At 35.6% G+C, this 57,671-nt stretch carries 57 protein-coding genes, 2 riboswitches and 1 other annotated feature (1 of these 60 only partly in view); of the genes, 40 read left to right on the top strand and 17 right to left on the bottom strand.

Annotated elements, in window-relative coordinates:
• Nucleotides 1-671, top strand: the 3' portion of a protein-coding gene (locus tag MHB74_RS02230) for a hypothetical protein (RefSeq protein WP_061676683.1). The gene continues 265 nt to the left of window position 1, outside the view; 671 of the gene's 936 nt are visible here — the last part of the coding sequence; the start codon falls outside the window, past its left edge; it ends in the stop codon at nt 669-671.
• 58 nt (nt 672-729) lie between these two features.
• Here MHB74_RS02230 and MHB74_RS02235 read toward each other — a convergent pair whose 3' ends face one another.
• On the bottom strand, nt 730-2,043 hold the full coding sequence (locus tag MHB74_RS02235) for an anaerobic C4-dicarboxylate transporter family protein (RefSeq protein ID WP_061676684.1): 1,314 nt from the start codon (nt 2,041-2,043) through the stop codon (nt 730-732).
• A gap of 283 nt (nt 2,044-2,326) precedes the next feature.
• A riboswitch (cyclic di-GMP riboswitch) is annotated at nt 2,327-2,411 on the top strand.
• Between the two features lie 143 nt (nt 2,412-2,554).
• On the opposite strand from MHB74_RS02235, the gene MHB74_RS02240 reads away from it, so the two are divergent.
• From MHB74_RS02240 to MHB74_RS02270, 7 genes are all read left to right on the top strand, one after another.
• On the top strand, nt 2,555-4,297 hold the full coding sequence (locus MHB74_RS02240; RefSeq protein WP_061676685.1) for a methyl-accepting chemotaxis protein: 1,743 nt from the start codon (nt 2,555-2,557) through the stop codon (nt 4,295-4,297).
• A gap of 61 nt (nt 4,298-4,358) precedes the next feature.
• Nucleotides 4,359-4,460: riboswitch (TPP riboswitch) on the top strand.
• A 100-nt stretch (nt 4,461-4,560) separates the two neighbouring features.
• Nucleotides 4,561-4,881: an MTH1187 family thiamine-binding protein gene (locus tag MHB74_RS02245; protein ID WP_061676686.1), complete on the top strand. Its 321-nt coding sequence runs from the start codon at nt 4,561-4,563 to the stop codon at nt 4,879-4,881.
• Nucleotides 4,853-5,626 carry an ABC transporter permease gene (locus tag MHB74_RS02250; protein ID WP_061676687.1) on the top strand — a complete coding sequence of 258 codons (774 nt, stop codon included), beginning with the start codon at nt 4,853-4,855 and terminating at the stop codon, nt 5,624-5,626. The genes MHB74_RS02245 and MHB74_RS02250 overlap by 29 nt, the downstream gene beginning before the upstream one ends.
• Complete coding sequence (locus MHB74_RS02255; RefSeq protein ID WP_061676688.1) at nt 5,623-6,621, top strand: ABC transporter substrate-binding protein; 999 nt, start codon at nt 5,623-5,625, stop codon at nt 6,619-6,621. The genes MHB74_RS02250 and MHB74_RS02255 overlap by 4 nt, the downstream gene beginning before the upstream one ends.
• Nucleotides 6,618-7,367, top strand: a complete 750-nt coding sequence (locus MHB74_RS02260; protein ID WP_061676689.1) for an ABC transporter ATP-binding protein — start codon at nt 6,618-6,620, stop codon at nt 7,365-7,367. Before MHB74_RS02255 ends, MHB74_RS02260 begins: the two co-directional genes overlap by 4 nt.
• Nucleotides 7,368-7,433: 66 nt before the next feature.
• Nucleotides 7,434-8,207, top strand: coding sequence for a hypothetical protein (locus MHB74_RS02265; RefSeq protein ID WP_061676690.1), 774 nt, complete (start codon nt 7,434-7,436; stop codon nt 8,205-8,207).
• A 305-nt stretch (nt 8,208-8,512) separates the two neighbouring features.
• A complete protein-coding gene (locus MHB74_RS02270) occupies nt 8,513-10,048 on the top strand; it encodes an ABC-F family ATP-binding cassette domain-containing protein (RefSeq protein ID WP_061676691.1) in 1,536 nt (511 codons plus the stop codon).
• A gap of 456 nt (nt 10,049-10,504) precedes the next feature.
• Here MHB74_RS02270 and MHB74_RS02275 read toward each other — a convergent pair whose 3' ends face one another.
• Nucleotides 10,505-12,529 (bottom strand): glycosyl hydrolase family 18 protein, encoded by a 2,025-nt coding sequence (locus tag MHB74_RS02275; RefSeq protein WP_061676692.1) that lies wholly within the window; start codon nt 12,527-12,529, stop codon nt 10,505-10,507.
• Between the two features lie 373 nt (nt 12,530-12,902).
• On the opposite strand from MHB74_RS02275, the gene MHB74_RS02280 reads away from it, so the two are divergent.
• The 8 genes from MHB74_RS02280 to MHB74_RS02315 all read left to right on the top strand — a co-directional run bounded on the left by MHB74_RS02280 (nt 12,903) and on the right by MHB74_RS02315 (nt 16,807).
• Nucleotides 12,903-13,274: a DnaJ family domain-containing protein gene (locus MHB74_RS02280; protein WP_061676693.1), complete on the top strand. Its 372-nt coding sequence runs from the start codon at nt 12,903-12,905 to the stop codon at nt 13,272-13,274.
• Nucleotides 13,275-13,284: 10 nt separating this feature from the next.
• Entirely contained in the window at nt 13,285-13,599 is a 315-nt protein-coding gene (locus tag MHB74_RS02285; protein WP_061676694.1) for a thioredoxin family protein, read from the top strand.
• A gap of 13 nt (nt 13,600-13,612) precedes the next feature.
• Nucleotides 13,613-13,864, top strand: coding sequence for a hypothetical protein (locus MHB74_RS02290; RefSeq protein WP_000394367.1), 252 nt, complete (start codon nt 13,613-13,615; stop codon nt 13,862-13,864).
• Between the two features lie 126 nt (nt 13,865-13,990).
• On the top strand, nt 13,991-14,134 hold the full coding sequence (locus MHB74_RS02295) for a hypothetical protein (RefSeq protein ID WP_000817921.1): 144 nt from the start codon (nt 13,991-13,993) through the stop codon (nt 14,132-14,134).
• Between the two features lie 80 nt (nt 14,135-14,214).
• Nucleotides 14,215-14,796 carry a TetR/AcrR family transcriptional regulator gene (locus MHB74_RS02300; protein ID WP_001254436.1) on the top strand — a complete coding sequence of 194 codons (582 nt, stop codon included), beginning with the start codon at nt 14,215-14,217 and terminating at the stop codon, nt 14,794-14,796.
• A gap of 65 nt (nt 14,797-14,861) precedes the next feature.
• On the top strand, nt 14,862-16,094 hold the full coding sequence (locus MHB74_RS02305) for an MFS transporter (protein ID WP_061676695.1): 1,233 nt from the start codon (nt 14,862-14,864) through the stop codon (nt 16,092-16,094).
• Between the two features lie 56 nt (nt 16,095-16,150).
• Nucleotides 16,151-16,402 carry a helix-turn-helix transcriptional regulator gene (locus tag MHB74_RS02310; RefSeq protein ID WP_080119822.1) on the top strand — a complete coding sequence of 84 codons (252 nt, stop codon included), beginning with the start codon at nt 16,151-16,153 and terminating at the stop codon, nt 16,400-16,402.
• 12 nt (nt 16,403-16,414) lie between these two features.
• A complete protein-coding gene (locus MHB74_RS02315) occupies nt 16,415-16,807 on the top strand; it encodes a hypothetical protein (RefSeq protein WP_061676696.1) in 393 nt (130 codons plus the stop codon).
• 43 nt (nt 16,808-16,850) lie between these two features.
• On the opposite strand, the gene MHB74_RS02320 is transcribed toward MHB74_RS02315, so the two are convergent.
• Nucleotides 16,851-18,134, bottom strand: coding sequence for an MFS transporter (locus tag MHB74_RS02320; RefSeq protein ID WP_061676697.1), 1,284 nt, complete (start codon nt 18,132-18,134; stop codon nt 16,851-16,853).
• Nucleotides 18,135-18,242: 108 nt separating this feature from the next.
• Nucleotides 18,243-19,556, bottom strand: coding sequence for an alkaline phosphatase family protein (locus MHB74_RS02325; RefSeq protein ID WP_061676698.1), 1,314 nt, complete (start codon nt 19,554-19,556; stop codon nt 18,243-18,245).
• 154 nt (nt 19,557-19,710) lie between these two features.
• Here MHB74_RS02325 and MHB74_RS02330 point away from each other — a divergent pair, with 154 nt between their 5' ends.
• Together MHB74_RS02330 and proS are read left to right on the top strand one after the other, a co-directional pair.
• Nucleotides 19,711-20,004 carry a YesK-like family protein gene (locus MHB74_RS02330; RefSeq protein WP_073518143.1) on the top strand — a complete coding sequence of 98 codons (294 nt, stop codon included), beginning with the start codon at nt 19,711-19,713 and terminating at the stop codon, nt 20,002-20,004.
• Between the two features lie 93 nt (nt 20,005-20,097).
• Nucleotides 20,098-20,304: a binding site (T-box leader), on the top strand.
• Between the two features lie 46 nt (nt 20,305-20,350).
• Nucleotides 20,351-21,781: a proline--tRNA ligase gene (proS, locus tag MHB74_RS02335; RefSeq protein WP_061676700.1), complete on the top strand. Its 1,431-nt coding sequence runs from the start codon at nt 20,351-20,353 to the stop codon at nt 21,779-21,781.
• Nucleotides 21,782-21,895: 114 nt separating this feature from the next.
• Here the strand turns inward: proS and MHB74_RS02340 are convergent, their stop codons facing one another.
• Entirely contained in the window at nt 21,896-22,990 is a 1,095-nt protein-coding gene (locus tag MHB74_RS02340) for a cell wall anchor protein (RefSeq protein ID WP_340843795.1), read from the bottom strand.
• A gap of 202 nt (nt 22,991-23,192) precedes the next feature.
• Here MHB74_RS02340 and MHB74_RS02345 point away from each other — a divergent pair, with 202 nt between their 5' ends.
• The 7 genes from MHB74_RS02345 (at nt 23,193) to MHB74_RS02375 (ending at nt 29,769) form a co-directional block, all read left to right on the top strand.
• Nucleotides 23,193-24,071: an ROK family protein gene (locus tag MHB74_RS02345; protein ID WP_061676702.1), complete on the top strand. Its 879-nt coding sequence runs from the start codon at nt 23,193-23,195 to the stop codon at nt 24,069-24,071.
• A gap of 128 nt (nt 24,072-24,199) precedes the next feature.
• Nucleotides 24,200-24,796, top strand: a complete 597-nt coding sequence (locus tag MHB74_RS02350) for a TerD family protein (protein ID WP_001121586.1) — start codon at nt 24,200-24,202, stop codon at nt 24,794-24,796.
• 23 nt (nt 24,797-24,819) lie between these two features.
• Complete coding sequence (locus MHB74_RS02355) at nt 24,820-25,404, top strand: TerD family protein (protein WP_061676703.1); 585 nt, start codon at nt 24,820-24,822, stop codon at nt 25,402-25,404.
• A gap of 80 nt (nt 25,405-25,484) precedes the next feature.
• Complete coding sequence (locus MHB74_RS02360; protein ID WP_061676704.1) at nt 25,485-26,063, top strand: TerD family protein; 579 nt, start codon at nt 25,485-25,487, stop codon at nt 26,061-26,063.
• Nucleotides 26,064-26,135: 72 nt separating this feature from the next.
• Nucleotides 26,136-26,927 (top strand): TerC family protein, encoded by a 792-nt coding sequence (locus MHB74_RS02365; protein ID WP_061676705.1) that lies wholly within the window; start codon nt 26,136-26,138, stop codon nt 26,925-26,927.
• Between the two features lie 109 nt (nt 26,928-27,036).
• A complete protein-coding gene (locus MHB74_RS02370) occupies nt 27,037-28,668 on the top strand; it encodes a YceG family protein (protein ID WP_061676706.1) in 1,632 nt (543 codons plus the stop codon).
• An 18-nt stretch (nt 28,669-28,686) separates the two neighbouring features.
• The gene (locus tag MHB74_RS02375) at nt 28,687-29,769 is read left to right on the top strand and encodes a toxic anion resistance protein (RefSeq protein WP_061676707.1); all 1,083 of its coding nucleotides are present in this window, start codon (nt 28,687-28,689) and stop codon (nt 29,767-29,769) included.
• Nucleotides 29,770-29,804: 35 nt separating this feature from the next.
• Here the strand turns inward: MHB74_RS02375 and MHB74_RS02380 are convergent, their stop codons facing one another.
• Together MHB74_RS02380 and MHB74_RS02385 are read right to left on the bottom strand one after the other, a co-directional pair.
• The gene (locus MHB74_RS02380) at nt 29,805-32,471 is read right to left on the bottom strand and encodes a cation-translocating P-type ATPase (RefSeq protein WP_061676708.1); all 2,667 of its coding nucleotides are present in this window, start codon (nt 32,469-32,471) and stop codon (nt 29,805-29,807) included.
• Nucleotides 32,472-32,660: 189 nt separating this feature from the next.
• Nucleotides 32,661-32,885 (bottom strand): DUF1128 domain-containing protein, encoded by a 225-nt coding sequence (locus MHB74_RS02385; protein ID WP_000366196.1) that lies wholly within the window; start codon nt 32,883-32,885, stop codon nt 32,661-32,663.
• 174 nt (nt 32,886-33,059) lie between these two features.
• On the opposite strand from MHB74_RS02385, the gene MHB74_RS02390 reads away from it, so the two are divergent.
• From MHB74_RS02390 to MHB74_RS02400, 3 genes are read left to right on the top strand one after another with little or no spacing between them, the layout of a single operon-like run.
• Nucleotides 33,060-33,524: a low molecular weight protein-tyrosine-phosphatase gene (locus MHB74_RS02390; RefSeq protein ID WP_000250910.1), complete on the top strand. Its 465-nt coding sequence runs from the start codon at nt 33,060-33,062 to the stop codon at nt 33,522-33,524.
• Nucleotides 33,525-33,577: 53 nt separating this feature from the next.
• The gene (locus MHB74_RS02395; protein ID WP_061676709.1) at nt 33,578-34,093 is read left to right on the top strand and encodes a DUF4075 domain-containing protein; all 516 of its coding nucleotides are present in this window, start codon (nt 33,578-33,580) and stop codon (nt 34,091-34,093) included.
• Nucleotides 34,094-34,099: 6 nt separating this feature from the next.
• Nucleotides 34,100-34,969 carry a YihY/virulence factor BrkB family protein gene (locus tag MHB74_RS02400; protein ID WP_001226530.1) on the top strand — a complete coding sequence of 290 codons (870 nt, stop codon included), beginning with the start codon at nt 34,100-34,102 and terminating at the stop codon, nt 34,967-34,969.
• A gap of 186 nt (nt 34,970-35,155) precedes the next feature.
• On the opposite strand, the gene MHB74_RS02405 is transcribed toward MHB74_RS02400, so the two are convergent.
• On the bottom strand, nt 35,156-37,081 hold the full coding sequence (locus MHB74_RS02405; protein ID WP_061676710.1) for a heavy metal translocating P-type ATPase: 1,926 nt from the start codon (nt 37,079-37,081) through the stop codon (nt 35,156-35,158).
• A gap of 271 nt (nt 37,082-37,352) precedes the next feature.
• Here MHB74_RS02405 and MHB74_RS02410 point away from each other — a divergent pair, with 271 nt between their 5' ends.
• From MHB74_RS02410 to lepB, 3 genes are all read left to right on the top strand, one after another.
• The gene (locus MHB74_RS02410) at nt 37,353-38,303 is read left to right on the top strand and encodes a DMT family transporter (RefSeq protein WP_061676711.1); all 951 of its coding nucleotides are present in this window, start codon (nt 37,353-37,355) and stop codon (nt 38,301-38,303) included.
• Nucleotides 38,304-38,425: 122 nt separating this feature from the next.
• Nucleotides 38,426-39,106 (top strand): lysoplasmalogenase, encoded by a 681-nt coding sequence (locus tag MHB74_RS02415; RefSeq protein WP_001051061.1) that lies wholly within the window; start codon nt 38,426-38,428, stop codon nt 39,104-39,106.
• 246 nt (nt 39,107-39,352) lie between these two features.
• The gene (gene lepB, locus MHB74_RS02420) at nt 39,353-39,889 is read left to right on the top strand and encodes a signal peptidase I (protein WP_061676712.1); all 537 of its coding nucleotides are present in this window, start codon (nt 39,353-39,355) and stop codon (nt 39,887-39,889) included.
• 190 nt (nt 39,890-40,079) lie between these two features.
• Here lepB and MHB74_RS02425 read toward each other — a convergent pair whose 3' ends face one another.
• Nucleotides 40,080-42,848: a tetratricopeptide repeat protein gene (locus MHB74_RS02425; protein ID WP_061676713.1), complete on the bottom strand. Its 2,769-nt coding sequence runs from the start codon at nt 42,846-42,848 to the stop codon at nt 40,080-40,082.
• A gap of 429 nt (nt 42,849-43,277) precedes the next feature.
• Here MHB74_RS02425 and MHB74_RS02430 point away from each other — a divergent pair, with 429 nt between their 5' ends.
• A complete protein-coding gene (locus MHB74_RS02430; protein WP_061676714.1) occupies nt 43,278-43,871 on the top strand; it encodes a DedA family protein in 594 nt (197 codons plus the stop codon).
• 11 nt (nt 43,872-43,882) lie between these two features.
• Here the strand turns inward: MHB74_RS02430 and MHB74_RS02435 are convergent, their stop codons facing one another.
• The 3 genes from MHB74_RS02435 to MHB74_RS02445 form a co-directional block, all read right to left on the bottom strand.
• The gene (locus MHB74_RS02435) at nt 43,883-44,311 is read right to left on the bottom strand and encodes an EamA family transporter (RefSeq protein WP_000100305.1); all 429 of its coding nucleotides are present in this window, start codon (nt 44,309-44,311) and stop codon (nt 43,883-43,885) included.
• Nucleotides 44,312-44,465: 154 nt separating this feature from the next.
• Nucleotides 44,466-44,612 (bottom strand): BH0509 family protein, encoded by a 147-nt coding sequence (locus tag MHB74_RS02440; protein WP_000817786.1) that lies wholly within the window; start codon nt 44,610-44,612, stop codon nt 44,466-44,468.
• A 154-nt stretch (nt 44,613-44,766) separates the two neighbouring features.
• Nucleotides 44,767-45,183 (bottom strand): pyridoxamine 5'-phosphate oxidase family protein, encoded by a 417-nt coding sequence (locus MHB74_RS02445; protein ID WP_061676715.1) that lies wholly within the window; start codon nt 45,181-45,183, stop codon nt 44,767-44,769.
• A gap of 176 nt (nt 45,184-45,359) precedes the next feature.
• Here MHB74_RS02445 and cax point away from each other — a divergent pair, with 176 nt between their 5' ends.
• The gene (cax, locus tag MHB74_RS02450) at nt 45,360-46,415 is read left to right on the top strand and encodes a calcium/proton exchanger (RefSeq protein WP_061676716.1); all 1,056 of its coding nucleotides are present in this window, start codon (nt 45,360-45,362) and stop codon (nt 46,413-46,415) included.
• 81 nt (nt 46,416-46,496) lie between these two features.
• Nucleotides 46,497-47,294 carry a YfkD famly protein gene (locus tag MHB74_RS02455; protein WP_061676717.1) on the top strand — a complete coding sequence of 266 codons (798 nt, stop codon included), beginning with the start codon at nt 46,497-46,499 and terminating at the stop codon, nt 47,292-47,294.
• Between the two features lie 35 nt (nt 47,295-47,329).
• On the opposite strand, the gene yfkAB is transcribed toward MHB74_RS02455, so the two are convergent.
• Entirely contained in the window at nt 47,330-48,457 is a 1,128-nt protein-coding gene (gene yfkAB / locus MHB74_RS02460; protein WP_061676718.1) for a radical SAM/CxCxxxxC motif protein YfkAB, read from the bottom strand.
• Between the two features lie 213 nt (nt 48,458-48,670).
• On the opposite strand from yfkAB, the gene MHB74_RS02465 reads away from it, so the two are divergent.
• From MHB74_RS02465 to truA, 6 genes are all read left to right on the top strand, one after another.
• Nucleotides 48,671-48,853 carry an SE1561 family protein gene (locus MHB74_RS02465; protein ID WP_000513558.1) on the top strand — a complete coding sequence of 61 codons (183 nt, stop codon included), beginning with the start codon at nt 48,671-48,673 and terminating at the stop codon, nt 48,851-48,853.
• A 206-nt stretch (nt 48,854-49,059) separates the two neighbouring features.
• Nucleotides 49,060-50,580, top strand: coding sequence for a class I fumarate hydratase (gene fumA / locus MHB74_RS02470; protein ID WP_080467825.1), 1,521 nt, complete (start codon nt 49,060-49,062; stop codon nt 50,578-50,580).
• Nucleotides 50,581-50,706: 126 nt separating this feature from the next.
• Nucleotides 50,707-51,489, top strand: a complete 783-nt coding sequence (gene pdaA, locus MHB74_RS02475; protein ID WP_061676720.1) for a delta-lactam-biosynthetic de-N-acetylase — start codon at nt 50,707-50,709, stop codon at nt 51,487-51,489.
• Between the two features lie 59 nt (nt 51,490-51,548).
• Nucleotides 51,549-52,412 carry a DNA-3-methyladenine glycosylase family protein gene (locus MHB74_RS02480; protein WP_061676721.1) on the top strand — a complete coding sequence of 288 codons (864 nt, stop codon included), beginning with the start codon at nt 51,549-51,551 and terminating at the stop codon, nt 52,410-52,412.
• A 10-nt stretch (nt 52,413-52,422) separates the two neighbouring features.
• Nucleotides 52,423-53,802, top strand: coding sequence for a 23S rRNA (uracil(1939)-C(5))-methyltransferase RlmD (rlmD, locus tag MHB74_RS02485; RefSeq protein ID WP_061676722.1), 1,380 nt, complete (start codon nt 52,423-52,425; stop codon nt 53,800-53,802).
• 56 nt (nt 53,803-53,858) lie between these two features.
• Complete coding sequence (gene truA / locus MHB74_RS02490) at nt 53,859-54,596, top strand: tRNA pseudouridine(38-40) synthase TruA (protein ID WP_061676723.1); 738 nt, start codon at nt 53,859-53,861, stop codon at nt 54,594-54,596.
• A 41-nt stretch (nt 54,597-54,637) separates the two neighbouring features.
• Here truA and MHB74_RS02495 read toward each other — a convergent pair whose 3' ends face one another.
• The 4 genes from MHB74_RS02495 to MHB74_RS02510 form a co-directional block, all read right to left on the bottom strand.
• Nucleotides 54,638-54,982: a DUF4064 domain-containing protein gene (locus tag MHB74_RS02495; protein ID WP_061676724.1), complete on the bottom strand. Its 345-nt coding sequence runs from the start codon at nt 54,980-54,982 to the stop codon at nt 54,638-54,640.
• Between the two features lie 19 nt (nt 54,983-55,001).
• Nucleotides 55,002-55,637, bottom strand: a complete 636-nt coding sequence (locus tag MHB74_RS02500; RefSeq protein WP_061676725.1) for a hypothetical protein — start codon at nt 55,635-55,637, stop codon at nt 55,002-55,004.
• A gap of 224 nt (nt 55,638-55,861) precedes the next feature.
• Nucleotides 55,862-56,059 (bottom strand): hypothetical protein, encoded by a 198-nt coding sequence (locus tag MHB74_RS02505; RefSeq protein ID WP_061676726.1) that lies wholly within the window; start codon nt 56,057-56,059, stop codon nt 55,862-55,864.
• 162 nt (nt 56,060-56,221) lie between these two features.
• Nucleotides 56,222-57,625 (bottom strand): sigma-54 interaction domain-containing protein, encoded by a 1,404-nt coding sequence (locus MHB74_RS02510; protein WP_061676727.1) that lies wholly within the window; start codon nt 57,623-57,625, stop codon nt 56,222-56,224.
• Nucleotides 57,626-57,671 lie beyond the last annotated feature (46 nt).

The following is a 57,671-nucleotide window of genomic DNA, read 5'->3' on the forward strand; positions in this document are numbered from 1 at the left end:
AAGATAATGCGGATTTTAAAGTAATAGTAAAAAGGTGTGAAGAAATATTTAAGAAACAGCAGTTAACAGCTAACCCGGAGCTATACAGTTATGGAAATGAAAAAGCAAAAACTGGACTATTTTCTTTACATTGGAGAGGATCAAATATAAATGATTTTGCACCATATTGGTGTGAAGAAAAAATACTAAGTGAGTATATGTTAGGTTTTTCTCAATCCTCGCAAATATATGGAATGAACTCTTATAGCTGGGATAATCATGATATAGCTATAAAAGATGCTATGAAAAATTTTAATGAGTTCACAGATAAGTATAAATTAGAAGACATCATTATCGCTGGAGCTTCTCAAGGTGGGAATATAGCAATAGAGTTGGCGTTAAAGAATATGTTAGGGACTCAAAAATTTATTTCTGTTATACCTGCTATTCGAGATGTAGAGGCGATTGAAAGTATGGTTGTATCAAGCCAGGTAACAAATATGAAAGGATATATTATTACGGGAGATAAAGATCCATTTTATGAAAACACACTTCAATTAATGTCTATGTTTGAAAAATATAATGTGGACTGTAAATTAATTGTGAGAGAAGGCTTAGGTCATCTTTTCCCGGAGGACTTCACACAACTATTAAAGAACATAATGGAAGAATGGACGGTTAAAAATATTTAAACAAACGTTTGATTAAAAAAGCACAAACCCTTTAAAACTGTAGGTTTGTGCTTTTTCTTTAAAACATAATTGAAATTAAGAGCATTCCAATTCCGATAGAAGTGAATGTTGCGATTAGGCCTGGAATCATAAAGCTATGATTTAAAACATATTTACCAATGCCAGTTGTACCAGTGCGATCAAAGTTAATGGCAGCAACGATTGTTCCATAGTTTGGAATGAAGAAATATCCATTTACTGCAGGGAACATCGCGATTAGTAGTGCTGGTGGAATACCGAGTGATAATCCAAGAGGCATTAAAGCACGTACTGTTGCGGCTTGGCTATATAGTAAAATAGATAGAATGAATAATGCGATGGCAAATAGCCATGGTGCACTTGTTACTAGGTGCTGAATTGATCCTTGAATCATATTTAAGTTTCCGTTAAAGAAAGTATCTCCCATCCAAGCGATACCGAAAATAGCAACAACTGCTGTTGCCCCCGCTTTAAAGACGTTACCAGACACGATGCTTTCTACATTTGGTTTGCAGAAAATAATAATAAGAGCTGCGATAGTTAACATAACCATTTCAATTGTGTTTGGCATGGAAAGACGAGCTAACTTCCCGTCGATCATCCATCCTGGACGAAGTGCTTCAAATGAACCGAGAAGTACGACAAGGAAAGTTCCTACTAAGAAAAGGATAACGGATAGTTTAGCACCTTTTAAACCAATAAATTCTTTCTTCTCTTCAATTTTAGGAATCATTCCTTCTTTTAATCGTTTCAAGTATTCAGGGTCTTCATTTAATTCTTTCCCCATTTTGCTAGCAACAAATGCAGCTACCATACAAGCGATGAAGGTAGAAGGAATACTTACTTTTAAAATATCTAATAAAGTGATTTTATAGTCAGCTAACATTGCTAAAAGAGCAACTGTTGCAGCTGATATAGGGCTAGCTGTAATTGCTTGTTGGGAAGCGATTACGGCAATTGACATTGGTCGTTCCGGTCTAATCCCAGATTCGCGAGAGACTTCTGCGATAACAGGAAGTACAGAATAAGCAACGTGACCAGTTCCTGCGCACAGTGTAAATAAATAAGTAACAATTGGAGCAAAGAATGTAATGCGCTTTGGATTTTTTCGTAATGCTTTTTCAGCCAGATGAACAAGGTAGTCCATTCCTCCAGCGGCTTGCAGTGCACCGGCAGCTGTAATTACTGCTAAAATCATAAGCATTACATCAATAGGAGGAGCTGTAGGTTGTAAGTGGAAGACGAAAACAAGTATTGCCATACCAACGCCACCCATTACTCCTAGACCAACTCCGCCTAGGCGTGCGCCAATAAAAATGCAGAGTAGTAACGTAAGAAATTGTAGCCAAAACATAATAAACTACCTCCGAAATTCATTAGTTAAGATATATTTAAATAATTTAATTTGAATGAAAATTAAATTAAATACTCAAAACAATCCTTGTGTTATATACATTTTTTATTATATAACACAAGAATTGTAACATTCACGAACTTTGTTAAATTATTTCGAAAAAATAATACGTTGAAACTTTACATTTGCATCTCTAAATAGGTAGACATTTTAATTTTTATGTTGTAATCTTTGATAGAGAATACTTTAATTCTCATAGAACTCCCATATCGTTCAACTCGTTCAGCGAGAAAGGCAAACTAATGGAAACATTAGGACGCAAAACTACAGGAGCTAAGGCCGTAAGGCTATGCTAGCCAGTTACCGGACGGATAGGGTTGGTCTTGACCAATGCTCTTTTCATTGGTCTTTTTTTTGTGTGTAAACAAATGAGGATAATTATCATTTATTAATAAGGTGTATATTTTAATAGCGTTACTTTATAGTAAGTTAATTAAGAAAGGTGATGTTAATGAAAAAATATTGGCACAAGCTATCATTTCTTCAAAAAAATGTATTGCTAACTGTATCAGTTATTTTGACGCTTGTTGGTACTATGGGAGCGTTAAGTTTTAACATGTTTCAAAATAGCATGATGTCTATATTTGAAAGGCATTCTTTTGAAACAGGAGATACGGTATTACATAAATTAGACGCAGAAATATTAAGGGATGTTGCAAAAAATCCAACCGCAGAAAGAGAAAAAAGAGAGAAGTTAACAGAGAAATTAGATGAATCAACGGAAGAATTGAACAGTGTTGGACAAACGTATATTGTTGGAGCGAAAAAAAATGAAAAAGGTGAGCTACAAATCATTGATTTGTCCACAGGTTTAGCAAATGTTGTAGAAGTAAGACCGGGGGAATATTATAAACAACCAGATCTTTGGATGGAAGCATATGATAAAGTAATGAGCACAAAAAAAGCAAACATGACAGTAGTATATGAAGACGCATTGGGATCATGGGTAACGATATTAGAGCCAATTAAAGATGAGAAAGATAATATTGTGGCAATCGTTGCAGCCGATGTAGATGCCTCTATTGTTCCTATTACAAAGGAAAAATTCATTATACAAGGTTTACTGTTTATTTGTATTTCTGTTTTAATTGCAACGGTTATTCAATTTCTAATCGTACGTAACGCACTTGCTCCATTGCGGGATTTACGTGAAGGATTGCGCAAAGTCGGTGAAGGTGACTTAAGTATTAAATTAGAGGAAAGACCAGATGATATTGGTATTATTAATGCGTATTTTAATAATACTATCGAGAAGTTTAAAGGGATTATAGATAAAGTGAAGCAGACAGCAGAACAGGTTTCCTCATCTTCACAAGAATTGTCAGTGAGTACGAAAGAGAATAGCATGGCAATCCAAGGAATCGTAAGTTCTATAGTTGAGTTAAGGGCTGGTATTCAATTACAAGAAACTGCAGTACCAAAGTATTTAGAGATTATATATGAAATGGAAGATAGGATGGAAGAGATAACTAATACTGCAAAACAAATGGCGAAAGAGTCTGAAGGTACAAAGCATCATTCAGTAAAAGGGAATGGTATTATTGAACAGACGATTAATCAAATGAACATAATACAAAATGCAGTACAAGATTTATCTTCTATTATTTATTCTCTGGAAACAAGATCAAAAGAAATTAGTGAAATTGTAACAGTAATTACTGGTATTTCAAATCAAACGAATTCGCTAGCTCTAAATGCTACTACTATTGAAGCTTCATGTGCTGAGAAAACTGGTGAGGGATTTGTCGTTGTTGCGGATGAAGTGCGTAAATTAGCAGAGCAGACCGCAGCGTCAGCAAAAGATATAGCAAAATTAATAGGGGAAACACAAGCTGGGACGGAAGAAGCTGTTGTTTCAATGCAAAATGTTTTAAAAGAAGTAGAATCTGGAATGAAACTTGTTGAAAGTAGTGGTGCTTTCTTTGATGGAATTTCAAAATCAGCACAATCTGTTACAAATCAAGTTAGAGTTGTTTCTGACAATTCAAGTGATATATTGCAAAATAGCCAAAATATTGTTCGGGTTATAAATGAATTATCACTTATCGCAAATACGTATGCGAATAGTAATAGTAATGTTGAAGAAAGTATGAAAGAACAGGAAATGTCTGTACAAGATATTGCTGAATTAGCTAGCTCTTTAAGCTGGCTTTCACAGGAGTTACAAGAGTTAATAGGGGAATTCAAAAGTTAAATGAAATGATTATACGTGCTTTTGTTTGTTCAATAAAATAAATCATGCTACAATGAAAACGAATTAAGGACCGGGGAGCCAATTGGCTGAGAGGATGTAAACAAACATCGACCCTCAACCTGATCTGGATAATGCCAGCGTAGGGAGTTACTTAAAGTGATGTAGCATATGTTATTCTATAATAACTTGCATACAAGGCTTTCCTACGTAGTAGGAAAGCCTTTTCTTGTTTTAAAATTTAATTTCATAAGGGGGATTTTACTATGTCACAACAAGTTACAATTTCATTTTCAGTAGTACCACAAGCGAAGCACAAAGATGTGTATTCTGTTGTTGATAAAGCAATTGAGGTTGTACAACAATCGGGAGTTCGTTATGAAGTAGGGGCAATGGAAACAACGCTGGAAGGAGAATTAGATGTACTTCTTGATGTCATTAAACGTGCACAACAAGCGTGTGTGGATGCTGGAGCAGAGGAAGTGATTACTTCTATTAAAATCCATTATCGTCCAAGCACTGGTGTAACGATAGATGAAAAGGTTTGGAAGTACCGTGATGAATATGCAAAACCAGAAGCAATCTAAAATAATTACAACTATTTGGCTTATCCTTCTCATTGCGATATGGGAAGGATCTGTTTCATTATTTAAAATTGAACCGTGGATTTTACCGAAGCCTTCTGCCATTGTTCAAGAATTAATTGGAATGAAAGATTTACTATTACCGAATACGATGCAAACGTTACAAGAGGTTCTAATCGGACTGTTTTTTGCGATTTTAATTGGGACAAGTATTGCAATTATTATGGATATTATCCCTTTATTTCGTATTTTAATAAATCCGTTGCTTGTTATTTCGCAAACGATTCCAATCGTTGTACTTGCACCGTTATTTATTATTTGGTTTGGATATGGAATGCTACCGAAAGTAATGGTAGTCATACTCGTTTGTTTCTTCCCGATTGCGCTTAGCATTTTAGAAGGTTTTCAAACGGTAGATAAAAATATGTTGAAGTTGTTGCAAACGATGAAGGCAACGAAATGGCAAGTTTACCAGAAAGTAAAGTTTCCAGCAGTGCTTCCGTACTTTTTCTCAGGGTTAAAAATTGCAGTTACATATAGCGTAATGGGAGCGATTATTGGGGAATGGCTCGGTGCCAGTGAAGGGTTAGGAGTTATGCTTACGAGAGCTACAAAATCCTTTTTAACAGCCCGAGTATTTGGTGTGGCAGCAATTATTGTTATGGTGACATTATGCCTGTATTTTATCGTGGAGTTTATGGCAAGAATAACAGCACCATGGATATATAGAAAGGACGGCAGAAAATGAAAAAAGGTTTAAAAGTTATGTTGGCTGCCTTATTAGCAGTAGGTGTGGCTGGATGTAATCCGGCGAAGAAAGAAGATAGTGCAAGTAAAGATCAAAAAGTAAAAGTAGTATTAGATTGGTTTCCAAATACGAATCATACTGGCTTATATGTAGCGCAAGCGAAAGATTATTATAAAAAGCAAGGCTTAGATGTAGAGATTATTCAGCCTGGTGATAATGTGACAGCGGAGCAAATGATAGCTTCAGGAAAGGCTGACTTCGCAATAAGCGCACAAGAAAATGTAACGTTGGCTCGTGTGGAAGGTATTCCTGTTGTATCTGTCGGAGCGATTATTCAGCATAACACTTCAGCTTTTGCATCGCTTAAGAAAGATAACATGACTTCACCGAAAGATTTTGAAGGTAAACGTTACGGAGGCTGGGGAGGACCAGCAGAAGAAGCAACGTTGAAGACAATTATGGAGAAACATCAAGCTGATTTTAATAAAGTTGAAAAAATCATCTTAGGACAAACCGATTTCTTTAAATCAATCGGCCGTGATGCAGACTTTGAATGGATTTATTACGGATGGGATGGAATTGAAGCGAAGCGCCAAGGAAAAGAGTTAAATACGATTATGGTGAAAGACTTAGACCCAGCGCTTGATTTCTATAGTCCTGTTATGATTACGAGTGAAAAACATACGAAGCAAGATAAAGACTTTGTGAAAAAGTTTATGAGTGCAACGACAGAAGGGTATAATTTTGCAATTAAAGAGCCGAAAGAAGCTGCTGATATTTTAATTAAAGTTGTTCCAGATGTAAATAAAGACTTAGTACAAGAAAGTCAAAAGTGGTTAAGTACGAAGTATCAAGATGATGCAAAAGCATGGGGAGTACAGAAGGAAGAAGTTTGGACGAATTACATGAATTTCTTATATGATAACAAAGTTATTAAGAAGAAGATTGATGTAAAAGATGCCTTTACAAATGAGTTCCTTCCAAGCGAAAAATGAGTGGATTACAAATAAAAGAGGTTGTAAAAGCTTTTGATGGAAAGAATGTATTAGCAAATATTAGTGCTTCTATACGAGAGGGAGAGTTCGTTTCTTTTGTAGGCCCAAGTGGTTGCGGGAAAAGCACATTATTAAATATGATTGCAAATGTTGAAAATCCAACAAGTGGGAATGTAACGTATAAAGATAAGCAAATGCAAGAGCAAGATGTTGTAAGTTACATGCCGCAACAGGATTTATTACTGCCGTGGCGATCAGCTTTGCAAAATATAGTTCTTCCATTGGAAATCGAAGGGAAACCGAAAAAACAAAGGCTAACAGAGGGAATGGAAGCATTAAAGCAATTTGAGCTAGATGAATATGCAGACCATTATCCAGATGAATTGTCTGGTGGTATGCGTCAAAGAATTAGTTTTCTGCGCACATATTTATGTGAAAAGCCAATTATGCTACTTGATGAGCCTTTTGGAAAATTAGATGCCTTTACAAAAATGGAAGTACATAGCTGGCTTTTAAACTCTTGGCATCAAGAGAAGCAAACAATCGTTATGGTCACACATGACTTAGATGAGGCTATCTTGCTTTCGGACCGCATATTTATATTATCTCAAAGACCAGCCTCAATAGTTGGTGAGGTACAAGTGAAATTACCTAGGCCGAGAACGATGGATATGTTAACATCACTTGAGTTAAAGAAGGATAAGGAAGAAATTCTGAGAGTATTAGCCCCGTATATGAAAAAATAGAAAAAGCCTTTTAACAGTTTTTGGTATAATTACTGTTAAGAGGCTTTTTTATATAGGGGGAGAAAGATGAAATCTATAGAGCAAATAGTTGATTCGTTAACAGCTGATAATCTTGAAGAAGGAAAGTCCTTATTAAAAAATCATATTTTATTGATGAAGTATGGTATGGAACATCATGAATTAAAAGAAGAAGAAATGACAGAAGTTTTAAAGTGGGTGCAAGGCAGGAATCAATTGAGAGAAGATGTTCCAGAATTACGCGATTTACATTTAGTTAAAAAATTTCAAGTGTTATTAGATGAATTTATTCATTCTATAATTTCAAATGGTTATGTGGAAGATGCGGTAGAAGTTTTAGAGAGTGTATTAAAAAGTATGGGAGCAGTCGCTCATATTGTAAAAATTATGTTTGTTGGCAAAAGAAAAGTTAATAGAAATTCTTTAGAAATGGTAGAAGAGTTAAAACGAGAGTGCTACAACTTAATGGAACAGCGCGCTGCTGTCGGGTTGCATGCTCAAATCTTTCACGTTTTAGGTTTTGTTCATTCCCTTCAGTTTGATTTAGAAGAAAGGTCGCAGGAACATGGACGAACTGTAATAGGCCTTTTAACGGATTTTAAGACGAAGGAATTGAAATCTGTACAACAATTTCAAAACGAAGAACATATTCCAGAAGTGAAAAATATGGTTAGTAAAGAGTATGGGATAGAACTACAAAGAAGAATTTATATGTGGAAATCGTTAACGCTCATCTTTACAAGTCCATATGCATTAGAAAAGTTGTATAAAGAAATTTACGCAGAAAATGAAAAAATGGAGAAGGAACAAAAGAAAAAATAGAGAATAGAATATAACAGAGTAGTTTATACTCTTAATATAACAAATGTTAAAGGAGTGAAAGGATAAAATGACTTTATCAACTGTTCTTCAAATGGTTTTAGCTTGATACGGGAGAAGTCTGCCCATTTTTAACAATTAAGCTAAATTGAAGACAGCAGGTAAAGAACCTTAATCCTTTTTTACGATAATATGTAATGGGTAAGGTGTATTCACCTTACCCATTTTTTATATATACAATTAAATAAGGCTTTATACTGTTGTTCTCTCTATTTAGCTTATGAACTATAAGTAGAGGAGAGAAAAAAATGAGTATATTAACAGTAGAAAATTTAAGTCATTCGTATGGTGAGAAAACCATTTTATATAATGCGTGTTTTCGACTATTAAAGGGCGAGCATGTTGGATTAGTTGGAAAAAATGGAATTGGAAAATCAACATTGTTAAGGATTTTAACAGGAGAACTTATACATGATGACGGAAACATTGAATGGTTTCCACATGTGAAGATAGGTTTTTTACAGCAGCATATGGATTTACAAGAAGGAATAACAATTGAGGGATACTTACAAAGTGCATTTTCTAATCTGTATGCGATTGAGTGTGAAATGTTAAAAATTGCTGAAGAAATGAATGGAGCAGGAGAAATAGAAAAACTGTTAGTAAAGTATGGAGAATTACAAACTATATTGGAAAGTTCTAATTTCTATCAAATTCATACTGAAATTGAAGAAGTAGCAATCGGCTTAGGCTTACTTGAAATAGGCTTGAAAAAGGATGTTTCACAGTTAAGTGGAGGACAGCGAACGAAGTTATTACTTGGGAAGCTCCTTTTAGAAAAAGCTGATGTTTTATTGCTGGATGAGCCAACAAACTATTTAGATACAGCTCATATAGAATGGTTGCAATCGTATTTGAGACTGTATGAAAAAGCTTATGTGATCATTTCACATGACGAAGTATTTTTGAACAGTATTACGAATGTTATTTATCATCTAGAAGAACGGAAAGTGAAGCGGTACGTAGGAAATTATGAAAAATTTGTGCAAAGTTATCAATTGCAAAGGAAACAATTACAATCGGCGCATGTGAAACAACAAAAAGAAATTGCTCAGTTAGAAACATTTATTCAAAAAAATAAAATTCGAAAAGCGAAACAGGCTAAGAGTCGAGAGAAAGTATTAGAGAAAATGCAAAGGATTGAAAAGGTCAATCATGTAACTCGATCCCGTTTTGATTTTACTGTTTATGAGGAGCCAGTAAGTCGTATATTGCAAGCTGAGAAACTAAGGATAGGTTATAGTGATCCGTTATGTCCAGAGCTGAATTTACAAGTGAAAAAGGGAGAAAAGATAGCGATTGTTGGTCATAATGGAATCGGAAAAACGACGATGTTAAAAACGTTATTAGGCCAAATAAAGCCGCTAAGTGGTTCAATTTCTTTTGGCGAGCGAGTAAATCCAGCTTATTTTGCACAGGAAGAGTTTGCTTCAGAAACAACACCATTAGAGAAAGTTTGGGCAGAACGACCAGATATGACAAGGAAAGAAGTACGCCAAGCATTAGCAAAGTGTGGCTTGAAAGAAGAGCACGTATTAAAACCTATTCGTTTATTAAGCGGCGGAGAACAAACGAAAGTGCGTTTATGTGAACTTATCGTAACGAAAAGCAATGTTTTAATTTTAGATGAACCGACTAATCATTTGGATATAGAAACAAAGAAGTCTTTGCAGGAAGCGTTACAACAATATACAGGAACAGTTTTACTTGTCTCACATGAGCCTTCTTTCTATGAAGCGTGGATTACAAAAGTATGGAATATAGAAGAATGGAACGCTGAATAATATGAATAAAGAAAAGGCATTAGCTTATAAAAGCTAATGCCTTTTCTTTGTGATTAACATGATTTTCGAGAACTCTTACATGAGAATTGTATGAAGAAGCACTCTTATGGTGCGCTTATAAGCGTGCTTTTTCTTATATTATGTTTATATTTAGATGCCTTTCCCTAATAGGCGACTATCTTTTCTTTATATATATAGATAGTTTGAAGTGGAATGAAAATAATTCCTATATGTAAAGGATAAAGTGATTAGTATAAGAAGACAATAGAACTGAAAGGAAATTCATGTAAAGTTCAGATGAACTTCACATGAACTTCATATTAGAAACTAAATATAATTATAATAGGTTATCGTAATATAGATTTGTGATTTTTCATAAAATTAAAAGTTTGAATTTAGGTCAGAGTACTCAAACCTAAATTCAAACTTTAGTGAAATAATTAATGGAGGTTACGTTTAGTTTTCGCTAATGGATGCATTTAAAAGTTCAGTAGGAGTCCCTGTTCCTGCTCCTCCGATTGTAACAGACCCACCAGGAAGAATTTCACCATTCCATCCTGCATTCGTAATTACGTAATGATTATTTATTTTACTACTAATTTTAGAATCCCAAACTTGTGTTAAATTACCGTTATAATCAAATTCTAATTTCCAGCTTTTAATAGGAGTCGTTCCGCTATTTTTAATTACAATCGAGAAGTTGTAACCACTTCCCCAATTTGAAATGACTGAAAAGGTAGCATTGCCATTTCCACCAGGAGGTGTTGTGTTAGTGTCATCTGTTTTTACAAGAAGGGAAGTAGGCTGTGATTTATTCCCAGCAGCATCCTTTGCTAATATTGAAAATGTATATTCTGTATTAGGTTTTAAGTTTTTAATTGTAATACTATTTGTTGTTGTACTCCATTTTTCTTCTCCGGCAGTAATTTCATATTCAGTAACGCCTACGTTATCAGTAGATGCAGTCCAGTTTAATTGAACTGAGTTTGAATTTTTATTTGTAACAGCAATATTTTTTACGTTTGTTGGGGGCTCAGTATCTTTTTGAGTAATAGGTCCACCAAGTAATTCTTTTACCAACGTATCAAGTAATTTTGGTCCACTACAACTATATTTTGGACTTGTACGGCAATCCCCACTTAGTTCCCAAAACATTGCGCCACTTAAACCCTTTGTCTTTATATAGTCTGTTTTATATTTCATAGATTCATTGTCATCATAACTAATAAACGTTCCTGTAGTCGCATTATATAAATAAGGTACTTTCGCTACATCGTTCCATCCGCGAACAAAACCATTTTTATTCACATAATTGGCTGCTAAATCACCGTAATCGTACACACCTGTGTCACCGGTAGAATAATCATCCCAAGTACCTTTAGAAGCTAGCTTTCCGTCACTACCTGGTTTACAAGGTTGGTATTGCCCATTATTTTCTTTTCCGCAACTTTTCCATCCACGTCCGTAAAAAGGTACACCTAATACGAGTTTATCCGCTGGAACCCCTTCATTTGTATAAATGTCTATCGCACCATCTACGTAAAATTTCGTATCCGCTGCTGGGTCATTTGGATCTTTGTATAGTGCTGCATTATGGTTAGAAGTAGCTTCCCATCCACCGTGGAAATCATATGTCATAATATTAATCCAATCCAGTATTTGAGAGATCTTCTTTAGCTCTGTATGATCCGCATAACGTTGGCTTGCACCTGAAGCGATTGTTAGTAAATATTGTTTCCCATCTTCTGCACTAGCTTTTGTTAATGCATTTCGAACATCTTGAAGGAGTAGGGTGAAGTTTTGTTTATCTTCAGGACGATAACTACCACCAGGAATCGTTTCAACACCCGGGTATTCCCAGTCTAAATCCACGCCATCAAATCCATATTCGCGAAGAAAAGCTACTGTAGATTCAGCGAATACTTTTCTTGTTTTTTCATCAGCGGCCATATCAGAAAAACGGTTAGACCAAGTCCAGCCACCAACTGAAATAATTGTTTTTAAGTGAGGGTACTTAGCTTTTAATCGTTTCAGTTCTCCGAAATTTCCACAGCGGGCATATTTATCACAATCTTCCCAAGTTGTACCCGATCCTGGATAAGATTTTGTGACATCAGCCCATGGTTCGCCGAGTACGAGAGTGCCATTAGGGACCTCTTTATTTTGCAGTGGTACACCAGATTCTTTACAGTTCCACGTTTGTTTATTTGGATTATCGGGATGAGTAGAAGGGTTTCCATGTTTTCCATTCCAGCAAATATCAGCGAAAGCATAGTTTAAATGAGTTAGCTTTGATGCATCAATGTCTGCAACTTGATAATTACGTCCGTAAATGCCCCACGAAGGAAAATACCCAACAATTTTTTGACTTTGCTTTGGTGAATCTGCTAATGCGGAATTTGGAGTAATAAAGTTTGTGAGAAAAAGAGGTAAGAAGAGTAGTAGGGATAGTAATAGCAACGTGAATTTTTTTGATTTCATAGTCATTTCTCCTTTCAAAATAAAAAATATATTTAAAGGCATGCGCCAATAAACCAAAATGAATCTAGACGTATGAAACGTCTAGATAAAAAATGATCAGACATCACGAAGTCTATACAAGGGAGCTGGGGGTGATTAAATCGTAGCAAATGTAAGATTTGGTGTAAACGCTTTATTGGACTCGAGAAGACTTTCTCAATATGAAGTGGCTCTAATACGGATTACACATGAAAATAAAATATTGATTAGGGGGGAAAAGGCTTCTTGTAATTAAATTTGAGAAAAAATTGTATGAAGTCAATTTGTAATAGCGTAGCGAGATGAGAAAATATCATGTAAAATAATAGTAAAAATATGTAAAGGAGCGAGTGGTGTGGATGTCTTTTTGAACATTGCTGAAGAAAAAATTCGACAAGCAATATGGAATGGAGACCTTGATTATATTCCGGGAAAAGGAAAACCACTACAATTAGAAGACCTTTCAATGGTACCTCCAGAACTTAGAATGAGTTATAAAATTTTAAAAAATGCGGGCATGATTCCACCAGAAATGGAACTACAAAAAGATATATTAAAAATAGAAGACTTAATTGCGTGCTGTTATGATGAAGCAGAGAGAAAAGAATTACAAGAAGAGTTAACAGCAAAAACGCTTCGTTTTCAGCAGGTAATGGAAAAGAGAAAGATTAAAGATAGTTCAGCTTTTCGTATGTATCAAGGTAAAGTATTTCGTAAATTACGCTAAGAGGGATAAGATGAATACATTTGAAACGATAGAAGAATTAGCAACATATATTGAAGAACAACAATTAGTGCTACTCTTTATTAAAACGGAAAATTGTGGTGTTTGTGATGTTATGCTAAGAAAAGTAAATGGCGTACTAGAGAATTATGAATACGTAGAGAAAGTAGAAATATTACTACAAGACATGCAAGAAATTGTGGGGCGATATGCAGTATTTACAGGGCCAACAGTTTTATTATTTTATAATGGAAAAGAGATCCTTCGTGAATCGCGCTTCATTTCACTTGAAAATCTAGAAAGAACCATTCAATTATTCGAAGATTAAGGGAGGCTTTTATATGGAATTTATTATTGTCATACTATTATTTGTTGTAGTTGGAACGATCGTAACAGCAGTTCGATCAAACAAAAAGAAGGTAAATCTTACGAAACAAAATAACATTCATAATTCATCTAACAATTCATCACCATTATTTTTCTTTGCTGGATCTGATAATGATAGCTCGCATGGAGGATCACATGATTGTGGGGGATCTTTTGGCGGAGATAGCGGAGGTAGCTGCGATGGTGGCGGAGGCGGCGGTGATTGATGAGAATACGCCCTATAACGGGCGTATTTCTTTTTAAACAAACGTTTGATTAGTTGGCTTACATATGCATAACAACAGTTAAACAAACGTTTGATTAATATTTTTAACGTACTAAGGGGAATAGAAATGAAAAGGGAACTGAAAGTGAAAAACAAGGGGAAAGTAGTGTTATTTTTATTAGCTGCGGGAGGCGTAGTTCTTGTTAAATTAGGATTTAAAATTGGAATCATACATATGATTCGAACGTGGTTTGAAAGTACGTTTTCTTAAATAAGGAGTATAGCCTCTTGCGATAGAGGTTTTTAATTTGTTATTATTAGACTGAACGGTCGGTTTAAAGAGGTGTGAATATGAGAAGAAGTGCAGAAGAGATAAAGAAAGAAATTGCCTATAAAGCAGAAAGTCTGTTTTCACAGAAGGGCTATGCAGCTACATCTATGGAAGAGATTTGTGAAATTACAGAGAGAAGTAAAGGAAGCATTTATTATCACTTTAAAAGTAAAGAAGAATTATTTTTATTTGTAGTGAAACAGCATACGTATGATTGGCTTGAAAAATGGAATGAAAAAGAGAAGTTGTATAGTACGAATACTGAAAAACTATATGGTCTCGCGGAATATCATGTCGAGGACATACAGCAGCCCATTTCAAATGCAATAGAGGAATTCTCTATGAGCCAAGTTGTAAGTAAAGAGATTTTGGATGAACTATTGGCTTTAACTAGAGAATCATATGTTATGTTTGAGAAACTAATTGAAGCAGGCATACAGTCTGGAGAGTTTCGTGAAGATAATACGCGTGATCTTATGTATATTGTGAATGGATTATTATCGGGGCTTGGAGTACTTTACTACGAGTTAGATTATAAAGAGTTGCAACGTATTTATAAAAAGGCAATAGATGTATTGTTAAAAGGAATGGCAGCTGAATAATAAGTCAGTTGCTTTTCTTACAAAAAAACTAGACCGAACGGTCGGTTTATGAAAGGGGAATGAAAATGAACGCTTTATTTAAAAACCGAGCATTTATGCTCGTTATGGCGTCTGATATTTTACAACAATTTGCAATTTGGATCAGAAATATGGCTCTTTTATATTTCATAATGGAGCGAACGAATAATGATCCAGTTTCAGTTTCTTTGTTATCGGTTATGGAATATGCACCTATTTTTATTTTCTCGTTTATCGGTGGGGCGCTAGCTGATCGCTGGAATCCGAAAAGAACAATGGTTGCTGGAGATGTATTAAGCGTACTGTCTATTGTAGGAATTGTCTTGTTGTTAAAGTTAGATTATTGGCAGGCTATATTTTTTGCAACACTCATTTCCGCGATTGTAGGTCAGTTTTCTCAGCCATCATCTTCGCGTATATTTAAGCGCTACGTAAAAGAAGAACAGGTAGCAAATGCGATTGCATTTAATCAAACATTACAGTCATTATTTCTGATTTTTGGACCAGTAGTAGGATCGCTTGTGTACACACAACTTGGTTTATTTACGTCACTATATAGCTTAATCATTTTATTTTTGTTATCTGCTATTGCTCTTTCGTTTTTACCAAAATGGGTGGAACAAGAGCAAGTGGCGAGAGATTCATTGAAAAATGATATAAAAGAGGGGTGGAAATACGTTCTTCATACGAAAAATTTACGTATGATTACGATCACTTTCACCATTATGGGCTTAGCTGTTGGACTAACGAATCCATTAGAAGTGTTTCTTGTAATAGAACGGCTTGGAATGGAAAAAGAAGCAGTTCAATATTTAGCCGCAGCTGATGGAATCGGTATGTTAGTCGGTGGGATTGTTGCTGCAGTTTTTGCTTCAAAAGTGAATCCGAAAAAGATGTTTGTATTCGGTATGAGCATATTAGCAATATCATTTTTAGTAGAAGGGCTATCTACATCATTTTGGATTACTAGTTTCATGAGGTTTGGAACAGGTATTTGTTTAGCTTGTGTTAATATCGTTGTCGGTACGCTTATGATTCAACTTGTACCAGAAAATATGATTGGAAGAGTAAATGGAACAATTTTGCCGCTGTTTATGGGGGCGATGTTAATCGGAACTTCACTAGCTGGAGGATTGAAGGAGGTGACTTCACTAGTTACTGTATTTTGTATAGCAATGTCACTTATTTTATTTGCGATAGGGCCAGTTCTACGCATGAAAATAAATAAAGAAGATGTCGCTAATACAGAGGAACTAACAAATTCGTTAGCCTCGAAATAACCATTGTAAGGGAGCAGAATTGCTCCCTTTTCTTGTGGCAGTCTTTTGACAATGAAATGTACCGACTATATACTAATGTTGTAAAAACGATTTTACATGTTAGGAGAAAAGATGTGAAAAATCAAATTTATGAATTACGCACTGAAAACAATATTTCACAAGGTGCATTAGCTGATAAGTGTAAAGTTTCAAGACAGACGATAAATGCAATTGAGAATAATAAATATGATCCAAGCTTAGCGTTAGCATTCCGTTTAGCTGAAGTATTAGGAACAACTGTTGATAAACTATTTTTGTACAAGCTGTAGGGGGAATAGTTGTTGGGGAAAGAGAAAATAAGCCTTGTAGTTACGACATTAGTGGCTATAAGTACGTTAGTGTTTGCACTTTATTATTGGTTAATTGAACTTCAAGTAAACTGGTATGCACTATTTATTTGTAGCATCGCATTACATTATATGTTTAAAAGTTTGGCATCGCATAATGTGGAAGGGACAACGGAGGAGAAAGAAGATGTAGAAAAGCATGTATTAAAAACAAGTGCAAATGTTACGTATTATGTACTTGTTGTATTAATTTTTGGTTTGTTTTTCGCATCGGTAGGTTTTAATAAATGGATTGATTTTCATAACATACCGCTTTTGTTTGCGTTATGCGCTGCGATAGTTGTAAAGCCGGCTGTAGAATTTTTAATTGTAAGACGTTATCGATAAAATAAGAAAAAGATCCTCTTCTCATATGAAGAGGATCTTTTTCTTATAGCGTTTTCGTTTTTGGACTAGGTGGTGTAACGGATGTACTATTTTCAGGAACTCTAGTTAATAAGAATCCACCGATAATGAACAGTACAATAATACTAAGGACACCAGCGTTTGTTTTTCCCGTTAATTGCGTCGTAACACCGACTAATACTGGACCCATAATCGCTGCGAACTTGCCAAATATATTATAAAATCCGAAGAATTCATTTGCAGATTCTTTAGGTACTAGTTTTGCAAAATAGGAACGACTAAGCGCTTGAATACCACCTTGAGAAGTGGCAACTAACATTGCTAAAATCCAGAAATCGAGTGTTGTTTTTAAGAAATAAGCATATGTGCAGATAATGATATAAATAATAATACCGACATATAGCATTTTTTTCCCTGTAAATGTTTCTGATAATTTTCCGTATAATAAAGCGAATGGACAAGCTACAATTTGTGTAACAAATAAGATGATTAATAGATTCGTTGCACTAATACCGAGATCTGTTCCGTAAGCGGTAGACATAGTAATAATTGTATCGACCCCGTCAATGTAGAAGAAATAGGCGATTAGGAACATAAAGACTGTTTTATATTCTTTAATATTTTTAAAAGTATCAGCAAGGCGTTTGAAGCTCATTGCAATCGGTCTTGGATGGCGTTCAATATAATGCGTTTGCTCTACGTTTTTTAGCATTGGAATTGTAAATAATCCCCACCAAAGAGCTGTTATTGCGAATGAAATTTGACTAGCAATGCCGACTGATAAAGGGATAGTTCCTTTTTGAGCAAGAATAATAAGAGCGATACAACCGATAAAAGGAATGGTGCTCCCAATATAGCCTAATGCAAAGCCTCTTGTAGAAATTCGATCCATTCTATCTTTAGAGGTAACATCTACTAAAAATGCATCATAAAAAATGTTTGCTCCCGCAAAACCGATTAGTGCGAGCATATAGCAACCTAGTAATAAGTACCACTGAGATGTTGGGACGACTGCTAGCATACTTGTAAATACGATGCCGAGTCCGAAGAAGAATGTGAAAAATCGTTTTTTAAACCCTTTATAATCAGCAACTGTGCCGAGAATAGGAGCAAGTATAGAAATTAACAGTGTAGCAAACGAGTTTGCATATCCCCAATATGCTGTTGAAGTTGCACCAGATAGTCCAGCTTCTTTTGCGGCTGCTTTAAAGTAAATTGGGAATAATGCAGTTGTAATGACGAGCGAATATACCGAGTTCGCCCAATCGTATAATATCCAGCTTTTTTCTTGTCTGGACATTTTTTTCATATAATGTTCCCCCTTAAATTTGTTCTACTAACAGTGTACAAAAATAAAAATTATAAAAAGAGAAACAGTGATGATTTTTACATAACTTTTACATATATACACAGTTCTTTACAATTGAAGTAAATCCTCTACAATTGATCCGTCTGTTTCACCTAAGTGTAAACCGAGTAGTCTAGCGATAGTCGGACCTTCATCAATAAGCCTCATATATGGAATGGTAATGCCGCTTTTTATCCCTTTCCCAGCAGCGATAAAAATTGTTTCATAGTTAGGTTTTGTTGGAGAGTATCCATGCGTACCAAATGTATATTTTTTACTAGGCGTAACATCTTTTTCAGTAATTTCCTTTATAAAATCTCCTGTATAGTTTTCAGTGAAATAATAGCCTTCTTGTGCTTCCAACATAAATAAACAATTACCATCTGCACCGCAGTCTTTTACAGCTTCATCATGTAGTATAAATTCAATACCATTTTGTTTATTTTGAAGTAATTCTTCAAGTAGTAGTTGTACTTTTCGAATGATATCTGTATCATTTTTGTCTTTCACATATACATAGGCAGAGCCGTCGCAACTTTGGCAATAGACCTTCCAGTCTATTAATTTTCCTTTTGAGTTTATAGATATAAGCCCGTTTTGATGGAATAGTACATTTAATTGAATGGCTTTGTTTTCACTTAAAGCGCTATGATCACCAAGAGCGATAATTGTACTCTCTTCGTATAGGCCACTGTCTTTTAAAGCTTGAATAATTTTTCCTAGCCGTTCATCGTGTCTATGAATTGCAGCTATTGTTTCTTTTGATTCAAAGCCGTGATAGTGTCTTTGGGTGTCTAAATCGGTGAAATGTACAAACATGACATTCGGCTTCTTCGTTTGGATTGTATGCACAGCAGAAGCGAGTACGAAATCATCGAGTTCAGGCTGTGATAAACCATTTCTTATATGACCAAAACGCTGATTCAAATCTAATTGATATAGCGGGCTACCGCTAAATAATGAAACTAAAATTTGATTTTGCCACGGTCTATTTGGAAAAATTTCAGGTAAATTGTAATCAATATTTGCTCTGCCGGTAACAGGCCATAGAAGGGCAGCTGTCGTTAAATTTGCTTTACGTGCTTCATCGTATAACGTTGTTCCTTTAATGGATTTTCGGTACCAATGCCAATCTGGTGACTCGCGTCCAGGTTGAAGTAACGTATTGCTAACTACGCCATGTTTATTAGGGTAGTTTCCAGTAACGATTGTTGAGTGACTTGGGTATGTTACAGAAGGATAAATAGGTTCCACTTTTCTCGCCATCGCGCCCTTGTTTATTAATGTTTGGAAATTAGGAAGTTTTTGTAATATAGGAAAATCTAAAGCTGATAAGCAATCGAAAGATAAAATAATGACGTGATTTGTTAATGCTTTATCCATAAAGTTCCCTCCTGATTATATAAAACCTATTCTTATATATTACTATTAATACCTAGTAATAAAAATATATTTCTAGGTAAAAATTTATTATTTATTTTCAGAAAAGTTAAACATATAATTAAGTATAAGGGAATGAATGGAAGGAGGGAATACTGTGGATTGGCTAGATGAATTTAGTATCTTTTATATCATTGGCGGAATTACGATTATTCTTGTATTTGCTATTTCGTATTTACTAAAGAAACGGTTTCCAAACAAACAGTTCGATATTATATTTGCACTTAGTTTAATACTTCTTTGCTTAGCATCCTTTCCGGTTACAATGATGGTGATTGGTGGATGGGAAGGAATGGGATATGGATTTATTGGTTTCTTCGTTCTACTTGGTACACTTATCGGTATGATTGCACATCAACTTTTAAAAATCACGAGAAAAAGCTACGTATAAAACTGCAAAAAATGAAAAGAATATATAAAAATGAGAAAATTAGCTATTGTTTTAAAAAAGAATTTGTATTATGATAATCAACAAATTTATTTCGTTATAACGATGAAAAAGGACTAGTACATGCTCAACCTTTTTAGCAGAGAGAGAATCCAGTAGGCTGAAAGATTCTTAAAAAGGCGATATGGAACCTACCTTTGAGTTCTGCATATGCAGCGGGAATTTCCCGTTATCAAAAAGAGAGCATGCGCAATTTTTGTGCATGAATCAGGGTGGTAACGCCGGCAAAGCTCGGTCCCTATTTAGGGACGCGGGCTTTTTTGTATTTTCAAAAGGAGGAAGACTGACTATGGCAAAAGAACAAGTACAAGCGATTACGAAGATGGAAGAGGATTTTGCACAGTGGTACACAGATATTGTAAAAAAAGCAGAACTTGTTGATTATTCAAGTGTAAAAGGATGTATGATTCTACGTCCGTACGGTTATGCCTTATGGGAAAATATGCAGAAAGTTATGGATGAGAAGTTAAAAGCAACTGGTCATGAAAATGTGTATATGCCAATGTTTATCCCAGAGAGTTTATTGCAAAAAGAGAAGGATCATGTAGAAGGGTTTGCTCCTGAAGTAGCGTGGGTGACACATGGCGGGGATGAAAAATTAGCGGAGAGACTTTGTGTACGCCCTACATCTGAAACTTTATTCTGTGAACATTTTTCAAAAATTGTGCAATCCTATAATGATTTGCCAAAGCTATATAATCAGTGGTGTTCAGTAGTTCGTTGGGAGAAAACAACGCGACCATTCCTTCGTACAACTGAATTCTTATGGCAAGAGGGTCATACAATTCATGAAACAGCAGAAGAATCTCAAGCTGAAACGTTACATATTTTAAATCTATATGCTTCTTTCTGTAAAGACTACTTAGCGATACCAGTAATTAAAGGACAAAAAACAGAGAAAGAAAAATTTGCGGGCGCAAAGGCGACTTATACGATTGAAAGCTTAATGCATGATGGGAAAGCACTTCAAACAGGAACATCTCATAACTTTGGAACGAATTTCTCTGAAGCATTTGATATTAAGTTTTTAGATCGTAACGGTAAGTGGCAATATGTACACCAAACATCTTGGGGTGTATCAACAAGAATGATAGGTGGACTTATTATGGTTCATAGTGATAATAATGGGCTTGTAATGCCTCCTAAAGTCGCGCCAGTGCAAGTTGTTATTGTACCAATTGCTCAGCATAAAGAAGGAGTTTTAGCGAAAGCAACAGAGTTACAAGAACATATTCAAAAGGTTGCACGAGTAAAAATAGATGCTAGTAATAAAACACCAGGCTGGAAATTCAATGAGTATGAAATGAAGGGCATTCCAATTCGATTAGAAGTTGGCCCTAAAGATATTGAAAAGAATCAAGTCGTACTTGTAAGAAGAGATACGAAAGAAAAAGAATTTATATCAATGGATCAATTAGAAGAACGTATTCCAGCATTACTTGAGGAAATTCATACTTCTTTATTTAATAAGGCAAAAGTATTTCGCGATGAGAATACGTATAGTGCGACGAATTTCGAAGAGATGAAAAAAGTAGCGGATGAAAAGCAAGGATTTATTAAGGCAATGTGGTGCGGAGAATTGGCTTGTGAAGAGAAACTAAAAGAAGAGGTTGGAGTATCTTCACGTTGTATGCCTTTTGAGCAAGAGCATGTAGCTGATGAATGTATTTGTTGTGGGAAAGAAGCTAAGCAAATGGTGTATTGGGGAAAAGCGTATTAATGCGCTTTTTGATAGAGGATGAAAAGGACTTTGGGCTGCATAATAAAATGCAATCCAAAGTCCTTTTTAGTTTTACAATTTGCTTCATGTATGTTTTAGATGGAAGGATGTGTTTTATTTTGCATTTTTACGGCGAATAAATAGTAACACACCGATTAGGAATGTTGAAATTCCCATTAAAATAGATGCAGGATAATGTGTTGCCGTATTAGGTAACTTATCGCCTTGTTTTTTCTCATTATCTTTTACATTGCCACCTTGAGAACCGTTGCCCCCCTGAGAGCTGCTATCGCCTTTAACGCGGTTGCCGCCTTGAGAACTGTTATCGCCTTTAACACGGTTACCACCTTGAGAGCCGTTGCCACCAGAGCCGTTGCCACCAGAGCCGTTGCCACCAGAGCCGTTGCCACTAGAGCCATTACCACCAGAACTATTGCCACCAGAACCATTACCACCGGAGCCATTACCACCAGAACCATTGCCACCAGAACCGTTATCACCAGAACCACTGCCGCCAGAACCACTGCCACCAGAACCGTTACCACCAGAACCATTACCACCAGAGCCGTTGCCGCCAGAACCGTTATCACCGGAACCATTGCCGCCAGAACCACTGCCACCAGAACCGTTGCCACCAGAGCCGTTGCCGCCAGAACCATTGCCACCAGAACCGTTACCACCAGAACCACTGCCACCAGAACCGTTACCGCCAGAGCCGTTGCCACCAGAACCGTTGCCGCCAGAACCACTGCCACCAGAACCGTTACCACCAGAGCCGTTGCCACCAGAACCGTTATCACCGGAACCACTGCCACCAGAACCGTTACCACCAGAACCACTGCCACCAGAACCGTTACCGCCAGAGCCGTTGCCACCAGAACCGTTGCCGCCAGAACCACTGCCACCAGAACCGTTATCACCGGAACCACTGCCACCAGAACCGTTACCACCAGAACCACTGCCACCAGAACCGTTGCCACCAGAACCGTTACCACCGGAACCGTTGTCGCCAGAACCACTATCGTCCTGAGAACCATTGTTTCCTGGTGGTTTATTATTATCTTTTGAGTTGCCTTCTGCTAAATGATCGTTATTTTGTACAATTGCATTTGTTGCTGGAGAGAAGTTTTCCGTTGCTGCATTACCGATATTTAAACCGCTAAAAAAAGATAAAGAGAGTGTTGATGCTAAAATGAAGATTTTCGTCATTGTTTTCCTCCTAAGAAATTAATATTCCATCTAAAATACATCCCTTTGTAATATTTCTTAGGAAAAAGAGTTTTATGCAAAAAAAACTATATATAGAAAAAGGTGGTGTATTTCTGAAGAGAGAAAAGAGTTAGTGTAAATTCTTTATAATAGTAGAGTGGTGAGAATGTTACACGCATTACAATAGAGGAAGTGACAGCAGATGAAAGAATATATTGCATTTGATATTGGTGGTACACAAATCAAATATGGAATTGTTTTAGAAACAGGAACAGTACGAAAGCATAAAACAGTTTCAACAGAAATTCATTTGGGTGGGGAACAAATCATTCAAAAACTTATTCTTCTATCCAAACAATTAATGAATGAACATACGATTTCAGGAATTGGCATTAGTACTGCGGGAATTGTTAATATTCATAAAGGAGTTGTAACAGGAGGGGTGGAGCATATTCCGAACTACGCGACTATTCCTATTATCGATAGATTGCAAGAGGTATTACAAGTTCCTGTGTGCCTTGAAAATGATGTGAATTGTGCAGCTTTGGGTGAGAAGTGGAAAGGTATTGGAAACGGAAAAAGAAATTTTATTATGCTTACTCTTGGAACTGGTATTGGAGGAGCGATTTTTATAGATGGAGAGTTATACAGGGGACATTCTTTTAGTGCTGGTGAATGGGGAAATATGTTAATAGAAGGAAAGCCGTTTGAAGAGGTCGCTTCCATTTCAGGGTTAATTCGTCTTGTGCGAAAATATAAAGGTGAAAGTGATTGGAATGGAAAAACGATTTTCGAACTGTATGATAAAGGAGATAGAGAAGTTACGCAAGCGGTTGAGGTTTTCTTTAAACATTTAGCGATTGGAATTAGTAATCTTGCTTATATTTTTAATCCAGAAATGATTGTTATAGGTGGAGGAATTACTGGTAGAGGAAATCAGTTCTTAAAAGAAGTAAAAGAAGAGATAGAAAAATATTTAAACAAAGAGATTTATAGTAATTGTGAGATTGAACTTGCACAAAACGGTAATTGCGCAGGAATGATTGGTGCTATTTACCACTTCTTACATCATCATAAGTAAATTATATGAATGTTTTCATATAACTGAGAATTTATCCTTTTTATCACTAGGTAAATAATGCTACAATATAAGGGAAGAATACAATATTTTCCGCCTTGGAAAATGCTTTGTAGAAAGGAAGAAACTGCATGCCTATTATTTTAGAAAAAGGTCAAAAGATCGATTTAACGAAAGGACAACCGAAAGTAGCGAAACTACAGGTTGGCTTAGGCTGGGATCCAATTGGGCAATCAGGTGGGTTTCTGTCTTCATTATTTGGAAGTAAACCAAATGTAGATTGTGATGCATCTGTTGTTATGTTAGAAGGGGATCGCTTTTTAAACAAAAACGATTTAGTTTACTTCGGAAACAAGCTTTCTACTTGTGGTAGTATTATTCATTCAGGAGATAATTTAACAGGTGAAGGCGCTGGTGATGACGAAACAATTTTCGTAGAATTACATAAAGTTCCGAGCCGTATTAATCGATTAGTATTCGTTGTAAATATTTATGACTGTGTAAATCGTCGTCAAGATTTCGGGATGATTCGTAATGCATATATTCGAATTCAAAACCCGCAAACTGGTGAAGAATTAGCACGCTATAATTTATCGGATAATTATGCTGGCAAAACGACTCTAATTGCAGGTGAAATGTATCGCCACGGAAGTGAATGGAAGTTTTCAGCTGTTGGAGAAGGCACACAAGATAAAAACTTAAGTGAGATTGTATCACGTTATCAATAAAATAAACCGAGGAGGAATTGAATATGGCATCAATTTCATTGAAAAAAGGACAAAAGGTAGACTTAACAAAAACGAATCCAGGTCTTTCAAAAGTTCTTGTAGGACTTGGTTGGGATACGAATCGTTATGACGGACAAAACGATTTCGATTTAGATGTTAGTATTTTCTTAGTAGGTGCTAACGGTAAAGTTTCAGGTGCAGAGGATTTTGTCTTCTATAATAACCCAAAAGGTGCGAATGGTGCTGTTGAGCATTTAGGAGATAACCGAACTGGTGAAGGTGAAGGCGATGATGAATCAATTAAAATAGATTTAAAAAATGTACCTGCACATATTGAACGTATTTGCTTCACAATTACAATTTACGATGGAGAAGGACGTAGCCAAAACTTCGGACAAGTTTCTAACTCTTTCGTACGTATTTTAGATGAAGAAAAGAATGCAGAGCTAATTCGTTACGATTTAGGAGAAGATTTCTCTATTGAAACAGCTGTTGTAGTAGGGGAATTATACCGTCATGCAGGTGACTGGAAGTTTAATGCAATCGGAAGTGGATTCCAAGGTGGATTAGCGTCTCTATGTAACAATTTCGGTTTAGATGTAGAGTAATAGCTTCGTATATCCATCGGTGAAACAGATGTTTACTGATGGATATATTTCTTAAGATTAAAATATAGAGGTGAATATAAATGGTTATTCAATTACAAAAAGGACAGAAGATTGATTTAGGTAAGACAAGTCCTGGTTTAACGAAAGCAGTAATTGGTCTTGGGTGGGATATTAAATCTTATGACGGTGGATCAGATTTCGATTTAGATGCATCAGCATTCCTATTAGATGCGAACGGAAAATGTACGAAGGAAACTGATTTTATCTTCTATAATAATTTACAGTCTCCTTGTGGATCTGTTATGCATACAGGGGATAACCGTACAGGTGAAGGCGAAGGTGATGATGAGCAACTTGTTGTGGACTTAAAGAAAGTTCCAGCAGATGTGCACAAAATTGCTATTACAGTTACGATTTATGATGCAGAAGGCCGTAGTCAAAACTTTGGTCAAGTAGGAAATGCGTTCGTGCGTTTAGCGAATGAAGAAACGAATGAAGAAGTTCTTCGCTTTGATTTAGGGGAAGATTTCTCCATCGAAACAGCAGTTGTCTTTTGTGAATTATACCGTCATAATGGACAGTGGAAGTTTAATGCAGTAGGAAGCGGTTTCCAAGGTGGCCTAGGTGCGCTTGTAAGAGCGTATGGCTTGGATGCATAGAAAGGAAACGATATTCGTTTCCTTTTTTTGACCTTTCTATAAATCTAGCAAAGAATAGGGGATAAAGGTAAGATGAGTATTTTGCAAGGAATCCTTGATACGTATGCTCAGTTTTTCGACTTGGACATGTGGATTAAAGTGTTGCAAGATCCAGTATCTTGGGGATTAATAGGTACACTTGTTGTACTTGAAGGTTTGTTATCTGCTGATAATGCACTTGTATTAGCAGTAATGGTAAAACACCTTCCGGAAGAAAAACGTAAAAAGGCATTATTCTATGGACTTATTGGAGCTTATGTATTCCGATTTATTGCGATTGGAATTGGAATGTTCTTAATTAAATTAGCGTGGGTAAAAGTGTTAGGTGCACTTTACTTAGCTTGGCTTTCAGTTAAATACTTCATTGACAAAAGAAAAGGTAATGCAGAAGAAGAGGAAGCTCATGGTATGAACCAAAACAGTATTCTCTTCAGAATGTTTGGTGTCTTCTGGGGGACAGTTGCGATGGTTGAATTAATGGATATCGCGTTCTCTGTAGATAGCGTACTTGCTGCATTTGGTGTATCAAATGAAGTTTGGATTCTATTATTAGGTGGAATGCTCGGTATTTTAATGATGCGTGGTATCGCTGGTGTATTCTTAAAATTGTTAGAGCGTATTCCAGAACTTGAAACGACAGCATATATTTTAATCTTAATTATTGCAGCAAAAATGTTACTGTCTGTTATTCATATTGAAATAAGTCATATGCTATTCTTTATCATTTTAGTTGTAGCATTTGGAGCAACATTTATACTTCACTACATGAAGAATTCTGGACAAGCTAAAGAAGAAGTTGCAGCTACTAAAGAAGACAATAAATAATTGAAATGGGTTTGCTCGTTTTACGAGCGCCCATTTTTTATAACCAAAAATAGTTTATAATAGAAGAAAGACTTAGAAAAAACGTAAATGTTTTTGGAGGTGAACTGTTATGTTTTCACGTTTTACACTTCAACCATATGGATTAAAAGATGAATCAGATTTAAAGCAATTTGAAACACTTTTAGAAAAACGCCCACAGTATGAACTGACAGAGAATGAGATGAAATTTAGTTATATAGCATGTCGAATCCTTGGCGTTCCTAATGATGTAGATGAATATTTTAATGAGCTATTTGATTATAGTGAAGCAAAAGGAATCGAAGTTTTACACGAACAAAATTTAAACAAAGTGATTGATTCGGAAAAGCTTCGTCATATTCAAGAAGTGTTCGGATTACATCAAGAAGCACCAAACGGTCTGACAGTAAATAGGCTAGTGGCACACTTATCTGGGAAACAACTTTTACCGAAAGTAGACAATCCTGACTTGCAGCATTATATACATACGACGTTTATTTCTGTATTGAAATTGTATGAGAAACAACATAACCAATCGTTAAAAACAGAGGGATTCCGTCGTTTCTTAATTGATATAATTAAATTAAGTGAAAATTACGTAGCGAAGTGGTTTTCTACGGTTAATTATAAGAAACAAATGCCGCGTATCGTTTGGTACGGTGATGCGACGGAAAGCCGTATATATTTCTTATACTTCCTTATTATGCTCGGCTGTGATGTACTTTATTATCATCCAGAAGGAAAAGATGGATTTGAGAATGTTGATGAGGAAGGAAGAAGTTTTGTTGTGTCTCATTCAGGTCGCATTTCTCTTGAGCCATTTCCAGATCGCCGCCGCGAACGTGTTGCAACAGTAGCGTATCAAGCTTCAAAAGAAATTGAGCAAGTACTTCACCACGATAATTCACTGCTGTACAAGCCGTGGCAATTCCGTTCATATACGCCTGTAGCTCGTACGCTCAAAACAACGTATGATGAACTCTTTTTAATTACGAAAGAAAAGGCATTTGTACGCCCAACATTCTTTGTTGAGAATAAACACATTTATATCCCTTCTTTATTTGCGAAAATATCAGGTGTTTCAAAGAATGATAAAGAGTATTTTCAGCGATTAAAGGCTGTTACATCATTTGATAACAGTTTATTAATTAATACATTCCCGTTTACGAAAGAACAAAAAGCAAATTTCCAATATCATTACCGAGATGCTTTAGACCGCGGGGGGAAATTACATCCAGATTTAATTATGAACAGTCATTGGTGGCCACATAAACGATTGCCAGAAGGATTACAACATGGTATTGCAGAGGCGATCATTCATGCGTGCGAAAGTGAAATGTGTAAACCAATTGCAAAAGAGACGAAACAAGATGTAGCGCTATATGTTTTCGCACAACTTTCTCAAATACCACCGAATATTTTAGAACAGCTTGAGAAATTTGATTATTCACAAGATGTACCGAAAATTGTTATATTTAATAATGAGAAGAGTGGAGAATTAACTCGTTCTGATGCTGTTTTATTACTATTTTTAAATCAAATAGGAGTAGATGTATTCCACTTCAATCCAACGGGACGAAATGATATTGAACCGTATATTGATGCAGCAGCATTTGATTCACATTGGCTTGAAGAAGTTAATTTCGATCTTGAGTTTCATGGTTCATCAGCCTATAAAAATTTATCACAAACAATAAAAGGACTATTTCGTCCATTTTTATAAGGAAAGGGAGAATACCATATGAATAACCCAGTCGTACTAGATTCGAAAACAGAATTAAATGAGCAAACAGCACAAGATGTTCGCTTGCAACTTAGACAAGATGCAGATGTGCAACGTATTTATAATGCGGTAGATATTAAGGATCAGTTAGAATTAATCGAGCTTGGAAAAGAACCATCTATGGAAATTTCACGTTTTGCTGATCAAATCTTACATACAATGTCTTTATCAAAAATAGAAGACTCTGGAGAATTATTAAAACAGCTTGGGAAAATTATGGACAGATTCGATAGCAAAGACTTTGCGGAAGAGAAAAGTGGTTTCTTTTCACGTATGTTCAAAAAAGCGGATAAAATGATTGAACAAATCTTTAGCAAGTACCAAACGATGGGCCGCGAAATGGATAAAGTATACGTAGAAATTACAAAGTATCAAGATGAAATGAAAAAATCAATTGGTACGTTAGACGGTTTATATGAGCAAAACTTAAAATATTATTTAGACTTAGAAAAATACGTAGTAGCAGGAGAAATGTTATTAGAGCGTTTAAATACAGAGCTAGTTCCAATGTATGAAGAGCGTGTACGTAACAATGACCAATTAGCAGGTATTGAATTAGAGTCGCTTAAAAACTCTGTTGAAATTTTAGAGCAGCGTATTGATGATTTAGAGAAAGCACGTATGGTTGCGCTACTTACAGCACCACAAATTCGTATGGTTCAACGTGGTAACAATAAATTAATCGGTAAAATCAATACAGCATTTATTACAACGATTCCTATCTTTAAAAATGGTATCATTCAGGCGGTAAATGCGAAGCGTCAAAAGCTTGTTGCAGATTCTATGGCTGAACTGGATCGTCGTACAAATGAATTACTTAAGAAAAATGCACAAAATATCGCAACGCAAAGTGTGGAAGTAGCGAGATTATCGGGTTCTTCTAGTATTAAGATGGAAACACTTGAGGAAACTTGGAACATTATTTCAAGAGGTATGCAAGAAACACAACAAATTGAAGAACAAAATAAACGTGAGCGAGAAGAAAGCCGCAAACGAATGGCTACATTAACAGAGAACATTAAAAAAGAATTACAAGGATAAATGAAAAGGCAATGAGGAATAATCCTCATTGCCTTTTAGTTTCTCTTCACTAATTTAATGATCTCATTCACAACAAGCGGGATAATACTTAATAAGAGAACAAATCCCCAATCTCGCATCGTTAATGCATGCACACCAAATATATTTGCAAGAGGTGGGATGGAGATGATACAAACTTGCATAAGAACACCGATAAGAAGGGAGAATACTAAATATTTATTTGTAAAAATCCCAATTGAAAAAATGGATTTCGTTCTTGAACGCAAGTTAAATGAATGAACGAGCTGAGAAAAACTAAGAACGACAAATGCCATCGTTTGAGCATGTAATAGAGCATCCTCATCAATTCGCTCTGGGAAAAGAGGGAATAAATTTGTATCTCCGGTATAGAATTTTGCTCCGGCGATAAAGGCTATTAGCGTTAAAAGTCCAATGACAACCCCATTGAAAATAAGAAAAGGAACGCTACCACTAAATAAACTTTCTTTCGCATGTCGTGGTTTTTCCTTCATCACATCTGGATCTTCAGGATCAACCCCAAGTGATAATGCAGGCAGTGTATCTGTAATTAAATTCACCCACAAAATGTGAATAGGGCGAAGTGGTGTTGCCCAGCCGAGTAAAATAGCTAAAAATAAAGCGATAATTTCTCCGAAGTTACAAGAGAGTAGGAAGAGGATTGATTTTTTTATGTTACGATAAATATTTCTACCTTCCTCAACAGCTTTCACGATAGATGAGAAATTATCATCTGTTAACACGACATCCGCTGCCCCTTTTGCAACGTCTGTTCCTGTAATGCCCATCGCTACGCCAACATCTGCTTGTTTTAAAGATGGTGCATCATTGACGCCATCACCAGTCATAGAAACGATATTGCCTTTTGCACGTAATGCTTTTACGATCTTTACCTTATGTTCTGGAGAGACCCTAGCGAATACATGTAAGTGATCAATTTTGCTTGCTAGTTCTTTATCTGAAATGTTATCTAATTCAGTTCCAATCATAATTTCAGATATTTCTGTAGCAATGCCAAGTTCTTTGGCGATTGCAAAAGCGGTATCTTTATGGTCACCAGTAATCATAACTGTGCGAATACCGGCTTTTTTACATTCTGTAATTGAATCTTTTACTTCAGTTCGAGGTGGATCAATCATACCGACAAGACCGATAAAGATGAGGTTTTCTTCAAGATGATTTATATCCACAGTACTTGAATTGTATTGTTTAAATGCGAATGAAAGTACTCTTAAAGCTTCTCGGGACATTGCCTTTGCAGCTTCTAATATTTGATTTTTATCAGCCTCTGTTAGAATCTCGATTTTACCGTTTTTAAATATGTGGGTACATCGAGGTAAGAGTTTATCAATAGCACCTTTCGTCATGCTATAGTAGCTTTTATCGTATGTATGCACGGTTGACATCATTTTACGATCTGAATCGAAAGGAAACTCGTTAACGCGCTCATGTATCTTTTCTAAATGATCTTTTTGCATATTAAAAGTGCTTCCAGCAACGAGAAGAGCAATTTCAGTCGGGTCTCCGGTTTGTGATTCGTTATTGTAAGACGCATCATTACATAGCACCATATTCTCTAACAATAGACGTTGCGCATCGTTATTTACATTTAAATTTTCTAATTGATCGTATAAGTTATCGCTATAAAAGTGAGTAACGGTCATTTTATTTTGTGTTAACGTACCTGTTTTATCTGAACAAATAATTGTGACAGAACCGAGAGCTTCCACAGCTGGTAGTTTTCGAATGATAACGTTTTGTTTAATCATGCGCTGGACACCAATTGCAAGAACGATGGAAACGATAGCTGGCAAGCCTTCTGGAATAGCTGCAACGGCTAAACTAATAGCAGTCATAAACATTTCTAACGTATCCCGGCCTTGTAAAAAGCCGATGAAAAACATAACGATACAAATAGCTACAGCGACAAAGCCTAAATACTTGCCGACTTGTGCCAAGCTTTTTTGGAGTGGTGTCATATCATCGTCTGCTTCATGTAAAAGGGTAGCAATCTTGCCAATTTGTGAGTTCATGCCAGTTTCAACAGCAACACCGACGCCTCGTCCATATGTTACAAGAGTAGACATAAAGGCCATGTTTTTTTGATCGCCTAATGGTACTTGCTCATCACTTTGCATGGAAGGGTGGTAAATTGCATCTTTATCAACGGGGACGGATTCACCAGTTAGAGCAGATTCTTCAACTTTTAAATTTGCAGTTTCGATAAGTCGTAAATCGCATGGGATATATCGGCCAGCGTCGAGCATAACGATATCACCGGGAACGACGTGCTCAGATGGAATTTCTTTTAGTTCACCATTTCGCTTGACGATTGCTTTAGGTGTCGCCATCTTTTTCAATGCCTCTAAAGCTTGTTCTGCTTTTGACTCTTGGACGACACCAATAACAGCGTTTAAAACTACAACGAGCGCGATAATACTTGCATCAGCCCATTCACCTACAAAGGCTGAAATAAGAGCAGCAATAATAAGGACATATACGAGGACATCATTAATTTGGGCGAAAATCCGCTGCCATAACGTGCGTTTTTGTTTTGTAGCTAATTCATTAGAGCCGTATTGCTTTAAACGTTCATTTACGATTTCATCTGTTAAACCGTGTTGTTCGTTTGTTTCTAGGTCGATTAATGTTTGATCTTTCGTCTTACTGTACCAATTGCTCATAAGTAAGCACCTCCAGTAAAAACAGTTAGCAATGGTAGTGTTGCTATTATTTGTGAGTAGTATGTATGGAGAAAAAATCTAAGGTGAGGTTCTACTTCTATTGTACAATATTTTACAGTTGGTTGAGGGAAAGAGAAGAGTTGTCATGAATTTGTTGGAAATAAAAAAGAGCCTCATAAGTGAGGCTTCTTACTTTTTAATTAATGTACCTAATTCTTCTGTAATAGCTTGCATTTCACTAATGCTGAATGTTTCACGTTTCATAACATGATCATAAATGTCACGTAAGTCTTCGTACATTTCTTCATTAAAGCTAGCAGCTCTCATTGCTCCAGCATTAACCATACGTAATTTTTCTTTAATAGCTTCGACCATATATTCAACGTTTTCTTCTGACTTTACGGATAAATCCACCGAAGTGTCCCCCTTTAAAATAACATAAGGCTATCTTAACATTTTTTATCATTTTCGTTAATGAATCTTTTCAATCCTATTAAATTAGTAGGGATTTCCTTTATAATTAATAATTGGTTGTTTATACTATAAGTATATATAAAGAAATGCACCAAGAAGGGAAGAAACAAAAATATGGTTCAAGTATTGTTTGTTTGTCTTGGGAACATTTGCCGTTCTCCGATGGCAGAAGCGATTTTTCGAGATCTTGTCGTAAAAGAGGGACTCGAAGAGAAAATTGTCATTGATTCTGCAGGAACTGGAGATTGGCATGTTGGCCATCCGCCACATAAAGGAACACAAAAAATTTTAAAAGAAAATGCAGTCACTTTTGAAGGAATTAAAGCAAGGCAAGTAGAAAAAGAAGACTTAACAAAGTTTGATTATATTATTGCCATGGACAACAAGAATATAGCAGATTTAAAAAGTTTAGGTAAAACTGGAGGCTATATTGGTAGACTGTCCGATTTTGTTCCAGACGGTGGCTGGACAGACGTTCCCGACCCTTACTATACAGGGAATTTCCAAGAAGTATATGACCTTGTAACAGAAGGGTGTGCAAAGCTATTAGCTTTCATTCGAAATGAACAAGGAATATGAGGAAGCTTAGAAAGAAATACTTTCTAACATAAGAAATGAAAGGGTGAAGGAATATGGCAAAGAAAAATAATATTGCTCGAAATATTGCGATTGGTGTAGCTGCAGGTGTAGCTGTATCTATGTTGAAGAAGGAAAACCGTGAAAAAGTAAAAAATACTGCGGAAAAAGCAAAAACAAAGATGATTGAAATCGGTGAAAATGCAAAAATCAAAGAAAAAGTGCAAACTGTTACAGATAAAGGGCGCGAACTCGCTGACTTCAATGTAGTAAAAGCGAAAGTAGCAGAAATTAAAAAATTGACGCCGTCTGTTGTAGAGACGTTAAAAGAAACGAAAGAAATTTTTAGTAAGAAAAAGGTTGAGCCAGCAGAGAAGCCAGAAACGATTGAAATTCAAGCTGTATCTACAAAGGTAGATGAGCTGAAAGCAGAGGAAGAGCCAATAGTTGCTGAAGATGGCGGTATGAAGGAAGCGCGTGAATTATTTATGAAAGACTCAAATGTAGAGGAAAAAAAAACTGAAGCGTACATTGAGTTAAAGCAAGATAAAGAAGAGAAGAAAAGCGTTTAAACATATATGAGAAAAATTTTAGAAAAGGTGAGGAGAAATCGTACTTATTCGTTTGGTAAAGATTTGTATGACCGAACGATGCGCGATGATGTAGCGGGCTTGGCAGCACAGCTCGCTTATTTCTTCTTGCTTGCGATTTTTCCTGGGCTTGTTTTCTTAATTACGCTTCTTGGATTCATTGACCTTCAAACAGAAAGTGTGCTCAACTTATTAGAACCGTACGTACCCGAAGATGCAATGTCTTTAATTGAAGTAAACGTTGATAAGGTTGTAAATGAGCAAAATGGTGGTTTATTATCATTTGGTTTATTATCGATGCTATGGTTTGCTTCAAACGGGGTAAATGCGGTTATGAATGCTTTTAACCGTGCGTATGATGTAACAGAAACACGTTCTTTTATTAAAACGAGAGCTTTATCAATTGTGTTTACGTTAGCAATCATTTTTATGATTGTGTTTGCGCTAATTGTTCCAGTGTTTGGACAAGTGATTGGGGCAGCGGTATTTAAAGCAATTGGTTTATCGGATAGTTTTTCTTACGTGTGGAGTATTACGCGGTTAGTAGCGAGTTTCTTTGTTTTATTCGCATTGTTTAGTTTTTTATATACATTTGCACCAGATCGAAAGTTAAAAAGAAGAGAAGTCATTTCAGGAGCAACATTTGCTACTGTAGGATGGATTGTGGTATCGTACTCATTTGCTTATTATGTAGATAAGTTTGCGAATTACGCCAATACATATGGTGGTCTCGGTGGTATTATTATTTTAATGTTATGGTTTTACTTAACTGGGTGGGTAATTTTACTCGGCGGCGAAATTAATGGTTTACTCCATCATTATAGAACGGGTGACAATAATTCCCGTAATGAAAAGTGAGCTCTTGTTCCATAATAAAAGGGAACAGGGGGGATATTTCATGAGTAATAATAAAAAGAATCATAACAATAAAAATAACAATAAACAAAAGAGCAGTTCGCATCCAAAGCATAAAACGAGTAGTAGTGCGAACGGGCATAATAGCTATCATTAGAAAAAAACGGGTCCTCTATGAGGGACCCGTTTTTATTTGTTTCCTTTTAATAATCGTAAGCCATTCAAAATGACAAGAATTGTACTTCCTTCATGTCCAATAACACCGAACGGAAGAGCTAAAAATTGCAAGAAGTTTGAACAAATCAGCATTGCAATTACAGTTAGTGAAAAGATTACGTTTTGCTTTACAATACGGTTCATTCGTTTTGATAAGCGGATTGCTTGGGAAAGTCGAGATAATTCGTTTTTCATAAGTACAACGTCTGCAGTTTCTAAAGCTACGTCTGTTCCTTCACCCATCGCTACACCAATGCTCGCGGTAGCGAGTGCAGGGGCATCATTTATACCATCTCCGACCATTGCTACTGTCCCGTATTTTTCTTTTAGCTTCTTAATCGTTTCAACTTTTGTTTCTGGTAAGCATGATGCGTAATATTCCTTTATATTACTTTCAGAGGCAATTGCTTTTGCCGTTTCTTCATTATCACCAGTAATCATAATTGCTTCGACACCAATGCTTTGTAATTCGCGAATAGCAGCTATTGTTTCTTGGCGAAGTGTATCTTTTAAAGCGATAAGTCCAAGAATGCCTTCTTCATCACGAATATAAACGACAGTTTTACCTTCTTTTTCAAGTGAGGCAGAAATGCCATTATGGAATGTCTTTGTTTCTTCACCAATAAAATCAGCTTTACCTATTTTATAAGCTTTGTTTTCGAAGATTCCTTTTAGCCCAAAACCAGTTACATCTTCAACATTTTCTGGTTTTTGTAATGTAATGTCATACGCATGTTGTGCATATTTAACAATAGATTCAGCTAAAGGGTGTGTAGAGTGACTTTCAATTGCTGCTGTAATAGAAAGTACTTCTTTTTCTGTCATATTTTCTCGAACATATACATCTGTTACGGTAGGTTTTCCTTGTGTTAATGTACCTGTTTTATCAAAAGCGATTGCTTTTACTGAAGCGAGGCGTTCTAAATGTATGCCACCTTTAAAGAGAATACCATTTCTTGCTCCGTTAGAAATTGCAGATAACGTTGCTGGTGTAATGGCAGCAACGAGTGCACAAGGAGATGCGACTACAAGTAAGATCATAGCGCGATAAAACGTTTCATTCCAGCTCCAGTCCAGTAAGAAATGAGGAACGAACATCATAAGCGCAACAATGAGTAGTACACCTTTTACGTATGTTCCTTCAAACTTTTCGATGAATAGTTGTGATGGTGATTTTTCGCTTTGTGCACTTTGGACAAGACGGATAATCTTTTGGAATAATGTTTGATCGCTCGGCTTCGTAATTTTAACTTCGATAGCACCGCGTAAATTTACAGTACCGGCAAATACTTCATCACCGAATTTTTTCTCATTCGGAATAGGTTCCCCTGTAATAGCAGCTTCATCGATATTTGTTTCACCGTTATGAATTGTACCGTCAGCAGGAACACGCTCACCTGGCTTAATTAAAATAATGTCGTTAATTTGTAATCGTCCTACAGGAACACGTTCCTCGGTTCCATTAGAAATACGTAATGCTTCTTCAGGTTGTAAATCAAGAAGCGCTGAAATTTCTTTTTGACTTTTACTTAATGTATAAGATTCCATCGCACCGCTCAGTGCAAAGATAAAGATTAAAATCGCGCCTTCTGCCCAGTAGCCAATGATTGCAGCACCGATAGCAGCAAAGAGCATGAGCATTTCGACATTTAGCTCTTTCTCTTCAATGGTATCTTCAATACCTTCTTTCGCCTTTGCATATCCACCAACTATATAAGCAAGGATATAGCAAGTAATACCTACATTCATTGCATCGTTCTTTGTGAATAACCAACCAGCTAAAATGAAAATACCAGATGCGATTGCAAATATAAGTTCATGATGTTTCTTTAATGTATCCCATAAAGAGGGATGAGAAATAGACTTTTGTACTTGTAATGTTTTTACTTCTGAGTTCATTACTACTCGCTCCTTCCAAATTCTTATTGAGAAAAATAATCAAAATCGAAACCCCTATAAAACGACGAAAGCTGCCATCCATAATGGATAGCAGCATTTCTGTTGAATCTGTTTTTAACAGTTATTATATTGTAATTATTCTATAGTATATCATATCTTTTTATAAGATGACACATTTTTGTTTCAAGTATAAACGGAAAACTTGTGTTTTCGCAATACCTTTGGTATATATGGATATTGTTCATAAAAAGATCGGAAAGGAAGACAACAAGTGAAGACAGAGAAATTTTTTACCCATCCGATTGGCGTACTAATTGCTGCAATAGTAGCGACTTTTTTATGGGGGAGTGCATTCCCATTTATTAAATTAAGTTATGCTGAACTTGGAATTCAGCCACAAGAAGTTGGAGAGCAAATATTATTTGCTGGTTATCGTTTCTTTTTATCTGGAGTCATGCTCTTATTATTCTTTAAAGTGTTAGGAAAAGATATGAGCTTCAAAAAAGGAACGGGGAAGCAGTTAGTACAAATTGGTTTATTTCAAACATTTCTTCAATATATATGTTTTTATATTGGAATGAGTTATAGTTCTGGCATTGAAGGAGCTATCATTTCAGGAACATCATCATTCTTTCAAATTTTACTTGCTCACTTTTTATATAAAGATGACGCTCTCAATATGAGAAAAATAATTGGGGTCGCTATCGGCTTTTGTGGTGTCATTTTAGTAAATGTACCGAGTGATGGTAGTTTATCATTCCATTTCGGAATTGGTAGCTTATTACTTCTTAGTGCAGCAATGTTGTATTCATATGGAAACATATTGGCGAAAGAAGGTAGCAAAACATTAGATGTTGGCTATATGACAGCATACCAAATGATTTTTGGTTCTATCGGGTTATTATGTATAGGGGCTTTGCAAGTTGGAGTCATGCCATTTACATTTAGTGTACATGCAATACTTATGCTTCTCTACTTATCTTTCTTATCCGCAGCAGGTTTTTGTATTTGGAATACGATTATGAAGTACAACAAAGTTGGAAAAGTATCAATGTACATGTTCTTTATACCCGTATTTGGTGTGTTATTGTCGAGCATAATCTTAGGAGAAGCAATTCATTCATTTGTATTATTTGGTTTAGCATGTGTAGCTGCGGGAATTATCGTGGTGAATCGTACGCCAGCTAAGCAGAAAATCGAGCGAGAAAAACAAGTAGCATAAATAACAGGAAAACGATTACAATGGAAGAACAGTACTGTTCTTCTTTTTTTATATAGAAAAAGGATAATAGACTAGGTATAACGAAAAAAGATACAAAAAGCATTTATTGAGGAGAACATGTTATGAATTTACTTTACATGGTGTTAATTGGACAAATCATTCTTTTTTTAATTGGTGCAATGTACGCAATAGGACAGACAAAAAAGACAAGAAATAATATGCCGCTACCTTTAGCGGTGCGTCTTATTCTTAGTTTTTCTTTAACAGCAAGTGCAATTTGGATATGGTTACAAGATCCATCAGTAGAGTATAGTACGTGGGTTGCACTAGGTATGACGTTATCAACTGTAGGAGATTTATTTATGGCAGGTTTGATTCCAATTGGTCACAGGTTAATTGGAGGGATGATTACTTTCGCGCTTGCACATTGTTTTTATGTAAAAGCATTTTTGCAAACAGGCATCTCATGGAATGGTTTTTGGATTGGTTTACTCGTATACGGACTCTTTCTCATTATAGGATGGTTCTTCTTTATCCGAAATGATAAGCAAGATAAATTGTTTACGATAGGAGCTCTAATTTACGGACTGTGGGTTGGAGGAATGGCTTGCTTTGCATTCGCCTTATACTATGAGAATACAGGAATATGGTGGATACCGGCTTTTGGTGGTTTACTATTTGTGATTTCTGATTTTATTATAGGAGTGACAGATATTGGAGGGCGCAAATTAAAGTATGAACCCCTTTGGATTTGGTTTACGTATGTAGCGGCTCAAATGTGTATTGTATATGTGGGAATATAAAAAGATACCCTCAAAATAGTAGATAGACTATTTTGAGGGTATCTTTTTTACTATTTTACTTCAGCCGATTTTTGAGATGGAGTTTTACTGCGGACACATAGTGAGATAAATATAAATTATATAAAATAAGAAGTTTATGGTGATTATTCCAAGTTTACAATATTCTAATTTTACAATTCAGAATTTTGTGGAAGTTAAGTAGTTGAAGTCCTTATAATAAAAGTAAAAAGATGATGAGATGGTGGAATGATGCAAAAGAAAAAACGTTGGCGTGAATTCTTTGGAACAATTGCAATTGCATGTTTGTTGGTGTTTTTGGCAAAAATCTTTTTGTTTTTTCCTACGACTGTAAAAGGAGCGTCCATGAAGCCAACGTTACAAGATGGGGATAAGGTGATTGTTAATAAGTTGGCAAAGCAATTTGAAAGTTATGGGCGAGAAGATATTATTGTTGTGAAGACAGATAATTTTTATGTGAAAAGGGTTATTGGTTTGCCTGGTGATGTCATTGAGGTGAGAAATGATCAATTATATGTGAATCATGAAGTGATACAGGAAGCGTATTTGTATAGTAATAAAAAACAAGCTGAAAAAAAACTTATGAATTTAACAGAGGACTTTGGACCGATTACAATTCCTACAAATAAGATTTTTGTTATGGGAGATAATCGCTTAATAAGCAGAGATAGTAGAAATGGTTTAGGACTTATTGATAAAGCGGATGTATTAGGAGAATTAGTGGCAATTTATTATCCATTTGAACATATGAAAATAATGAATTAAAGTAAAAAACCAAGCAAATTTCGTTTGCTTGGTTTTTTATCCCGCTTTAATGGGCAGTAAGACCCCACCTCAAAATTCAGCGAAAGCAAGGAAGTTAGGTGGGGGATCAACTGCCCATAAAAGCCCGATTGGTTCAACTAATAATCAGTGGCGGATGAAGCCCCCACACTGATTAAAGTTTCACTTTATGTTAAATCGTAGGAGACTCATTAAATTCATAGACGTCTTCATTGTTTTTGTTCGTACTTAAAACGAATTTGTGCTGCAATAGTTGCAGTTTAAAGAATGCTAACGGGTCGTGATAAGTTTCTGGGTTGCTTCTTAACGTTGCTAGTGTTTGCTCGTCTTCCTGTATTTCAAGTTGAGCGGATTCTACATTTTGTTTCAGTATGCTAAGTGGATCTTTAAAGAACATCATGATATCTCGTTCTAATGCGCCTTCAAATACTTCAAATTGAAGGAAGAATTGTTTTGAGATTGTTTGAGCAATTTCCGTATAATCTTCCGTTTCAATGTATTGTTTATATTTGTTTGCGAGCATAGATTGATTTTTTTGCATGTTACCAAATAGTTTTCCCGCACTCTTTAAGAAAAATTGTGTTGGTGTAAAGCGTAATAAAATATTGATGTTCGATACTGTAATTCGATTTGTCATACGTACAACATCCCGGTGCCAGTCATCTAGTAATTTGAAATCGCAAGGAAGTTTCATGCGTTCTTCTTTATATAATTTATTAAAAGTTTCACTCATTTCATCTAAATAAGATTGAGCTTGAATAAATTCATTATGCGCTGTTTCAATCCACTCTTGAATAAATCCAGTAAATTTAGGAAGAAGCACTTGCTGTACATGTTTTTGAATGCGTTCGTTCATTGCAGCATTTAATTCTTCATGAACTAATTTGAAGTCACTATCTTCTTGAACAAGGTCAGAACAGCTCTGTAATAATTCAGGAATTTGAGAATGGATATCTCGTGTGATTTCTTCTTTCGTTAAAAGATAAGATTCTGTAATAGAACGAATTTTATCTTTTTCAAGAGCAGTAAGATTGTTAATAAATCCGTTTAGTTTTACTGAGATATGTTTATTCCAGCGTACGGATTTCACTAATGTATTTTCTAATTCCACACGTTCATTTACAAGGTATGCGATTGTTTTTTGAGTGAACCATATTAGTTTTTTTATACGTTCTTGTTCTATGTCGCGTTCTGCTAGATTAGAAAGAATAGACTCTGTCACGTCTCCAAGTTGCTGGCTACTCTCTTGTGAAGGAGAGTATGGGAAGAACTTTGCATTTGGGAAATGGACTTTAATCTTACTCATTAGTTTTTCATTATTGGTCGCATTATTTGTGTGTAATACGAAATGAATTTGTAAGTTTGGCACTTGTTCACGTAAATAAAGTAATGTATCAAGCTCTTCACCATGCAATGGTGAAGCGGAATTTAATACGTAAATAAGGCTATCTGCTGCTTGTAAGTATTCAAAGTATGAGCTATTTTTATCCACTTGCCCTTGAACAGATGGCGTAACAAGAAATGCAAATTTATTCTTCCTTAAAAATCTACTTGGTAACTTAATTTCTATACACTTCTTCTCAAGTTCTGACTCAGAATCGGAAGGTGTAGCCATTATTTGATGGAATTCATCAAAGTTCGGTATATTGTGTACATCTAACGCAGTGAATTCTGTTATTTCAGTTTGGCTATCATCTTTAAATAGAATAGGAGTTGTTACAGTCTCAGTTAAGATGTTCTCTCCTAATATTGAATTGATGAATGATGACTTATCATGGTCACTAGTTCCCGCTATTAGTAATTGAGTAACATTTAAATCACATAGTTCATGAACGAGTAACGTAAATTGGTGACTTAAATCCACATCATTTTTTTCAGCCCATACAGCAATTGTTTCGAATAAATGAGAAACGGTTTCCATATTTACATTTGTTTCAGCTGTTGAATTAGAGAGTAGGGCTCCCGCACTTTTTACGAGTAATGACTCTAAAGTTGTAGGTGAAACTTCATTCCATGCTAACACTGCAGCAGAGACAAATAGGGCATCTTTTGCTTTCGTTAAACTAAACCAATTTGTTAATAAATCTGGTACAAGTCCCTGCATTTCATGCATGAAATGTTCACCAGTAATTAATTCAAAGTACGTATCTTGGTAGCGTTCAATAATTTCATGCCAATCGTCATTGTTGTCTGTTTCGATATGTAAGAATAAATGATTTATTGTTTGAATCCAAGGTAGATGCAAGTTTTCATTTTGATAGCTGTTCCAAAGAGCAATAACAAGTTCTTTAAATTGGACTTGATCAATTGTATATAAAGCTTTTAAAGATTCATAGAAATATTCTGGTTTGATTTGTTTCGTAAATCCTTGATTCACATAATTGATTAAAGTATCGAACCAGTGTAATGATTGTGTTCGAATTCCTTCTTGAACGGCAAGTTCGATAGCGTTATTCCAATCTTCTTGTTTTTCATAGAATGAGCGAGCAATTGCAGTAATATTTGGATAGTCAGGTTGAAATGCAACAGCCTCACTAATCGTCTTAAATGCTAGACCTAAACGATCTTGTTCGATGTAAAGAGAAAGAAGTTGTAAGGAAACTTCCATTGTAAGAGTTGTATCTTCTGTTTGGATAGATTGATAAATTTCTTCTGCTTTTGGCAAGAATCCTAGTTCGAAATAAGAATCTGCAATATTTTTGGTTGCCCAAAGTGCAAGTTCGTTATTTACTTTCTCCCATTTAAATATTGCTGCTTCAAAGTCTTTATTTTGGTAATAAAATTCACCTTGAGCAAAGCGAATATTAGAAATGTTGGAGAATTCGTTTGTAGATTCATTTATATATGCTTCACCGAGTACTTCCGATACTGGAGTAGAAGTTTCTTCTGTTAAAAATGTTTTATAGTAAACCTTTTGGATGAATTGATTTTCAATGGTCATGTTCGTTCCCCCTGTATAATTTAGAAAAATGATGTTGTATGTAAAGGGTGCATGTTCTTTTTATAGGTAGAAGTTGCATTATATCGACCAAACTACGTTTTTGCTAGATATATCATTTTTCCTGAGAGTTAAACCGTTGCGAAAAGTAACTTTCCTTTATTGTAACAAAAAAACAAGCATATGAATTTTTATTTTTTAATCACGCTATTTATGGATTATAAGACTAGCACTTCAAAAAGCGGTGAATACAAGGGAAGTAGGCGGGAGGAGGGCGCACGATTAATGACTCACTTTCTTCCTGCTAAAGGAATGGATAGAAGTAGAGTTCATTATAAAAACAATGTATAGTGAATATGTATACCATGTTTGTCTGAAAGATAGAAAGGGCACAATGTGGAATAACGATCGTGCATAGGATGTGTCTTCCGAATGGAACAACATATTGGCGAGTTAATCGCGCATTATGGGTATTTTGGAATTATTATAGCGTTGGCAGGTGGGATTGTCGGATTACCGATACCAGACGAGTTTTTATTGACCTTTGTTGGTTATAACGTTTCAAAAGGAGTTATGTCAGGAACGGCTGCTTTTTTAAGTGGGATGGCTGGTGCGATGTTAGGTATTACATTAAGCTACATATTAGGTTTAAAACTGGGACTTCCTGTTTTAAAAAAATATGGGCCGAAAATTAGAATTAAGGAACATCATATTGAAAAAACACACATTTTATTTGAAAAATATGGACCATTTCTTTTAATGATTGGTTACTTTATCCCGGGAGTACGTCATTTAACAGCATATTTTGCTGGGGTGTCGAATTTAACACTTTGGCGTTTTTGTTTGTACGCTTACGGTGGTGCACTTATTTGGATAAGTGTTTTTATTGGGCTTGGCTGGAAGTTAGGAGAGAAGTGGCGTTTCGTTGAGTATAGTTTACATCATTATGGAATATGGATTTTATTCATTTCAGTAGTTGTTACAGGCGCTGTGTGGTTTTACATAAAGAAAAAGAAAAACCGCTAATAGCGGTTTTTTTAGCTGAAAGCAATAAATAGTACACCAGCTGTAATAAAGACTACACCAACGCCAGTCATAAAGTTTAACTTTTCACCGAGTATAATCATAGCGAGGATGATAGAAAATACGACGCTTAATTTATCGATAGGAGCCACTTGTGAAACTTTCCCTGTTTTGAGGGCAAGAAAATAAAATAGCCATGACGAAGCACCTGCAACCCCACTTAATGTGATAAAGAGCAGTGCTTTTTTATTTAGCAGTACGTCGCCAATATTTTGAAATTTACCTTGTATAATAATAACACCCACCATAAATAATGCCATAATAATAGAACGAACCGTTGTTGCAACATTGGCATCGATTCCATCTAAACCAATCTTTCCAAAAATAGATACAAGGGCAGCAGCAATTGCTGATAATAGTGCGAATAAGAGCCATGAACTCATAGTAAAATTCCTCCAATCTTACATTATTATACATGAAAATCATTCTCATGTATAAAGTGGCACTTTAATCAGTGGGATTTTACCGCCTCGCAAATAGCTGGATAGATAACGAAATAATCCCACCTTATATTTTTAATAAGGTGGGATTATTATACTACTCTGCAATTTCTTCATATAAAAAGTACGTTACATTATAAATATGTTCTACTTCATCGTCTGTCATAAACAATAATTCGTCACGCTCAATCCCTTTTTTCTTTTCAATAAACTCAATCATGTTTTTGCGTTCTTCTCTTTTCATCAATTTTATTTCTCCTCTCAATCTGTTTTAATACAGTTTATTTAAGTTACTGCTATTATATAACAGAATCTTTAGAAAGTTCCACCTATTTTATTGTTTTTTTCAGAAGAACTTTTCGACAAAACAAGCCCACCTAAAGGGGGCTTGTTTTATTTTATAGTCGTAAAAACTCGGGCTCCGTCGTACCAGCACCATCGATGTAATAAATTGTGTCAGGATTGATTTTAATTAGTACATAATTAGGGTCTTCAGGACCGAGTAACCAGCGTTTTAAGCTATTATTCCAAAACTTGTTTTTTAATGTGGAGTCTTCCTCGATGGAGGCTAAGCCCTCAACTTCAATATAATCTTCATCTAATTTTTTTCCTTCACGCCCAAGTAGTACATATACATTTGGGTTTTTTTCGATATCTGTTATCTTTTTTGATTTTCGATCTGTTGCAACATATAGTACAAAATCTTCATGGAAAAACATCATAAAGGCGCTGTGAGGTTTATTTTCACGTACAGTAGATAATACACCAGTTCGTTGACCGCAAATAATTGTTTCAATTTTTTCTTTTAAATGCATGCTTTTAGCCTCTTTTCATACTTTGTAATTTTCTTCGTCTAAATAAAAATGAAGTATCTTTCATACTCTTTTCATCAACATGATTTTTTAAACGTAATTGTGATGAAATCGGACAAGTTAGGAGAAGAATAATAATAATATCGAGGAGAAATACATACGATGGAAGGATGAAAAGCATGTTTAACAAAATATTTCTTATCGTAGCGCTTATAGGTGTACCACTTTCTGTACTTGGGAAAACACTTCATTGGCCTCAAACAATTATGTTCGCTGTGTATTGTATTACGATTATCGCATTAGCTGGTTTTATGGGAAGAGCGACAGAAAGTTTGGCAATTGTATCTGGACCTAGAATAGGCGGATTATTAAATGCAACTTTCGGTAATGCAGTCGAACTTATCATTTCAATTTTTGCACTTCAGGCAGGGTTAATTGAGGTTGTGTTAGCCTCTTTAACGGGTTCTGTACTTGGAAATTTATTATTAGTAGGAGGGCTATCCTTCTTTGTAGGAGGGCTTAAATACAAAAGACAAAGTTTTAATGTGTATGATGCAAGGCATAATTCAGCTTTATTAATATTTGCTGTTGTAGTAGCTTTTGTTATTCCAGAGATTTTTTCAATGAAAATGGACGCTGGAAAGACGTATCAATTAAGTATCGGTGTTTCTATCATTATGATTATTATGTACCTTGCTGCGCTGTTATTTAAGCTCGTTACGCATCGTGGTGTATATCAACATAAAACGGATGAAGTAGCTCATGAGGAAGAACCAGAGTGGTCGAAAGGTAAAGCGCTACTCGTTTTAGCAATAGCGACAATTGCGGTAGCTTATGTGTCAGAGGCGCTTGTGCATACATTTGAGACAGTTGCAAAATCATTTGGTTGGTCAGAATTATTTATAGGGGTTATTATCGTTGCGATTGTTGGGAATGCAGCGGAACATGCATCTGCAATTATTATGGCGTATAAAAATAAAGTGAATATTGCAGTTGAGATTGCAATAGGTTCTACGTTACAAATTGCCATGTTTGTTGCTCCTGTATTAGTACTGCTTTCTATGTTCTTCACGCAAAGGATGCCTTTAGTATTTACAATACCAGAACTTGTTTCTATGATTACAGCTGTTTTCTTAACGATTGCAATTTCAAATGATGGAGATACAAACTGGTTTGAAGGCGGTACTTTACTAGCAGCGTATGTCATTATGGGAATTGGTTTTTATTTATTATGAAAAATAGGCATAACAATTGTATTGAGAGAAAACAATAAACAAAGTAGTATATATACCTTTACGTAGGAAGGAGCCAGACAGGTGAAACGAGTATACAGCATATGTCTTTCAACTATGGTCTCGTTTATTCTATTATTTCCTAACATGAGTTTTGCAAAGACAACGGTAGAAACAAAAATGCCTTCATCTGTTTTAAATATTTCCAAAGACAATACGTTTCCAAATGATGCGCAAGATTTGCCGCGCTTACAGCCGAGTAAGTTTGCTCAAGAACTATTGAAAACAGCAAATATTAAAATTGAAAATCCGGACTTAATTCGAATGTTTAATGAAACGACAATATCGAATGCGCCGCTTGCGGTAGGGTACCGAGCGAAGATTTATTTAGGTCAATGGGCTTTGAATTATGAATCGGTTGATACATCGATTAATTGGGAATATAAACAAGTAAATCGCAATGTGTACGATAATCGCGGAGGAGATCGCTTATATCCACTACGCTATAAACAAGAAACGCAAAAGACGGTTGAAGGCGATTTAACAGCAGATATGAAAGATACTGCGGATGTGAAAAAAATGATGCTCCTCAAAGCGCTTGAAAAAGTACAATTGCCACTTTCATTTAAGACGACCATTGGGTATGGTACAGGGCATGAGCGCGTGTATAATATTAGTCCGAGTCAACTTGGATATTTATACGCTTATACACCAGCAGTAAATGAAAAAGGAAAAGTAACGTTTGGCGAAGTGTACCTTGTGTTAAAAGGAAATCAAAAAAGGCTTGTTGTAAAAAACATTACCTCACAAGGAATCGGAGCTGCTATTCCAATTCATGATCATTTGTATTTTAAATTCATTTCTTCTTCTCACTCGCAATAATATAAAAAAACGTCAGCTTATAAGCTGACGTTTTTTTATAATGTAATATTTGCTGTTTTCGATAAGAAATCTTCTGTTGGATAGTAGCTATTTTTTACAAGAACATTTGGTCCTAGACATTTTACTGCAGGACAGTGACAGCTTAATGATTTTGCAGTTTTTGAGGCACTCCATTTGTCATATGCTTCTTGTAGTGTGTTTGTTTGTACGTTACCTAGAAGGGGAACGTCACCGAAATCAGTTACAATAATATTTCCATCGAAAATGTTGACGTTTAAACGAGAACGGCCATCTGGATCGTTACGAACTGTTACATTTTTGCTTTCTTGTAATTTCTTAAATGTGGCGATGTCTTGCTCGTCATCGCTACAAGCGTAGAAAGGTAAAGTTCCAAATAACATCCATACATTTTCATCGCGAATTTCTAGTAAATGCTCAATTGCATCACGAATTTCAGCTTTTGTTAAAATCTCTAAATTACTCGCGAAGTCACTTGGATACATCGGGTGAACTTCATGACGTTTACATCCCATTTCGTCAACGATTTGACGATGAATATGTTCCATGTGTGGTAGAGTTCTCTTATTCAGCATTGTTTCGGCTGATACGAGTACACCTGCATCTGATAGAGCTTTACTATTTGTAATCATTCGTTCAAATAATTTTGCACGTTGTTCATACGTAGGTTTACGCTCCATCATTGCAAATCCACCTTCAACGAAGTCATCAATTGTTCCCCAGTTATGAGATATATGCAATACGTCTAAATAAGGAATAATTTGTTCGTAACGTGCTAAATCTATAGTTAAGTTTGAGTTGATTTGAGTGCGAACGCCTCGTTCATGGGCATATTTTAAGAGTGGTGTTACATAGTTGTCGACGGATTTTTTTGAAAGCATAGGTTCTCCGCCAGTAATACTTAAAGAACGTAAATGAGGAATCTCATCTAATCGTTTTAATAAAAGATCCATCGGAAGCGGATTCGGGTCTTTCGGCTGTAACGTGTAACCAACAGCGCAATGCTCACAGCGCATATTGCATAACGTCGTCGTTGTAAACTCAACATTTGTTAATAGTAGTTTGCCGTACTCTTCAAGGTCCATATACGCTTCCCATGGATCGTAAGAAGGAGTAATCGGCTTCATTTTTTGTGATATCGTCATATGAAATACTCCTTTGACTATTGAAATAACAATTTGTCCATTCTCTATAATAGAAGAATATGTGCTTTTTATAAAGTGAAACTTTTTTGTGAAAAAAGAGATAGGGCTTACATTTGAATGAATTACTGTGACAAAATTGATGAAATTACATATCCACAGCAATCATTTTTGCGGTATAATAAAAGCAACTCGAATTAAAAGGAGAGTGCCTTCATGGGAAAAGCAATTCAAGATAAAGATACACAATTAGTATATTTAAAAGAACGTTTAAATATGTTCATTGAAGTAATTGATACAATTGAACCTGAAGAAGTAGAATTAGAAGATGTGGATCGTCTTCTTGCAATGTTAGATGAATTAGAATTAAAATGTGAGCAATTTAAAAAAGACGAATAATATATTAAAAAGGCTGCCAATTCCAATTTGGTAGCCTTTTTCTGTGTGGATAATAGAAGGACGATAGAAAAAGAGGTATAATCAAGTTGTGAAAAATTTCATTTATGCTTGAATAGCGTGAAACAAATAAAAAGCTGAAGAGCATAACAATGGGATTTTCATCTCATAACGTTTTGGTAGCGTTCACAATTGAGGGGGAAGTAACAATGGAAAAGCTTCAAGAAAGCATGTATCAACTAATTGTTGAAACGTCAACGAACTTACCGAAAGATGTTCGTCGTGCGATTCAACAAGCGAAAGAGCGAGAAAATGCAGGGACTCGTTCTGCGATGGCACTTGGCACAATTACGAATAATATTAAAATGGCTGATGATAACATCTCACCAATTTGCCAAGATACAGGGATGCCAACGTTTAAAATTTATACACCAGTCGGTGTGAATCAACTAAAGTTGAAGGAAGCTATCTATCATGCGCTTGAGCGGGCGACAAAAGATGGTAAACTTCGTCCAAATTCTGTTGATTCTCTTTTTGGAGACAACAGTGGAAATAATTTAGGACCAGGTACACCGGTTATTAAGTTTGAACAATGGGAAAAAGATTATATTGATGCACGTTTAATTCTAAAGGGCGGCGGCTGTGAGAATAAAAATATTCAGTATAGCTTACCGTGTGAATTAGAAGGACTTGGACGAGCTGGCCGTGATTTAGAAGGAATTCGTAAATGCCTTCTTCATGCAGTATATCAAGCGCAAGGTCAAGGGTGTAGTGCAGGTGTAATTGGTGTTGGTATCGGGGGAGACCGCACATCAGGTTACGAATTAGCAAAAAATCAATTATTCCGTACATTAGATGATGTCAATCCAGTACCAGAGTTACAAAAACTTGAAGAGTACGTATTAGAAAATGCGAATAAGCTTGGCATTGGTACGATGGGATTTGGCGGAGAAACAACTTTACTTGGCTGTAAAATTGGCGTGTATAACCGTCTGCCAGCTAGCTTCTATGTATCTGTTGCATATAATTGTTGGGCATATCGCCGCCTTGGCGTAACAATCCATCCTGAAACAGGTGAAATTATGGATTGGCTATATCAAGAAGGTGACGACACACTTCAGCAAGAAGCACAAGAAAAAACAGAGCAACGTGAGATTGTATTACAAGCTCCAATTACAGAAGAACAAATTCGTGAACTTCGCGTTGGTGATGTTGTAACAATTAATGGCATGATGTATACAGGGCGTGACGCAATCCATAAGCATTTAATGGATAACGATTGTCCGGTAGATTTAAATGGACAAGTTATTTATCACTGTGGTCCAGTTGTCGTAAAAGATGAAAATGAAAACTGGCAAATTAAAGCGGCGGGTCCAACGACAAGTATTCGTGAAGAACCGTACCAAGGCGATATTATGAAGAAATTCGGTATTCGCGCTGTCATTGGAAAAGGCGGTATGGGTGCGAAAACATTAGCGGCTTTAGAAGAGCATGGCGGTGTATATTTAAATGCAATTGGCGGTGCAGCACAATATTATGCTGAATGTATTAAAGAAGTAAAAGATGTTGATTTCTTACAATTTGGTATTCCAGAGGCAATGTGGCATTTACGTATTGAAGGATTTAAAGCAGTTGTAACGATGGATTCTCATGGTAATAGCTTACATGCAGATGTTGATAAAACATCACTTGAAAAATTAGCTAGCTTTAAAGAGCCAGTATTTAAGTAAACAAAAATGCATCTCGAATTATTCGAGATGCATTTTTTTGGCATATATAGAAAAACATGTTCAGCATGAAAGAATGCGTAGCAACAGAAACTACAAGTACGATTATATATGGAAAGGAGACTATTTATGAAATATAAATGGTTATATATCGGTCTCATTTTTTCAATTATGATGGCACTTGTTCCAGTTTCAACATTAGCTTATACAAACACTCCACATAACTGGGGAATCCCGCGCCCTAAAAATGAAACAGTACCAGATGCTGGAAAGTTATATACAGATTTACTACAAAAAAATGGTGGTTTTTATTTAGGGGATACAAAGAAAAAGGATATTTATTTAACATTCGATAATGGGTACGAGAATGGATACACAGGAAAAATCTTAGACGTATTAAAAGAGAAAAAAGTACCAGCAACTTTCTTTGTAACGGGTCATTATATTAAAACACAAAAAGATTTGTTATTAAGAATGAAGGATGAAGGACATATTATTGGAAACCATTCGTGGAGTCATCCTGATTTTACAACGGTAAATGATGCGAAACTTCGTGAAGAATTAACGAGTGTAACAGAAGAAATTAAAAAAGTAACTGGGCAAAAAGAAGTAAAATATGTACGACCACCACGAGGTGTGTTCAGTGAAAGAACGTTAGCTCTTACGAAAGAAATGGGCTATTATAATGTATTTTGGTCACTTGCATTTTTGGATTGGAAAGTGGACGAGCAAAGAGGATGGCAATATGCACATAATAATGTCATGACGATGATTCATCCAGGATCTGTTTTATTACTTCATGCAATCTCGAAAGATAATGCAGAAGCACTTGCGAAAATCATTGATGATTTGCGCGAGAAAGGGTATCATTTTAAAAGTCTAGATGACTTAGTAAAAAGCAATCAACCGTAAGCATGTATGCTTGCGGTTTTCTCATGCTATAATGATGTGTAAAAAGGATGGGGAAACGTATGTGGAGCGAACATGTTACGTTAGAGTATCCGTATCATTTTGAAGAGGTATTAAAACGGTTATCTTTTGATCCTCTTAACGTCATTCAATTAGATGAGAAAGTTATCTATGTCCCGCTTTGTATAGATGAGGAACAGGTTGTTGTTCGCTTGCAAGGGATTGGTACTGTGCAAAATCCACAGTTTTGGATTTCTAGTCAAACAGGAGATCCGGAGAAAGTCATGAAACGAATGAGAGCCATTTTTCATTGGAATGAACCGTTTCAAGATATACAAAATCATTTTTTAAACACATCATTACGTCCACTATTTGAAACATATGCTTATACTCCAATTATTTTAGAATTTGATTATTTCGCTTGTCTTCTTCGCTGTATCATTCATCAACAAATAAATTTGAAATTTGCTACTGTGCTAACAGAACAGTTTGTGAAACGATATGGAACAGAAAAGAATGGTGTATTCTTTTTCCCCACTCCGGAAATAGTAGCAAATATTTCAATAGAAGAATTGAGAGAGCAGAAGTTTAGTCAACGAAAGGCTGAATATATAGTAGGATTAGGTCAAAGTATTGTCAGTGGTACATTAGACTTAGCGAGTATAGAAACCAGGGCGGAAGAAGAGGTTTCGGCACAATTGCTACCGATTAGGGGGATTGGTGCATGGACAGTGCAAAACTTTTTAATGTTTGGGCTTGGACGAAAAAATATGTTTCCAAAAACGGACATAGGGATCCAGCGTGCGGTGCAAGGGATATTTCAATTAGATGATAAACCTGATGATGTATTTTTAGAAAAAGTGAAACAAGAGTGTGAACCATACTGCAGTTATGCAGCGTTATATTTATGGAAAAGTATAGAGTAGAGGTGTAATAATGATACAAAAGCAACATGAGAGTAAGTTGGAAGTTGGTCAAACATTTCCTGTGACAATTAAACGTCTTGGGATTAACGGAGAAGGCGTTGGTTATTTTAAGAGACAAGTCGTTTTCATTCCAGGGGCATTACCAGGAGAAGAAGTTGTTGCAGAAACAACGAAAATTCAGCGTGGCTTCGCTGAAGCAAAAGTGAAAAAAGTTCGTAAAGCTTCACCACATCGTGTGAAAGCACCATGTCCGGTATATGAAGAGTGTGGCGGTTGTCAGCTGCAACATTTAGATTATAAAGAACAATTAAATCAAAAGCGTGATATCGTTGTACAAGCATTTGAGAAGTATATGAATAACAGTTTGGAAGAGAAAATCCGTCCAACGCTTGGTATGGAAAATCCATGGCATTATCGTAATAAGAGTCAACTACAAGTGGGACGTAAAGACGAAAAGGTTATTACAGGGCTGTATAAGCAAAACTCACATCAGTTAATTGATATTGCTCATTGTATGATTCAACATAAAGCAACGAATGAAGCGACAAAAGTTGTAAGACGTATATTAGAAAAGTTAAATGTTTCTATTTATAATGAGAAAAAACAAAAAGGTTTAGTACGTACAATTGTGACACGTACTGCGGTTCAAACAGGGGAAGTACAAGTTACACTTATTACAACAAAAGAAGAATTGCCAAATAAGGAGCAGTTTATCGCAGAAGTACAAAAGCAAATGCCAAGTGTGAAATCAATTATGCAAAACGTAAACTGGCGTAAAACATCTGTTATTTTCGGTGATAAAACATTTAAATTAGCTGGAAAAGAAGTAATTCAAGAAACACTAGGTGATTTATCATTTGAATTATCAGCGCGTGCATTCTTCCAGTTAAATCCAGAACAAACAGTTGTTTTATACGATGAAGCGAAAAAAGCAGCTGCTTTAACAGGCGATGAGAAAATTGTAGATGCGTATTGTGGTGTTGGTACAATCGGTCTTTGGCTTGCAAATGATGCAGCGGAAGTACGTGGTATGGATGTAATTCCAGAAGCGATTGAAGATGCAAGAAAAAATGCGAAGCGTCACGGATTTACAAATACGAAATATGAAGCAGGTAAAGCTGAACAGTGGTTACCGAAATGGGTAAAAGAAGGATGGCGTCCAGATGTAATTGTTGTCGATCCACCTCGTACAGGTTGCGATGATAAATTACTGGAAACAATTTTAAAAGTGAAGCCGAAACAAGTTGTTTACGTATCTTGTAATCCTTCCTCATTAGCACGTGATGTACAAGCATTAATGAAGAGTTATGAAGTGGAGTATGTGCAACCAGTTGATATGTTCCCGCATACAGCTCATGTAGAAAATGTAGTGAAGCTTGTTAGAAAGTAAAGTGTATTCATATTCCCTCACGATATGAGGGAATATTTTCTATGAAGGAGAATAAAATGAACAATTATAAATTAACGATTCAGTACGATGGTGCACGTTTTAAAGGATGGCAACGTCTCGGTAATAACGATAATACGATTCAAGGGAAAATCGAAAGTGTTATATCTGAAATGGTCGGAAAAGAAATTGAAATTATCGGTTGTAGTAGAACAGACGCTGGTGTACATGCTTTGAATCAAGTTGCTAACTTTCAAAGTGATGAGAAGTTAGTGGAACATAAAGTGAAAAAATATTTAAATCAATATTTACCTAACGATATTAGCATTACAGATGTAGAAGAAGTTCAAGATCGCTTCCATGCTCGTTACAACTCTAAAGCAAAAACATACCTTTATAAGATTTGGAATGAAGAGCATACAAATCCATTTATGCGTAAATACAGCATGCATGTGAATAAAAAATTAAATGTGAAAAGCATGAAAGAAGCTGCGAAACATTTAGTTGGTTCACATGACTTTACTGCTTTTTCAAATGCGAAATCAAAGAAAAAGTCTATGGTTCGAGAAGTATATACACTTGATGTGATGGAAGAGGCAGGATTTGTACAAATTAGAGTAAGTGGCAACGGATTCCTTCATAACATGGTACGAAAAATTGTTGGGGCATTAATTGAAGTTGGATTAGGACAATTAGATGCAGAAGCAATTCCACATATTTTAGAGGCGAAACAGCGCAATCAAATTAATTGCCTTGCTGAGGCGAGCGGTTTGTATTTGGAGAATGTTGAGTTTTAAAAGATATGGATATAAAAAAAGCACTCATGTGAGTGCTTTTTTTATGCTGATGCAGCCGTTTTATCTTTTCGGAAAATCCCCATTAACCCTCCGATTAATAATAAAATTCCTGGTAATAAGTAAACGATAGAAATACAAATAAATCCACCAATTGCAGCGATCGTCATCATAATGCCACCTACTTTAGCTTTGCTCTTAACCATAACGCATCCAACAATTCCTAAAATAGAAAGAGCTACAGCAGCCCAGCCTAATCCAATAATTTGATTAGCTCCGTCAGCTTCAACTGCTGCTCCGACGCCTCCGATAAATAAAGCGATAAATGCACATAAAATCCCGAATATACCACCGATTAGTCCTAATACAAATTCTGTCGTTCTTTTCATAGTAATCACCTTTTATATTTTATTTAGAGTTAAAGAAAACTTTTTTACTTTCGTGAGTTTCGAATTGAATTTTAAAATCATCGCCAGTGTTAACCAATTGAGAGATGTACCCTTCTCCTTCAGCGCCTTTATAAAGTTTTTGATGTAGTTCATTTGGTGTTACAGCGTACTGGTCATTATTGTAAACATGTCCATCATTTGAAACAAGTTTGAAACTCGAACCGAATAAATCATATTCGTGATCTTGTGTTTCAGCATCAGTAACTTTACCTTTAATTTTCACTAGAACCCATTCTTTTCCTTCTGGAGCAGCCTCATTAAATTGATTTTCCTTTTTTAATATTTCAAAGGCTTGCTCGCCACGAATTACTTCTAAAATAGATAATTCGACTTTAGTCTTGAATTTTTCAAAATTGCCATCTTCACTATTGAAGATAACATCATTAACAGTAGCAGTTTCATTAAAATTGATTGGGTTAGAACGATTTCCTTTAGCTGATTCTGTTTTGGATTCTTTTTCTTTTTGTGTTTCTTTTGGAGCTTGTTCTTTTTCTTTTGTTTGTACACCATTATCTTTTTGTTCATTTGATCCGCAAGCCGCTAATCCGAAAATTAATGAACTACATGCTAATGTAAGCAAAAGTTTTTTATACATAAATTCTTCCTCCTAGATGTTGAAATGTCAGATTTAGAACTTACATAATAACAAACATAATGAATACTAAATGTCGGAATTTGTCGATTAAATTAAAAAGCATTTATTCTGTATATAATCAATTTTAAATTAAATTTTAAAGTTGTGGGGTAGAGGGGATATAAAGAAAAAACACGAGAGTAGTAAACATCTCGTGTTTAAATAGGATAAGTAACTTTGTCGGTTTAAGAAGATTTCTCGTTTTTCATACGTATCTTCAAATTCCAAAAAACAGCAAGCATAATGGCTGCAAAGGAGCCGCTAATTGTTGCGAATAGCTTTGCATAAGGAAAGCTGTTCATATCCATGAGTAACATCATACATACAAGGGTAGGGAAGAAGGCTAAGTATTGTAATAACTTTAATTTGTTATCATTACTCATATATATCATTCCTTTCTAGTACGTTATATGTTTATTGTAGCATATTTTACCAATTCTTATTTACACTTGGAAGCAGATTTATCCTGCATTAACAGGAAATAAAGGTCCAATTAGTGAGGGTGGACAAAACCTCCACAGATTAAAGTTTCACTTCACTTCATTTCATATGTGTAAATGCAATTTTTTAATTCGATATTGTAAGTTTTGCCTACTTAATCCCAAAAACTTTGCAGCCTGTGAGATATTACCGTGGTACTCTTTCAGAATTTGATTGATGTAGTTCTTTTCCATTGCCTCTATTGTGTGCTTTAACGTTTTAGGTGCATCAGCATCGTTATTAGTTAGGAAAGGTTGCATATTGAATTCTTTTTTAATTCGTTCGCGAAAACGAGTGGGAAGATGAAACGCTGTAATGATATTTTCTTCTTCAACTAAATTCATTGAACCTTCAATGATATGTTCTAATTCTCGTACGTTTCCAGGCCAATCATATGCATACAAGAATTCTCTTACATGTACATCTAGATCCGTCACGCTGAGCCCAAATTGAATGTTGTACTTCTCGATAAAGTGCTGAACAAGAGCTGGAATATCTTCTTTTCGTTCGCGTAAAGGCGGGAGACATAAAGTAACGACGCTTAATCGGTAATATAGGTCTTCCCGTAATCGATTGTGTGTAATAGCTTCAAGAGGGTCCTCATTAATAGTTGCTATAATACGAACATCAATTTCTTTTTCTTGAGTGCCTCCGATTCTTCGTATCGTTTTTTCTTGTATAGCTCGTAGTAATTTCGCTTGAAGAGCTGGACCTAATGAGTTGATTTCATCTAATAATAAAGTGCCTCCGTTTGCTTCTTCAAATAAACCAGCTTTATCGATGGCTCCTGTAAATGCACCTCGGTTCGTACCAAATAATAAGCTTTCCATGAGTGTGTCAGGTATGGCGGCACAATTTTGTGAAATGAATGGTTTTGTTGAACGCTGACTTTCATTATGGATGCTTTGTGCAAATAGTTCTTTACCGGTTCCTGTTTCTCCTACGAGAAGTATGGATGAGGATGTACGAATTACTCTCTTTGCTTCTGTAATGACGGATTGAATAGCGCTAGAATCACCGATTATGTGATCAAAGGTAAACTTATTATTTGGTTTTCGAGAAAGGTTCGTTTTCATTGTTTGTTTGGAATGGCTAATCTCTGTTGAAATTTCAATAGCGCCTTTAACTTTTCCGTTTTCTATTATAGGGAAAGTATTGTTAATCGTCGTAATTTCTTGTCCTTTATTGTTAAAATACGTTTGTTTTATATTTTTGTTTGTTTTTCCTAATTTTAATGCCTCTATAAGAGTACTATTTTTATTTTCTTCAAATGCGAATACTTCTAAAGGACTTTTATATAGCACATCTGAGCGTTCCATTGATTCAATTTCCATCATTTTGCGGTTGTAGATAATCGTTTTACTTTCCTCATTAATAATATGAATCCCGATATCGAGCTCATTGAGTAAAGTTTCATATAGCATATTCATTTCAATGATCTGTTTAAAATTAATTTCTTCTGTACGCATAGATTATCTTCTCCTCATTTCACCCTATGAAGACTGACTTTTTATA

This window comes from Bacillus sp. FSL K6-0069 (assembly GCF_038007785.1).
Classification (GTDB): domain Bacteria; phylum Bacillota; class Bacilli; order Bacillales; family Bacillaceae_G; genus Bacillus_A; species Bacillus_A mobilis.

What these genes read in the sequence shown, in the direction of transcription:
- MHB74_RS02235 (WP_061676684.1), bottom strand. Translation starts at nt 2,043, where the DNA reads ATGTTTTGGCTACAATTTCTTACGTTACTACTCTGCATTTTTATTGGC.
- MHB74_RS02240 (WP_061676685.1), top strand. Translation starts at nt 2,555, where the DNA reads ATGAAAAAATATTGGCACAAGCTATCATTTCTTCAAAAAAATGTATTG.
- MHB74_RS02245 (WP_061676686.1), top strand. Translation starts at nt 4,561, where the DNA reads ATGTCACAACAAGTTACAATTTCATTTTCAGTAGTACCACAAGCGAAG.
- MHB74_RS02250 (WP_061676687.1), top strand. Translation starts at nt 4,853, where the DNA reads ATGAATATGCAAAACCAGAAGCAATCTAAAATAATTACAACTATTTGG.
- MHB74_RS02255 (WP_061676688.1), top strand. Translation starts at nt 5,623, where the DNA reads ATGAAAAAAGGTTTAAAAGTTATGTTGGCTGCCTTATTAGCAGTAGGT.
- MHB74_RS02260 (WP_061676689.1), top strand. Translation starts at nt 6,618, where the DNA reads ATGAGTGGATTACAAATAAAAGAGGTTGTAAAAGCTTTTGATGGAAAG.
- MHB74_RS02265 (WP_061676690.1), top strand. Translation starts at nt 7,434, where the DNA reads ATGAAATCTATAGAGCAAATAGTTGATTCGTTAACAGCTGATAATCTT.
- MHB74_RS02270 (WP_061676691.1), top strand. Translation starts at nt 8,513, where the DNA reads ATGAGTATATTAACAGTAGAAAATTTAAGTCATTCGTATGGTGAGAAA.
- MHB74_RS02275 (WP_061676692.1), bottom strand. Translation starts at nt 12,529, where the DNA reads ATGAAATCAAAAAAATTCACGTTGCTATTACTATCCCTACTACTCTTC.
- MHB74_RS02285 (WP_061676694.1), top strand. Translation starts at nt 13,285, where the DNA reads ATGAATACATTTGAAACGATAGAAGAATTAGCAACATATATTGAAGAA.
- MHB74_RS02290 (WP_000394367.1), top strand. Translation starts at nt 13,613, where the DNA reads ATGGAATTTATTATTGTCATACTATTATTTGTTGTAGTTGGAACGATC.
- MHB74_RS02295 (WP_000817921.1), top strand. Translation starts at nt 13,991, where the DNA reads ATGAAAAGGGAACTGAAAGTGAAAAACAAGGGGAAAGTAGTGTTATTT.
- MHB74_RS02300 (WP_001254436.1), top strand. Translation starts at nt 14,215, where the DNA reads ATGAGAAGAAGTGCAGAAGAGATAAAGAAAGAAATTGCCTATAAAGCA.
- MHB74_RS02305 (WP_061676695.1), top strand. Translation starts at nt 14,862, where the DNA reads ATGAACGCTTTATTTAAAAACCGAGCATTTATGCTCGTTATGGCGTCT.
- MHB74_RS02310 (WP_080119822.1), top strand. Translation starts at nt 16,151, where the DNA reads ATGTACCGACTATATACTAATGTTGTAAAAACGATTTTACATGTTAGG.
- MHB74_RS02320 (WP_061676697.1), bottom strand. Translation starts at nt 18,134, where the DNA reads ATGAAAAAAATGTCCAGACAAGAAAAAAGCTGGATATTATACGATTGG.
- MHB74_RS02325 (WP_061676698.1), bottom strand. Translation starts at nt 19,556, where the DNA reads ATGGATAAAGCATTAACAAATCACGTCATTATTTTATCTTTCGATTGC.
- proS (WP_061676700.1), top strand. Translation starts at nt 20,351, where the DNA reads ATGGCAAAAGAACAAGTACAAGCGATTACGAAGATGGAAGAGGATTTT.
- MHB74_RS02340 (WP_340843795.1), bottom strand. Translation starts at nt 22,990, where the DNA reads ATGACGAAAATCTTCATTTTAGCATCAACACTCTCTTTATCTTTTTTT.
- MHB74_RS02345 (WP_061676702.1), top strand. Translation starts at nt 23,193, where the DNA reads ATGAAAGAATATATTGCATTTGATATTGGTGGTACACAAATCAAATAT.
- MHB74_RS02350 (WP_001121586.1), top strand. Translation starts at nt 24,200, where the DNA reads ATGCCTATTATTTTAGAAAAAGGTCAAAAGATCGATTTAACGAAAGGA.
- MHB74_RS02355 (WP_061676703.1), top strand. Translation starts at nt 24,820, where the DNA reads ATGGCATCAATTTCATTGAAAAAAGGACAAAAGGTAGACTTAACAAAA.
- MHB74_RS02360 (WP_061676704.1), top strand. Translation starts at nt 25,485, where the DNA reads ATGGTTATTCAATTACAAAAAGGACAGAAGATTGATTTAGGTAAGACA.
- MHB74_RS02365 (WP_061676705.1), top strand. Translation starts at nt 26,136, where the DNA reads ATGAGTATTTTGCAAGGAATCCTTGATACGTATGCTCAGTTTTTCGAC.
- MHB74_RS02370 (WP_061676706.1), top strand. Translation starts at nt 27,037, where the DNA reads ATGTTTTCACGTTTTACACTTCAACCATATGGATTAAAAGATGAATCA.
- MHB74_RS02375 (WP_061676707.1), top strand. Translation starts at nt 28,687, where the DNA reads ATGAATAACCCAGTCGTACTAGATTCGAAAACAGAATTAAATGAGCAA.
- MHB74_RS02380 (WP_061676708.1), bottom strand. Translation starts at nt 32,471, where the DNA reads ATGAGCAATTGGTACAGTAAGACGAAAGATCAAACATTAATCGACCTA.
- MHB74_RS02390 (WP_000250910.1), top strand. Translation starts at nt 33,060, where the DNA reads ATGGTTCAAGTATTGTTTGTTTGTCTTGGGAACATTTGCCGTTCTCCG.
- MHB74_RS02395 (WP_061676709.1), top strand. Translation starts at nt 33,578, where the DNA reads ATGGCAAAGAAAAATAATATTGCTCGAAATATTGCGATTGGTGTAGCT.
- MHB74_RS02400 (WP_001226530.1), top strand. Translation starts at nt 34,100, where the DNA reads ATGAGAAAAATTTTAGAAAAGGTGAGGAGAAATCGTACTTATTCGTTT.
- MHB74_RS02405 (WP_061676710.1), bottom strand. Translation starts at nt 37,081, where the DNA reads ATGAACTCAGAAGTAAAAACATTACAAGTACAAAAGTCTATTTCTCAT.
- MHB74_RS02415 (WP_001051061.1), top strand. Translation starts at nt 38,426, where the DNA reads ATGAATTTACTTTACATGGTGTTAATTGGACAAATCATTCTTTTTTTA.
- lepB (WP_061676712.1), top strand. Translation starts at nt 39,353, where the DNA reads ATGATGCAAAAGAAAAAACGTTGGCGTGAATTCTTTGGAACAATTGCA.
- MHB74_RS02425 (WP_061676713.1), bottom strand. Translation starts at nt 42,848, where the DNA reads ATGACCATTGAAAATCAATTCATCCAAAAGGTTTACTATAAAACATTT.
- MHB74_RS02430 (WP_061676714.1), top strand. Translation starts at nt 43,278, where the DNA reads ATGGAACAACATATTGGCGAGTTAATCGCGCATTATGGGTATTTTGGA.
- MHB74_RS02435 (WP_000100305.1), bottom strand. Translation starts at nt 44,311, where the DNA reads ATGAGTTCATGGCTCTTATTCGCACTATTATCAGCAATTGCTGCTGCC.
- MHB74_RS02440 (WP_000817786.1), bottom strand. Translation starts at nt 44,612, where the DNA reads ATGAAAAGAGAAGAACGCAAAAACATGATTGAGTTTATTGAAAAGAAA.
- MHB74_RS02445 (WP_061676715.1), bottom strand. Translation starts at nt 45,183, where the DNA reads ATGCATTTAAAAGAAAAAATTGAAACAATTATTTGCGGTCAACGAACT.
- cax (WP_061676716.1), top strand. Translation starts at nt 45,360, where the DNA reads ATGTTTAACAAAATATTTCTTATCGTAGCGCTTATAGGTGTACCACTT.
- yfkAB (WP_061676718.1), bottom strand. Translation starts at nt 48,457, where the DNA reads ATGACGATATCACAAAAAATGAAGCCGATTACTCCTTCTTACGATCCA.
- MHB74_RS02465 (WP_000513558.1), top strand. Translation starts at nt 48,671, where the DNA reads ATGGGAAAAGCAATTCAAGATAAAGATACACAATTAGTATATTTAAAA.
- fumA (WP_080467825.1), top strand. Translation starts at nt 49,060, where the DNA reads ATGGAAAAGCTTCAAGAAAGCATGTATCAACTAATTGTTGAAACGTCA.
- pdaA (WP_061676720.1), top strand. Translation starts at nt 50,707, where the DNA reads ATGAAATATAAATGGTTATATATCGGTCTCATTTTTTCAATTATGATG.
- MHB74_RS02480 (WP_061676721.1), top strand. Translation starts at nt 51,549, where the DNA reads ATGTGGAGCGAACATGTTACGTTAGAGTATCCGTATCATTTTGAAGAG.
- rlmD (WP_061676722.1), top strand. Translation starts at nt 52,423, where the DNA reads ATGATACAAAAGCAACATGAGAGTAAGTTGGAAGTTGGTCAAACATTT.
- truA (WP_061676723.1), top strand. Translation starts at nt 53,859, where the DNA reads ATGAACAATTATAAATTAACGATTCAGTACGATGGTGCACGTTTTAAA.
- MHB74_RS02495 (WP_061676724.1), bottom strand. Translation starts at nt 54,982, where the DNA reads ATGAAAAGAACGACAGAATTTGTATTAGGACTAATCGGTGGTATATTC.
- MHB74_RS02500 (WP_061676725.1), bottom strand. Translation starts at nt 55,637, where the DNA reads ATGTATAAAAAACTTTTGCTTACATTAGCATGTAGTTCATTAATTTTC.
- MHB74_RS02505 (WP_061676726.1), bottom strand. Translation starts at nt 56,059, where the DNA reads ATGAGTAATGATAACAAATTAAAGTTATTACAATACTTAGCCTTCTTC.
- MHB74_RS02510 (WP_061676727.1), bottom strand. Translation starts at nt 57,625, where the DNA reads ATGCGTACAGAAGAAATTAATTTTAAACAGATCATTGAAATGAATATG.